65 protein-coding genes (2 of these 65 only partly in view) are annotated in these 57,671 nt (G+C 35.8%); 11 read left to right on the top strand and 54 right to left on the bottom strand.

The genetic code is table 11. The features are described from left to right. The 31 genes from rpsD to ABD692_RS05905 form a co-directional block, all read right to left on the bottom strand. Positions 1-156, bottom strand: the beginning of a protein-coding gene (gene rpsD / locus ABD692_RS06055) for a 30S ribosomal protein S4 (RefSeq protein ID WP_109929312.1). 453 nt of this gene lie to the left of the window's left edge; the window shows 156 of its 609 coding nt (coding positions 1-156); its start codon is at positions 154-156; the stop codon falls past the left edge of the window. A gap of 62 nt (positions 157-218) precedes the next feature. Beyond that, a complete protein-coding gene (rpsK, locus tag ABD692_RS06050) occupies positions 219-608 on the bottom strand; it encodes a 30S ribosomal protein S11 (protein WP_025145207.1) in 390 nt (129 codons plus the stop codon). A 22-nt stretch (positions 609-630) separates the two neighbouring features. After that, complete coding sequence (gene rpsM, locus ABD692_RS06045; RefSeq protein WP_056869760.1) at positions 631-1,008, bottom strand: 30S ribosomal protein S13; 378 nt, start codon at positions 1,006-1,008, stop codon at positions 631-633. Positions 1,009-1,078: 70 nt separating this feature from the next. Beyond that, positions 1,079-1,195: a 50S ribosomal protein L36 gene (rpmJ, locus tag ABD692_RS06040; RefSeq protein WP_010599887.1), complete on the bottom strand. Its 117-nt coding sequence runs from the start codon at positions 1,193-1,195 to the stop codon at positions 1,079-1,081. A 1-nt stretch (position 1,196) separates the two neighbouring features. Further along, complete coding sequence (gene infA / locus ABD692_RS06035) at positions 1,197-1,415, bottom strand: translation initiation factor IF-1 (RefSeq protein WP_010599888.1); 219 nt, start codon at positions 1,413-1,415, stop codon at positions 1,197-1,199. A 71-nt stretch (positions 1,416-1,486) separates the two neighbouring features. Next, entirely contained in the window at positions 1,487-2,272 is a 786-nt protein-coding gene (map, locus tag ABD692_RS06030) for a type I methionyl aminopeptidase (RefSeq protein WP_344765831.1), read from the bottom strand. A 9-nt stretch (positions 2,273-2,281) separates the two neighbouring features. Continuing rightward, positions 2,282-3,622 (bottom strand): preprotein translocase subunit SecY, encoded by a 1,341-nt coding sequence (gene secY / locus ABD692_RS06025; RefSeq protein ID WP_316764547.1) that lies wholly within the window; start codon positions 3,620-3,622, stop codon positions 2,282-2,284. A 7-nt stretch (positions 3,623-3,629) separates the two neighbouring features. Continuing rightward, entirely contained in the window at positions 3,630-4,076 is a 447-nt protein-coding gene (rplO, locus tag ABD692_RS06020) for a 50S ribosomal protein L15 (protein ID WP_316764550.1), read from the bottom strand. A 102-nt stretch (positions 4,077-4,178) separates the two neighbouring features. Beyond that, on the bottom strand, positions 4,179-4,358 hold the full coding sequence (rpmD, locus tag ABD692_RS06015) for a 50S ribosomal protein L30 (RefSeq protein WP_010599892.1): 180 nt from the start codon (positions 4,356-4,358) through the stop codon (positions 4,179-4,181). 4 nt (positions 4,359-4,362) lie between these two features. Further along, entirely contained in the window at positions 4,363-4,881 is a 519-nt protein-coding gene (gene rpsE / locus ABD692_RS06010) for a 30S ribosomal protein S5 (RefSeq protein ID WP_010599893.1), read from the bottom strand. An 18-nt stretch (positions 4,882-4,899) separates the two neighbouring features. Further along, positions 4,900-5,253: a 50S ribosomal protein L18 gene (rplR, locus tag ABD692_RS06005; RefSeq protein WP_316764554.1), complete on the bottom strand. Its 354-nt coding sequence runs from the start codon at positions 5,251-5,253 to the stop codon at positions 4,900-4,902. A 5-nt stretch (positions 5,254-5,258) separates the two neighbouring features. Continuing rightward, positions 5,259-5,816 (bottom strand): 50S ribosomal protein L6, encoded by a 558-nt coding sequence (gene rplF, locus ABD692_RS06000; protein ID WP_316764557.1) that lies wholly within the window; start codon positions 5,814-5,816, stop codon positions 5,259-5,261. Between the two features lie 19 nt (positions 5,817-5,835). Then, complete coding sequence (gene rpsH / locus ABD692_RS05995; RefSeq protein WP_056869756.1) at positions 5,836-6,234, bottom strand: 30S ribosomal protein S8; 399 nt, start codon at positions 6,232-6,234, stop codon at positions 5,836-5,838. Positions 6,235-6,387: 153 nt separating this feature from the next. Next, positions 6,388-6,657 (bottom strand): 30S ribosomal protein S14, encoded by a 270-nt coding sequence (rpsN, locus tag ABD692_RS05990; protein WP_025145214.1) that lies wholly within the window; start codon positions 6,655-6,657, stop codon positions 6,388-6,390. After that, positions 6,657-7,223, bottom strand: a complete 567-nt coding sequence (gene rplE / locus ABD692_RS05985; RefSeq protein ID WP_316764562.1) for a 50S ribosomal protein L5 — start codon at positions 7,221-7,223, stop codon at positions 6,657-6,659. The genes rpsN and rplE overlap by 1 nt, the downstream gene beginning before the upstream one ends. Then, positions 7,223-7,567: a 50S ribosomal protein L24 gene (gene rplX / locus ABD692_RS05980; RefSeq protein WP_316764566.1), complete on the bottom strand. Its 345-nt coding sequence runs from the start codon at positions 7,565-7,567 to the stop codon at positions 7,223-7,225. The genes rplE and rplX overlap by 1 nt, the downstream gene beginning before the upstream one ends. Before the next feature lies 1 nt (position 7,568). Continuing rightward, positions 7,569-7,937: a 50S ribosomal protein L14 gene (gene rplN / locus ABD692_RS05975; RefSeq protein ID WP_010599900.1), complete on the bottom strand. Its 369-nt coding sequence runs from the start codon at positions 7,935-7,937 to the stop codon at positions 7,569-7,571. A 1-nt stretch (position 7,938) separates the two neighbouring features. Then, complete coding sequence (gene rpsQ / locus ABD692_RS05970) at positions 7,939-8,193, bottom strand: 30S ribosomal protein S17 (RefSeq protein WP_010599901.1); 255 nt, start codon at positions 8,191-8,193, stop codon at positions 7,939-7,941. A gap of 13 nt (positions 8,194-8,206) precedes the next feature. Then, positions 8,207-8,419 (bottom strand): 50S ribosomal protein L29, encoded by a 213-nt coding sequence (gene rpmC / locus ABD692_RS05965; RefSeq protein WP_056097521.1) that lies wholly within the window; start codon positions 8,417-8,419, stop codon positions 8,207-8,209. A 74-nt stretch (positions 8,420-8,493) separates the two neighbouring features. After that, entirely contained in the window at positions 8,494-8,916 is a 423-nt protein-coding gene (gene rplP / locus ABD692_RS05960; RefSeq protein WP_010599903.1) for a 50S ribosomal protein L16, read from the bottom strand. 40 nt (positions 8,917-8,956) lie between these two features. Continuing rightward, the gene (gene rpsC / locus ABD692_RS05955; protein WP_316764571.1) at positions 8,957-9,802 is read right to left on the bottom strand and encodes a 30S ribosomal protein S3; all 846 of its coding nucleotides are present in this window, start codon (positions 9,800-9,802) and stop codon (positions 8,957-8,959) included. 7 nt (positions 9,803-9,809) lie between these two features. Next, positions 9,810-10,172, bottom strand: coding sequence for a 50S ribosomal protein L22 (gene rplV, locus ABD692_RS05950; protein WP_090501102.1), 363 nt, complete (start codon positions 10,170-10,172; stop codon positions 9,810-9,812). Between the two features lie 7 nt (positions 10,173-10,179). Further along, positions 10,180-10,446: a 30S ribosomal protein S19 gene (gene rpsS, locus ABD692_RS05945; protein WP_010599906.1), complete on the bottom strand. Its 267-nt coding sequence runs from the start codon at positions 10,444-10,446 to the stop codon at positions 10,180-10,182. Continuing rightward, the gene (gene rplB / locus ABD692_RS05940) at positions 10,446-11,270 is read right to left on the bottom strand and encodes a 50S ribosomal protein L2 (RefSeq protein ID WP_316764578.1); all 825 of its coding nucleotides are present in this window, start codon (positions 11,268-11,270) and stop codon (positions 10,446-10,448) included. The genes rpsS and rplB overlap by 1 nt, the downstream gene beginning before the upstream one ends. Before the next feature lie 20 nt (positions 11,271-11,290). Then, the gene (rplW, locus tag ABD692_RS05935) at positions 11,291-11,581 is read right to left on the bottom strand and encodes a 50S ribosomal protein L23 (protein WP_056097517.1); all 291 of its coding nucleotides are present in this window, start codon (positions 11,579-11,581) and stop codon (positions 11,291-11,293) included. Between the two features lies 1 nt (position 11,582). Next, a complete protein-coding gene (gene rplD, locus ABD692_RS05930) occupies positions 11,583-12,212 on the bottom strand; it encodes a 50S ribosomal protein L4 (protein WP_231459157.1) in 630 nt (209 codons plus the stop codon). Positions 12,213-12,216: 4 nt separating this feature from the next. After that, entirely contained in the window at positions 12,217-12,834 is a 618-nt protein-coding gene (rplC, locus tag ABD692_RS05925) for a 50S ribosomal protein L3 (RefSeq protein ID WP_344765812.1), read from the bottom strand. A gap of 170 nt (positions 12,835-13,004) precedes the next feature. Next, on the bottom strand, positions 13,005-13,400 hold the full coding sequence (locus ABD692_RS05920) for a DUF1634 domain-containing protein (RefSeq protein ID WP_344765810.1): 396 nt from the start codon (positions 13,398-13,400) through the stop codon (positions 13,005-13,007). Further along, entirely contained in the window at positions 13,400-14,233 is an 834-nt protein-coding gene (locus ABD692_RS05915) for a sulfite exporter TauE/SafE family protein (protein WP_344765808.1), read from the bottom strand. Before ABD692_RS05915 ends, ABD692_RS05920 begins: the two co-directional genes overlap by 1 nt. Before the next feature lie 177 nt (positions 14,234-14,410). Next, entirely contained in the window at positions 14,411-15,004 is a 594-nt protein-coding gene (locus ABD692_RS05910) for a hypothetical protein (RefSeq protein WP_344765806.1), read from the bottom strand. A 7-nt stretch (positions 15,005-15,011) separates the two neighbouring features. After that, complete coding sequence (locus tag ABD692_RS05905) at positions 15,012-16,268, bottom strand: NAD(P)-binding domain-containing protein (protein ID WP_344765804.1); 1,257 nt, start codon at positions 16,266-16,268, stop codon at positions 15,012-15,014. A gap of 84 nt (positions 16,269-16,352) precedes the next feature. Between ABD692_RS05905 and ABD692_RS05900 the strand changes: the two genes are divergently transcribed. Next, complete coding sequence (locus tag ABD692_RS05900) at positions 16,353-16,964, top strand: hypothetical protein (RefSeq protein ID WP_344765802.1); 612 nt, start codon at positions 16,353-16,355, stop codon at positions 16,962-16,964. A 75-nt stretch (positions 16,965-17,039) separates the two neighbouring features. Here ABD692_RS05900 and ABD692_RS05895 read toward each other — a convergent pair whose 3' ends face one another. The 4 genes from ABD692_RS05895 to ABD692_RS05880 form a co-directional block, all read right to left on the bottom strand. Beyond that, on the bottom strand, positions 17,040-17,936 hold the full coding sequence (locus tag ABD692_RS05895; protein WP_344765800.1) for a PorP/SprF family type IX secretion system membrane protein: 897 nt from the start codon (positions 17,934-17,936) through the stop codon (positions 17,040-17,042). A gap of 5 nt (positions 17,937-17,941) precedes the next feature. Further along, positions 17,942-18,448 carry a T9SS type B sorting domain-containing protein gene (locus tag ABD692_RS05890; protein ID WP_344765798.1) on the bottom strand — a complete coding sequence of 169 codons (507 nt, stop codon included), beginning with the start codon at positions 18,446-18,448 and terminating at the stop codon, positions 17,942-17,944. 8 nt (positions 18,449-18,456) lie between these two features. Then, the gene (locus tag ABD692_RS05885; RefSeq protein WP_344765796.1) at positions 18,457-20,772 is read right to left on the bottom strand and encodes a hypothetical protein; all 2,316 of its coding nucleotides are present in this window, start codon (positions 20,770-20,772) and stop codon (positions 18,457-18,459) included. A gap of 252 nt (positions 20,773-21,024) precedes the next feature. Beyond that, on the bottom strand, positions 21,025-22,368 hold the full coding sequence (locus tag ABD692_RS05880) for a deoxyguanosinetriphosphate triphosphohydrolase (protein ID WP_316764612.1): 1,344 nt from the start codon (positions 22,366-22,368) through the stop codon (positions 21,025-21,027). Positions 22,369-22,526: 158 nt separating this feature from the next. On the opposite strand from ABD692_RS05880, the gene ABD692_RS05875 reads away from it, so the two are divergent. Beyond that, a complete protein-coding gene (locus tag ABD692_RS05875) occupies positions 22,527-22,904 on the top strand; it encodes a hypothetical protein (RefSeq protein WP_344765794.1) in 378 nt (125 codons plus the stop codon). An 11-nt stretch (positions 22,905-22,915) separates the two neighbouring features. Beyond that, on the top strand, positions 22,916-23,110 hold the full coding sequence (locus ABD692_RS05870) for a YtxH domain-containing protein (protein WP_316764616.1): 195 nt from the start codon (positions 22,916-22,918) through the stop codon (positions 23,108-23,110). A 161-nt stretch (positions 23,111-23,271) separates the two neighbouring features. Here ABD692_RS05870 and ABD692_RS05865 read toward each other — a convergent pair whose 3' ends face one another. The 15 genes from ABD692_RS05865 to ABD692_RS05795 form a co-directional block, all read right to left on the bottom strand. Then, complete coding sequence (locus ABD692_RS05865; protein ID WP_344765791.1) at positions 23,272-23,541, bottom strand: hypothetical protein; 270 nt, start codon at positions 23,539-23,541, stop codon at positions 23,272-23,274. 50 nt (positions 23,542-23,591) lie between these two features. Next, the gene (gene rpsJ / locus ABD692_RS05860; protein ID WP_008244591.1) at positions 23,592-23,897 is read right to left on the bottom strand and encodes a 30S ribosomal protein S10; all 306 of its coding nucleotides are present in this window, start codon (positions 23,895-23,897) and stop codon (positions 23,592-23,594) included. A 141-nt stretch (positions 23,898-24,038) separates the two neighbouring features. Beyond that, positions 24,039-26,153 carry an elongation factor G gene (fusA, locus tag ABD692_RS05855; protein WP_316764622.1) on the bottom strand — a complete coding sequence of 705 codons (2,115 nt, stop codon included), beginning with the start codon at positions 26,151-26,153 and terminating at the stop codon, positions 24,039-24,041. Between the two features lie 134 nt (positions 26,154-26,287). Then, positions 26,288-26,755, bottom strand: a complete 468-nt coding sequence (rpsG, locus tag ABD692_RS05850) for a 30S ribosomal protein S7 (protein ID WP_056097505.1) — start codon at positions 26,753-26,755, stop codon at positions 26,288-26,290. Positions 26,756-26,772: 17 nt separating this feature from the next. Next, on the bottom strand, positions 26,773-27,186 hold the full coding sequence (rpsL, locus tag ABD692_RS05845) for a 30S ribosomal protein S12 (protein WP_010599925.1): 414 nt from the start codon (positions 27,184-27,186) through the stop codon (positions 26,773-26,775). A gap of 501 nt (positions 27,187-27,687) precedes the next feature. After that, the gene (locus tag ABD692_RS05840) at positions 27,688-29,400 is read right to left on the bottom strand and encodes a RagB/SusD family nutrient uptake outer membrane protein (protein ID WP_344765786.1); all 1,713 of its coding nucleotides are present in this window, start codon (positions 29,398-29,400) and stop codon (positions 27,688-27,690) included. Between the two features lie 11 nt (positions 29,401-29,411). Next, positions 29,412-32,402: a SusC/RagA family TonB-linked outer membrane protein gene (locus tag ABD692_RS05835; RefSeq protein ID WP_344765784.1), complete on the bottom strand. Its 2,991-nt coding sequence runs from the start codon at positions 32,400-32,402 to the stop codon at positions 29,412-29,414. 758 nt (positions 32,403-33,160) lie between these two features. Then, a complete protein-coding gene (locus ABD692_RS05830) occupies positions 33,161-35,968 on the bottom strand; it encodes a TonB-dependent receptor (RefSeq protein ID WP_344765782.1) in 2,808 nt (935 codons plus the stop codon). A gap of 220 nt (positions 35,969-36,188) precedes the next feature. Next, positions 36,189-36,572, bottom strand: a complete 384-nt coding sequence (locus tag ABD692_RS05825) for a hypothetical protein (protein WP_344765780.1) — start codon at positions 36,570-36,572, stop codon at positions 36,189-36,191. Positions 36,573-36,639: 67 nt separating this feature from the next. Further along, positions 36,640-36,858, bottom strand: a complete 219-nt coding sequence (locus tag ABD692_RS05820) for a VF530 family protein (protein ID WP_316764639.1) — start codon at positions 36,856-36,858, stop codon at positions 36,640-36,642. Positions 36,859-36,884: 26 nt separating this feature from the next. After that, positions 36,885-37,493, bottom strand: a complete 609-nt coding sequence (locus ABD692_RS05815) for a class I SAM-dependent DNA methyltransferase (protein ID WP_344765778.1) — start codon at positions 37,491-37,493, stop codon at positions 36,885-36,887. An 8-nt stretch (positions 37,494-37,501) separates the two neighbouring features. Continuing rightward, positions 37,502-37,912, bottom strand: a complete 411-nt coding sequence (locus tag ABD692_RS05810; protein ID WP_344765776.1) for a RidA family protein — start codon at positions 37,910-37,912, stop codon at positions 37,502-37,504. Between the two features lie 117 nt (positions 37,913-38,029). Continuing rightward, positions 38,030-38,560, bottom strand: a complete 531-nt coding sequence (locus ABD692_RS05805) for an RNA polymerase sigma factor (RefSeq protein WP_316764649.1) — start codon at positions 38,558-38,560, stop codon at positions 38,030-38,032. A gap of 133 nt (positions 38,561-38,693) precedes the next feature. Then, complete coding sequence (gene murB, locus ABD692_RS05800) at positions 38,694-39,710, bottom strand: UDP-N-acetylmuramate dehydrogenase (RefSeq protein WP_344765773.1); 1,017 nt, start codon at positions 39,708-39,710, stop codon at positions 38,694-38,696. A 78-nt stretch (positions 39,711-39,788) separates the two neighbouring features. Further along, positions 39,789-40,247, bottom strand: coding sequence for a hypothetical protein (locus tag ABD692_RS05795; protein ID WP_344765771.1), 459 nt, complete (start codon positions 40,245-40,247; stop codon positions 39,789-39,791). Between the two features lie 252 nt (positions 40,248-40,499). Here ABD692_RS05795 and ABD692_RS05790 point away from each other — a divergent pair, with 252 nt between their 5' ends. The 5 genes from ABD692_RS05790 (at position 40,500) to ABD692_RS05770 (ending at position 47,966) form a co-directional block, all read left to right on the top strand. Further along, the gene (locus ABD692_RS05790; RefSeq protein ID WP_344765769.1) at positions 40,500-41,108 is read left to right on the top strand and encodes a TetR/AcrR family transcriptional regulator; all 609 of its coding nucleotides are present in this window, start codon (positions 40,500-40,502) and stop codon (positions 41,106-41,108) included. A 129-nt stretch (positions 41,109-41,237) separates the two neighbouring features. Further along, on the top strand, positions 41,238-42,578 hold the full coding sequence (locus tag ABD692_RS05785; protein ID WP_316764663.1) for a TolC family protein: 1,341 nt from the start codon (positions 41,238-41,240) through the stop codon (positions 42,576-42,578). 2 nt (positions 42,579-42,580) lie between these two features. Then, entirely contained in the window at positions 42,581-43,648 is a 1,068-nt protein-coding gene (locus tag ABD692_RS05780; RefSeq protein WP_344765766.1) for an efflux RND transporter periplasmic adaptor subunit, read from the top strand. A gap of 66 nt (positions 43,649-43,714) precedes the next feature. Further along, positions 43,715-46,909 (top strand): efflux RND transporter permease subunit, encoded by a 3,195-nt coding sequence (locus tag ABD692_RS05775; protein WP_316764669.1) that lies wholly within the window; start codon positions 43,715-43,717, stop codon positions 46,907-46,909. A 253-nt stretch (positions 46,910-47,162) separates the two neighbouring features. Next, positions 47,163-47,966: a hypothetical protein gene (locus ABD692_RS05770; protein ID WP_344765764.1), complete on the top strand. Its 804-nt coding sequence runs from the start codon at positions 47,163-47,165 to the stop codon at positions 47,964-47,966. 3 nt (positions 47,967-47,969) lie between these two features. On the opposite strand, the gene ABD692_RS05765 is transcribed toward ABD692_RS05770, so the two are convergent. From ABD692_RS05765 to ABD692_RS05750, 4 genes are all read right to left on the bottom strand, one after another. Further along, positions 47,970-49,172, bottom strand: a complete 1,203-nt coding sequence (locus ABD692_RS05765; protein ID WP_344765762.1) for an MFS transporter — start codon at positions 49,170-49,172, stop codon at positions 47,970-47,972. Positions 49,173-49,568: 396 nt separating this feature from the next. Continuing rightward, positions 49,569-50,975: a dihydrolipoyl dehydrogenase gene (gene lpdA / locus ABD692_RS05760; RefSeq protein ID WP_316764678.1), complete on the bottom strand. Its 1,407-nt coding sequence runs from the start codon at positions 50,973-50,975 to the stop codon at positions 49,569-49,571. Positions 50,976-51,123: 148 nt separating this feature from the next. Further along, entirely contained in the window at positions 51,124-52,287 is a 1,164-nt protein-coding gene (locus ABD692_RS05755) for an esterase-like activity of phytase family protein (RefSeq protein WP_344765759.1), read from the bottom strand. 98 nt (positions 52,288-52,385) lie between these two features. Then, positions 52,386-53,243, bottom strand: a complete 858-nt coding sequence (locus ABD692_RS05750; protein WP_316764685.1) for a DUF6515 family protein — start codon at positions 53,241-53,243, stop codon at positions 52,386-52,388. Between the two features lie 196 nt (positions 53,244-53,439). On the opposite strand from ABD692_RS05750, the gene ABD692_RS05745 reads away from it, so the two are divergent. The 3 genes from ABD692_RS05745 to ABD692_RS05735 form a co-directional block, all read left to right on the top strand. Beyond that, positions 53,440-55,308 carry a CocE/NonD family hydrolase gene (locus ABD692_RS05745; protein ID WP_344765757.1) on the top strand — a complete coding sequence of 623 codons (1,869 nt, stop codon included), beginning with the start codon at positions 53,440-53,442 and terminating at the stop codon, positions 55,306-55,308. 6 nt (positions 55,309-55,314) lie between these two features. Next, a complete protein-coding gene (locus ABD692_RS05740) occupies positions 55,315-57,183 on the top strand; it encodes a CocE/NonD family hydrolase (protein ID WP_344765755.1) in 1,869 nt (622 codons plus the stop codon). A 119-nt stretch (positions 57,184-57,302) separates the two neighbouring features. Beyond that, positions 57,303-57,671 carry the 5' portion of a M1 family metallopeptidase gene (locus ABD692_RS05735; protein WP_344765753.1) on the top strand. 1,284 nt of this gene lie beyond the right edge of the window, so only the first 369 of its 1,653 coding nucleotides appear in the window; the start codon lies at positions 57,303-57,305; its stop codon lies beyond the right edge, outside the window.

Genomic DNA, 57,671 nt, shown 5'->3' with positions numbered 1-57,671 from the left:
TAACTGGATAGCATATTCAGATTGTTTTCCTCTTCTTTTTGATGAGCCATGTTGCCCAGGAGGATAATTTTTTCTGTCTAACACCTTATCAGGACCGAAAATTGGTTCTCTGAATTTACGGGCGATTTTTGATTTTGGGCCTGTATATCTTGCCATTTTTTTTTCTGTTTTAAAGTATCATTCGATCTGAAACCGAAGATTCTTAGCTTTAAAATTAATTAAACTCTTCTCTTTTTAGGAGGACGACATCCGTTGTGAGGAAGTGGAGTAATATCTTTAATAGATGTTACTTCGATACCTGCTACTTGTAAAGTTCTGATTGCAGATTCACGACCTGAACCTGGACCTTTTACAAACACTTCAACTTTACGTAAACCTAAATCAAATGCAACTTTACCGCAATCTGAAGCTGCTTGACCAGCTGCATACGGAGTGTTCTTTTTAGAACCTTTAAAGCCCATTTTACCAGCAGACGACCATGAAATGGTTTGTCCGTTGTTGTTTGTTAAGGTAACGATAATGTTGTTGAAAGTAGCATTGATATGCGCCTGACCAACAGACTCAATTACAACGATACGTTTTTTGGTTACTTTTTTACTCTTAGCCATGTTTATTACGTTCTACTAATGATTATTTAGTAGCCTTTTTCTTGTTAGCAACTGTTTTTCTCTTACCCTTACGAGTACGTGAGTTATTTTTTGTACGCTGTCCACGAGAAGGTAAACCTTTTCTGTGACGTAATCCACGGTAACAACCAATATCCATTAAACGTTTAATGTTTAATTGAACCTCTGAGCGTAAAGCACCTTCTACTTTAATCTCATCGTTAATCATTGTACGGATTGCTGATAACTCATCATCAGACCAGTCTTGTACTTTTTTGTTAAGGTCGATACCAGCAGTCGTTAAAATACGTTGTGCAGTTGTTTTACCTATTCCGTAGATATAAGTTAAACCAATCTCTCCTCTTTTGTTTCTTGGTAAATCAATACCTGAAATCCTTGCCATATTTGTTTATGTTTTTTAGTAAGTCTGAACGGCGGGCCACCGTTGTACAGCACATTACAATATTTTCAAATTACCCTTGACGTTGCTTGTATTTTGGATTTTTCTTGTTAATAACGTAAAGTTTACCTTTACGGCGAATAATCTTGCAATCAGCGCTACGTTTTTTAATTGATGATCTAACTTTCATTTTATTTGTATCTATAAGTTATGCGACCTTTTGTTAAATCATAAGGCGACATTTCCAATTTAACTTTATCTCCAGGTAGAATCTTGATGTAGTGCATCCTCATCTTTCCTGAAATGTGCGCAATAATTTCATGCCCGTTCTCGAGTTCTACTCTGAACATTGCATTAGATAATGCTTCTCTTATTACTCCGTCTTGTTCAATTGAGGCTTGTTTAGCCATATTTTGTTGATTGTTACTTAATTAGCTGCTTCTAAACAGGGATGCAAAATTAAATAAAAAATTTTAATTATTTATTTTTTTTGTTGTAAAACTTTTTCTATTAAAGAAAAGGTCGATAAAACATCTGCCTGCCCCTTTTTAATTGCTACTGTGTGTTCAAAATGAGCTGAAGGTTTATTATCCTTACTTGTCACAGTCCATCCATCCTTATGAAACATAATGCCAGCTACACCTGCATTAATCATAGGTTCTATTGCGATAACCATTCCTTCTTCAAGTTTTGGCCCACTCCCACGTTTTCCATAATTGGGAACTTCTGGTTTCTCGTGAAGTTTAACACCCACACCATGTCCTACAAGTTCTCTAACTACTCCAAAACCGTTGTCTTCTGCATGCTGCTGAACGGCAAAACCAATATCACCAGTACGCATCCCAACAACTGCTTTTTCTATCCCAAGTTCAAGGCAACGTTTGGTAACTTCAATTAATTTCTGCTTTTCAGCATCTACCTCTCCTATCGAAAAGGTATATGCTGAATCGCCGAAATAATTATTTTTAATTACACCACAGTCAACCGAGATCAAATCACCTTCCTTAATTACATAATCGCTTGGAAAACCATGAACAACTTGTTCATTTGGCGAAATGCATAAAGAATTTGGAAAACCGTTATAGTTTAGAAATGCAGGAATTGCTCCATTGTCATTTATAAACTCATAAGCTAGTTTATCCAGCTGATTTGTTGTAACACCTGGACCGATAATTTTAGCCACTTCAGCTAAAGTTTTCGAAACAAGTAAAGAACTTTCTCTTATTAACTCAATCTCATCAAGAGACTTGTAATAAATTTTAGACATTATTTATAACTACAACGCAGCGTTGCTACTAGCAGCAGGAACTCCTGTTCTGCCCGTAACACGTCCCGTTTTCATTAAACCGTCATAATGACGCATTAAAAGATAACTTTCAATTTGTTGTAATGTATCTAAAACAACACCCACTAAAATCAATAGCGATGTACCACCAAAGAAGTGAGCAAATTCTTGTTTAATACCGAACTTCACAGCTACCGAAGGCAATACAGCTATAATCGCTAAAAATACTGCTCCTGGGAAAGTGATTTTAGAAATTACATCATCAATAAAAGTTGACGTTGCAAAACCAGGTTTAACACCTGGAATAAAACCACCATTTTTCTTCATATCATCACTCATTTGAGTTGGATTAACCGTAATGGCTGTGTAGAAGAACGTAAAGGCAATAATTAAAAACGCGAAAGTTAAACTGTAAGCTAACGATGTTGTGTTGCTGAATTGGATTAACCATGAACCCTGTAAAGAAGGAACAAATTGAATTAAAGCACCTGGAATAAACATTAATGCTTGCGCAAAAATAATTGGCATTACACCTGCTGCATTAACCTTTAAAGGAATGTATTGACGTACACCACCAAACTGACGATTGCCAACTATCTTTTTTGCATACTGTACAGGCACCTTACGAACGCCTTGTACAATTAAGATAGTAAACATTACAATCGCAAATAAGGCAACAACCTCTAATACTAAAGCAACCGGACCACCACCAGTACTTGCTGCACCTACTTTATCCGAAAACTCCTGGCTAATTGCCTGAGGTAAACGAGCAATGATACCCACCATAATAATTAATGATGTACCATTTCCAATACCTTTATCCGTAATTTTCTCACCTAACCACATCACAAATAATGTACCTGCAGTTAAAACAAATGTAGAAAGAACTAAAAATAAAGTGTTTGGTAATAAAATAGCTTCAGCAGGAACTTGTGTTTTAACATAACCTACTGATTGAACAATTGTGATTGCTACGGTTAAATAGCGGGTAATCTGGTTCATTTTTTTTCTACCACTTTCGCCTTCTTTCTGCATTTTTTGGAAAGAAGGAACAGCAATACCTAATAGTTGCACCACGATGGATGCAGAGATATAAGGCATTACCCCTAAAGCTAAAATAGACACACGAGAGAAAGAACCTCCGGCAAACATATCCAGTAAGCCTAAGATACCTGATTTCTCGTTTGCGCCTAAAACATTAGGATCCACACCTGGTAAAACCACGTGAGATACAAAACGGTATACCAAAAGAATCATGACCGTAAATAATATACGCTCTTTTAATTCTTGAATTTTCCAGATATTACTTAAAGTAGTAAATAGCTTCTTCATTTAATAATTACAATTTTACAATTGAACCACCTGCTGCTTCAATAGCTTTTTGTGCGGTTGCAGAAAACGCATGTGCTGTAATCTCTAATTTTGCTTTTACTTCACCACGACCTAAAATTTTAACTAAGTCATTTTTTGAAGCTAAACCATGCGCTTGTAAAGCAGCGAAATCGATAGTTGTTAAGCTGAATTTTTCAGCTAAAGTTTGTAATACATCTAAGTTTACACCAACATATTCTGTACGGTTAATTGGTTTGAAACCAACTTTAGGCACACGACGTTGTAAAGGCATTTGACCACCTTCAAAACCGATTTTAGTTTTGTGACCAGAACGAGAACCAGCACCTTTGTGACCACGAGTTGAAGTACCACCACGGCCTGAACCTGTACCACGACCAATTCTCTTACTGTTTTTTGTAGAACCTTTTGCAGGTTTTAAAGTATTTAAATTCATTTTTTTGAATTTGTGTTGCCCTTCGCTTTCACTAAACAGGTACAACGATTAAACATATATAAAGCTAGTACAGGCCTTTACCTATACTAGCTTCAAACTTTATTAAATTGCTTCGATAGCTACTAAGTGATTCACTTTGCGAACCATACCGATAATTTGCGGTGTAGCTTCTACTTCAACACTTTGGTTCATTTTTGATAAACCTAAAGCCTGAACGGTTCTTTTTTGGCGCTCGCTTCTGTCGATAACGCTTTTTACTTGTGTTATTTTGATCTTAGCCATGATATTATCCGTTAAAAACTTTATTTAAATCGATACCACGAGTTTGAGCTACTGTATAAGCATCACGCATTTTTGTTAATGCATCAACAGTTGCTTTTACCACGTTGTGAGGATTTGATGAACCTTTAGATTTTGCTAATACGTTATGAACACCAGCACTCTCTAATACAGCACGCATTGCACCACCTGCGATTACACCTGTACCTACTGCTGCTGGTTTGATTAATACAAAGCCACCAGAGAATTTACCGATTTGCTCGTGAGGAACAGTACCGTTTAAAATTGGAACTTTAACTAAGTTCTTTTTAGCATCATCCACACCCTTAGCAATTGCTTCAGTTACTTCTTTCGCTTTACCTAAACCGAAACCAACAACACCGTTTTCATCTCCAACAACAACAATTGCTGAGAAGCTGAAAGTACGACCACCTTTGGTTACTTTGGCAACACGTTGTATACTAACCAAACGATCCTTTAATTCGATATCGGTGGTTTTTACTCTTTTTATATTGATAGTTGACATCTTACTTTTCTTTTCAGATTAAAATACTAGACCAGCTTCGCGGGCACCCTCTGCCAACGATTTAATACGACCGTGGTATAAATAGCCATTTCTATCGAAAACAACTTCTTTAACACCAGCAGCAATTGCTTTTTCTGCTACTAATTTACCTACAGCTACAGATTGGTCACTTTTGTTACCTGTTCCAGAAAAATCTTTTGATAAAGATGATGCTGAAGCTATTGTTGTACCTGTGATGTCGTTAATTACCTGAGCATAAATCCCTTTATTGCTTCTAAATACAGATAACCTTGGACGTTCCTCAGAACCAGTAAGTCTCTTTCTGATCCCTTTTTTAATACGATCTCTTCTTGATAATTTTTTACCTGCCATGATTACTATTTTTTAGATGCTGATTTACCTGCTTTTCTTCTTAACACTTCACCTACAAACTTAATACCTTTACCTTTATAAGGCTCTGGAGCACGTAACGAACGAATTTTCGCAGCTACCTGACCGATAAGTTGTTTATCAATACTTTCTAAAATGATTTTAGGAGTTTGACCTTTTTCTGATGTAGTGGTTACTTTAATCTCTTCTGGTAATTGAAATACGTAATGGTGAGAATAACCTAAAACTAGATCTAATGTATTACCTGCATTTGTAGCACGGTAACCAACACCTACTAATTCTTGAGTTAATTTGTAGCCTTCTGTAACACCAATAACCATATTGTTAAGCAATGAACGGTATAAACCATGTAATGCTTTGTGTTTCTTTTGTTCTGAAGGACGGCTTACATTTAAAATTCCGTCTTCTTGACTTACAGTGATATCTGTATCTACTGCTTGTGTTAATTCACCTTTAGGGCCTTTTACACTTACTACGTTATCTTTAGATACGGTAACTGTAACACCTGAAGGGATTGTAATTGGGGCTTTTCCTATTCTTGACATTGTGCTGTTCTCCTAATAATTAATAAACGTGACACAATACCTCACCACCAATGTTTAATTTGGCTGCTTCTTTATCAGTCATTACACCTTTAGAAGTAGATAAGATTGCGATACCTAAACCGTTTAATACTCTTGGCATATTTTCAACACCAGCATAGTTTCTCAAACCTGGTTTACTAATTCGCATCAAAGTACGAATAGCAGGAACTTTAGTAATTGGATTGTATTTCAAAGCAATTTTGATTGTGCCTTGAACTGTAGTATCTTCAAACTTGTAGTTCGCGATGTAACCTTTGTCAAAAAGAACTTTAGTGATTTCTTTTTTAAGGTTTGATGCAGGAATTTCTACAACACGGTGGTTGGCCTTAATGGCATTCCTTACTCTTGTTAAATAATCTGCTATTGGATCTGTATTCATTTTTTATTGTTTTTGATAGTGGTTTCCTTCTGCTACCCAGCTGTGGGACCTGCTACCGGTTAAAATTCTTTATTTAAGCAAAAAGGCTAAAGCACAAAGACTAAAGCGATACTAATATCACTTTAGACTTTGAACTATCAGCTTTAAGCTATATTACCAAGATGCTTTTTTAACACCTGGTATTTTACCGTCTAGCGCCATTTGGCGGAACGTAACCCTTGAAATACCAAAGGTACGCATATAACCACGTGGACGACCAGTTAATTTACAACGGTTGTGTAAACGTACTGGAGATGAGTTTTTAGGTAATTTATCTAAACCCTCGAAATCTCCTGCAGCTTTTAAAACTGCACGTTTTTCAGCGTATCTAGCTACCAATTTTTGGCGCTTAACTTCGCGTGCTTTTACACCTTCTTTTGCCATTATTCTGCTGTTTTTTGATTTTTAAATGGTAATCCGAATTGTTTCAATAACTCAAGAGCCTCAACGTCAGATTTTGCCGAAGTTACGAAAGTTATATCCATCCCTAAAATTTTATTGATTTTATCGATATTAATCTCTGGGAAAATGATTTGCTCAGTAACACCTAACGTATAGTTACCTTTACCGTCAAACCCTTTATCGTTAATACCTTTAAAATCACGAATACGTGGTAAAGCTACAGAGATCAAACGATCTAAGAACTCATACATATTGTTATCACGTAAAGTAACGCGTACACCTACTGGCATACCTTTACGTAATTTAAAGTTAGAGATATCTTTCTTAGAGTTAGCCGGAACCGCTTGTTGACCAGTAATAGTAGTCAATTCAACGATTGTGGTATCCATAATCTTTTTATCTGTTACAGAAAAACGACCAACACCCTGATTGATACAGATTTTTTCCAATTTAGGAACCTGCATTACAGTTTTGTACTGAAATTTTTCTTTTAACGCACTTACAACTTCTTCTTTGTACTTGCTTTTTAATCTTGGTGTAGTAGCCATTATTTAATCTCCTCTCCTGATATTTTAGCAACTCTAACCAATTTACCATCTGCGTTAAGTTTACGACCTACGCGGGTAGCTTTACCAGATTTTGGATCAACCAACATCAAGTTAGAAATGTGAAGAGCAGCTTCTTTTTTAATAATACCACCGTTAGGGTTTGCAGCATTTGGTTTAGTATGTTTAGATACTAAGTTAACGCCTTCTACAATGGCTCTGTTTTTATCTGTAAGTACTGAAAGTACTTTTCCTTGTTGACCTTTTGAATCGCCAGCAATGATTTTAACTAAATCTCCAGTGCGGATTTTCAGTTTTGATGGTGCAATAATTAATTTCTTTCCCATTTTACAATACCTCCGGTGCTAATGATACAATTTTCATGAATTGTTTTTCACGTAGTTCTCTCGCAACCGGGCCAAAGATACGTGTACCTCTTGGCTCATCCTGTGCGTTCAATAATACAGCTGCATTATCGTCAAAACGGATATAAGAACCATCTTTACGACGGATTTCTTTTTTAGTTCTTACAACAACTGCTTTAGAAACTGTACCTTTTTTAATGTTACCTGACGGTAAAGCGCTTTTTACAGTAACAACCACTTTATCACCAATTGAAGCATAACGTTTGCCGGTTCCACCTAGCACGCGAATTACTAATACTTCTTTAGCGCCGCTGTTATCAGCAACGTTTAATCTCGATTCCTGTTGTACCATCTTATTTAGCTCTTTCTAAAATTTGTACCAATCTCCAGTTCTTGTTCTTACTCAAAGGACGAGTTTCCATAATTAATACAGTATCACCGATACCACATTCGTTTTTCTCGTCGTGAGCCATAAATTTGGTAGTTTTCTTTACGAACTTACCATAAATCGGGTGTTTTACTTTACGTTCCACGCTCACTACAACAGATTTATCCATCTTGTTGCTTACCACCAACCCGGTTCTTGTTTTTCTTAATTGTCTTTCCATTTCGACTCTCAAATTAATTAGTTTCAGTAGCTGACTCAGCGTTTTTCACTTTAGTCAGTTCAGTGTTTAAACGGGCTATGTCTTTCCTTACTTTTGCAATGCGTGAAGGATTTTCGATAGCTGAAATAGTGTGAGCGAACTTTAATTTTGATAAGTTCTCTTTTTCTTCCGCAATCTTAGCTACTAATTCTTCTTTTGAAAGCCCTGTGATTTCTGAATTTTTCATTTTTATTTTTCTTTACGGTTGAGTGTAGCGGTTATAATAAACAAGTATTTACAACATTCATCTCAACAACTTTACTATGCTTCTACGTAATCTCTACGTACTACAAATTTTGTTTGGATTGGTAATTTCTGAGCAGCTAAACGTAATGCTTCTTTAGCAACTTCTAAAGGCACACCTTCAGCTTCGAAAATTACACGTCCTGGTCTTACTACTGCAACCCAGTATTCAGGAGCACCCTTACCTTTACCCATACGTACTTCGGCAGGTTTTTTAGTTACCGGTTTATCCGGGAAAATCCTGATCCATACTTGGCCTTCACGTTTCATGAAACGAGTTACGGCAATACGGGCAGCCTCTATCTGGCGACTTGTAATCCAAGTTGCTTCTAAAGATTTGATACCGAAAGATCCGAATGCTAATTCAGCTCCACGAGAAGCTAAACCCTTCATTCTGCCTTTTTGCATCTTCCTGAACTTCGTTCTTTTTGGCTGTAACATTTTATTTTGTTCTAATCGTTAAACGATGTTAATAAATCAATTATTTACGAGGACCTCTGTTAGCGCCTGCGCCACCACCTCTGTTTGCACCACCTTGGCCTGGACCACGACCACCACCTTGGTTTCCACCACGTCTGTCGTTACCACCGCCACGGTTATCTCTTCCTCCACCTCTGTTATCTCTTCCACCGAAAGCTGGTTTCTCTGATTGGCCTTTAGGACCGTTATTTGCTGCACCAATGTTTGGAGACAAATCACGTTTTCCATAAACTTCACCTTTACAGATCCAAACTTTAACACCTATTTTACCGTAAGTAGTTAAAGCTTCAGCTAAAGCGTAATCGATATCAGCACGGAATGTATGCAAAGGCACTCTTCCTTCTTTGTATTGTTCAGTACGTGCCATTTCAGCACCACCTAAACGACCAGAAGTCATGATTTTAATACCTTCAGCACCCATACGCATTGTTGATGCGATAGAAGATTTCATTGCTCTACGGAATGAGATCCTTGCTTCTAATTGTTTTGCAACACCTTCTGCAACTAATTGTGCATCAAGCTCTGGGCGTTTAATCTCGAAAATGTTAATTTGAATTTCCTTTTTAGTCAATTTCTTTAACTCTTCTTTAATTTTATCAACCTCAGCACCTGCTTTACCGATTACAATACCTGGGCGAGCTGTGTGTATAGTTACAGTGATACGTTTTAACGTACGCTCGATAACTACTTTTGCAACACCACCTTTAGCAATACGAGCAGAAAGGTATTTTCTTATTTTCTCATCTTCAACTAATTTATCGGAGTAGTTGTTGCCACCGAACCAGTTAGAATCCCATCCTTTGATAATTCCTAACCTGGCACCTATTGGATTTGCTTTTTGTCCCATTTCCTAATTAGTTTTGAGTTGTTTCTGTGTTTTTACTATCTACAATCAGCGTTACGTGGTTAGAACGTTTACGAATTCTATATCCACGGCCTTGAGGAGCTGGACGTAAGCGTTTTAACTGACGACCACCATCAACCATAACTGTTTTTACAAAAAGTTGGTTTTCTTCAGGGCGAGCACCTTCATTTTTAGATTCCCAGTTTTTAATCGCAGATAATAATAATTTCTCAACTCTTATTGCTGCTTCTTTGTTGGTAAACTTTAAAATGCTTAATGCTTTCTCTACACGTTCACCTCTGATAAGATCTACAACCAAACGCATCTTACGCGGTGAGGTTGGACAATTGTTTAATTTTGCTATTGCTTCCATTGTCTAATTATTTTTTCTTTTCAGCGTGTCCTCTGAATGTTCTGGTTGGAGCAAATTCTCCCAACTTGTGACCAACCATGTTTTCTGTTACGTACACAGGGATAAACTTGTTACCATTGTGTACTGCAAATGTATGATTAACGAAATCTGGTGAAATCATTGATCTACGAGACCAAGTTTTGATTACAGACTTTTTGCCTGAATCATTCATAGAGTTTACTTTTTTCTCTACGTTATGGTCAATATAAGGTCCTTTTTTTATCGAACGAGCCATTATTTCTTCCTTCTCTCTATGATGTAACGATTAGAATATTTCTTAAGTTCTCTGGTTTTGTAGCCTTTAGCTAAAACGCCATTTCTTGAACGTGGGTGACCACCTGATGATCGACCTTCACCACCACCCATTGGGTGATCGACAGGGTTCATCGCTACCGGTCTAGTTCTCGGACGACGGCCCAACCAACGTTTACGACCTGCTTTACCTAATACTTCGTTTGCGTGATCTGAGTTAGATACAGCACCGATAGTAGCAAGACAAGTAGTCAAGATTAAACGGGTTTCGCCTGAAGGCATTTTTAAAGTAGCATATTTACCATCGCGGGCAGCTAATTGTGCGTAAGCACCTGCACTACGAGCTAACTGTGCTCCTTTTCCAGGATGGATTTCTACGTTGTGAACGATAGAACCTAATGGAATGTTCGATAATTTTAAAGTGTTACCTACTTCTGGTGCTGCAGTATCGCCCGATAATAATACCGAACCAACTTGCAATCCTTCAGGAGCAATAATGTAACGCTTCTCGCCATCTGCATAGTTTAATAATGCGATGCGGGCAGTACGGTTAGGATCGTATTCAACAGTAGCTACTGTTGCAGGAATATCAAATTTATCGCGTTTGAAGTCGATTAAACGATATGATTTTTTATGACCACCACCCATGTAGCGCATAGTCATTTTACCTGTGTTGTTACGTCCACCAGACTTTTTTGATGATACAACCAATGATTTTTCGGGCTTGGTTGCTGTAATCTCCGTAAAGCTGGCACCTACTCTAAAGCGGGTTCCCGGAGTAACTGGTTTAAATTTTCTTAAGCCCATAGTTATAATTAATAATTAAATTAAAGATTTGCGTAATAATCTATTGTCTCACCGTCTTTTAACGTTACAATTGCTTTTTTGTATTTCGGGCTACGGCCAGAAACAAAACCTGCTTTTGTGTAACGAGATTTAGCTTTACCATCTACAACCATAGTGTTGATTGAAGTGATTGTAACACCATAAAGTTTTTCAATTGCAGACTTAATCTGTAATTTATTTGCTTTGTGGTTAACACTAAATGTAAAAACGTTTAATTTTTCAGTTAAAGCTGAAGCTTTTTCGGTTAATATTGGTTTTTTTAAAATTTCCATATTATTTGGCAAATGCCTCCTCCAAAGTTTTAACAGAATCTGCAGTTAACACAAGTACACCAGCGTTTAATACATCATAAGTATTTAAATCTGCCGCAGTAATTACTTTAGTTTTCTCTACGTTTCTGCTTGATAAATAGATATTATTATTTTGTGAAGGTAAAACCAACAAAGTTTTTTGAGTACCTACATTTAATGCAGCTAATAAACTTGTATAGTTTTTAGTTTTAATTGTATCGAAGTTGAAATCTTCTAAAACTACCACGTTGTTATCTTTTGCTTTATAAGCTAAAGCAGATTTACGTGCTAATGATTTTAATTTCTTGTTCAATTTAAAACTGTAATCACGCGGTTGAGGACCGAAAACACGACCACCACCGTTAAATAACGGAGATTTAATGCTACCTGCTCTTGCACCACCTGTACCTTTTTGTTTGTATAGTTTGCGGGTTGAACCAGCAATCTCGTTACGTTGTTTAGATTTGTGAGTACCTTGACGTTGGTTAGCCAAATACTGTTTAACATCTAAATAAATCGCGTGGTCGTTAGGCTCGATACCGAATACCGATTCAGGAAGTTGCACCTTGGCACCTGTTTCTTTACCTGAAATGTTTAATACTTTAACTTCCATCTGATTACTTGTCTAAGATTACGTAAGAACCTTTAGCTCCTGGAATGGAACCACTAACTACTAATAGGTTTTGCTCAGCATAAACTTTCAAAACTTGCAAGTTTTGAACTTTTACTCTGTCTCCACCTGTTCTTCCAGCCATGCGCATTCCTTTGAATACACGTGAAGGGAATGACGATGCTCCCAATGAACCTGGGGCACGTAAACGGTTATGCTGACCGTGAGTCTGCATACCAACACCGGCAAATCCGTGGCGTTTTACAACACCTTGAAAACCTTTACCTTTTGAGGTACCTACAACATCAACAAAATCGCCTTCTGCGAATGCATCAACAGTTACTACATCACCTAAGTTAAGTGAAGTTGTAAACGAATCGAATTCAACAAGTTTGCGTTTCGGAGTTGTGTTTGCTTTCGCGAAATGGCCTTTTAACGGTTGAGTTGTGTTTTTCTCTTTTTTCTCATCATATCCTAACTGAATAGATGAATACCCGTCTTTTTCTTCGGTCTTCACTTGTGTAACTACACAAGGCCCAGCCTCGATTACAGTACATGGAATGTTTTTTCCATCTGCATCGAAGATACTGGTCATTCCTACTTTTTTTCCAATAATTCCTGACATTTTATCTTTTAATTTAACACCCATCGAAGCAGTAGGGCTTCGTTCAAGGTGGTTGTACATCCCCCGAAAGGGACGGCAAAGATAGACAAGAATTATTAATTTTCAAATAGTTAGCGAAATATTTTTTCAAATAAATTGCTGATATGATGGGATTTACCTAAAAAGATAGCTTAATGTGCTAAACCACCATTTAAACTGATGGTTATGATGGTTAATATGATTAAACCAATCAATACATAAAGGTAATCGCGTTCGATTAAAAAGCTAAAAATGGCAAAAACAATGCGGGCAATGGGTGTAAAGATGAGCATAAGAACTCCAAACTGTACAATTGCATCGCCTTGAAAAGTTAAAATACCTTTAAAAATAGAAGCTATAGAAGAGAATTTTGATAACTCTGGCTTAAAAACCTTATAATCTGTAATTACGCCTTTGTTATGAATAAGAAAAATAAAACCACCAACTAATACTATACTCATTGAAATGATAACGCCAGCTCGTAAAAGCGTACCCAAAATCACCTGAATATCTCTGTCGTTTAAATTTTCCTTTTTTGCTGTACTCATTATAATCCGCTTATTCCTTTATAAATCATCTGCAAGGCTAAAAATGTAACCACAACAGCGAATACAATTTTTAATTTACCTGTATTGGTTTTTAACAATACTTTCGAACCAATACTTGCACCAGTTAAAACTCCAATACAAACTGGCATTGCAATACCTGGGTCGATTTGGCCACGATGCAAATAAACTACCGCACTTGCAGCAGCAGTAACGCCCATCATAAAATTACTGGTTGTTGTAGAAACTTTGAATGGCAAACGCATGATGTTATCCATAGCGATTACTTTTAAAGCACCGCTTCCAATGCCCAGTAAACCTGATAAAGTTCCAGCAAAAAGCATCATTAAAAAACCACCTGGAACATGTTTAACTGCATACTTATGTTCCATTCCCTTATCAGGATAAGAACCATTAAGTTTAAAAAATTTAGCCCATCTGTCAGAATCGTCTAAAGTTGAATGATCAACCTTTTTCTTTAAAGTCATTATGGCCGAAAATATAAGAATACAACCAAATATGATCGCAATGTAATTTGCATTAAGATAAACGGCTATGATGGCTCCACAAATTGCACCTACGGTTGTTGCAATCTCTAAAAACATTCCGATTCGAATATTGGTAATCCCCTCTTTTACATAAGCCGCGGCCGAACCTGATGATGTAGCAATTACAGAGACAATAGACGCTCCAATTGCATAATGAATATCTACACCTAAAGCCAAAGTTAATAAAGGAATGATGATTACACCACCTCCCAAACCTGTTAAAGAGCCCAATAAACCCGCTAAAAAAGCGCCCACTAAGACAATTATGGTAAATAATAATACCGACATGCGGGCAAATATAAGTGAATGTTTTAGGCTAAAAGAAGGTTTTAAGTAATAAAATAAAGTCTATATGTTATATGGATGATGTAAGATGTGCGATGGAAAATTGGAATTTATTTTGATCAAATGGGTTTTTAATCAATGAATACCAAGTGCAAAGTACTTAATCAAAACTCACTCATTCTATAATTTATAATGTAGTTTACTTTCTTTTTCGAGATCAATTGTTTTAAACGATGTTAACAACTCAAAGGCGATTTGCCTAACTGTTGCAGCTATTGGATTTATTTTAATTCCCTTACCATCTTTTATGGTCCAACCAGAAGTATCTAACTGATCCAATTCACCATCATCTGCGGAAATTGATTTTATAATTTTAGCTCTAGAATACGAAACACCAAGCGAATCAATAATAACCTTTTTATTTTGCCACCAGTTTTCGGAAGAAACTAATTTCAAATCTTCCAGATTCAGTTTTGGGTAATAATTCCATCCAAATTCAGCTTTGCGTTTTAAATTTAAAAGGCCAAGGTAATTAATTAAACTTTTTGGATTGTAGAATTCAGCACCACAATAAATAGATACATGGCTAAGCTTAAGTTGATTTAATAAGGATTTAGATGTTTCTGTATTTTGGAATATACGACTAATAACTTCGGCCATATTGGTAATCACATCCGCATTACCAGAATCAAATACAGAACAAAGCTTCTCCAATTCTGATAATTTCTCTTTCAGTAAAATGATGAGTTCTGGTTTCTGTAATTTAACCTTCATACCAAAGTTATTTCCCTAACCTTTTAATCATCTCAGCACTTAAATCCCTTCCATCGTTTAATCGGTTAGCGAAGAAAGATTTTGCAGCTTCGAAATGTTCTTTATAACCTTTCAAATCTCCGTATCCAATTATCGATGCCCATTCGTGTACAGCTGTATGAAATTCCAAATCATCGCCGCGGATAGATTTATCGTACAAAGCCGTATAAATAGATTCTTCTAGCATCGCTTCATTTTTAAATAGATATTCGGCAATGCCCAAACGAAGTTTAAATGGTGGCGTTTGGCAAATTAGGTTATCGTAAGGATTTACACCCATTTTGTACCAGGCATAAACCATACTCAATAAGCTTAAGTGCGAGTTAGGTTTTTGTTTATGCTCGGCATCAGATAAGCTAAATTCCTTCATAATGTTATCATCCAATAGCAGTAGTTTACGACTTTCGTGAAATACAAAATCGCGGGCAGCGTAAATTTTTGCTCTAAATTCAGCTTCATTTTCACAAATCATTAACTTAAAAAGTTCAGATTCTGCTTGCGCATAATATTTAACCTGTTTTTGAGCATAAGGATTTAAAATTGCCAGGCCTGCATAAATGTGCGATTTGTAGCTAAAAATCCGGAGTGTAGTTAGGATTTTGACATTATCAATTCCACCTGCATAGGCAGGGTTATCCCAAGGAAAAAATCCAGCATTTTTCCAGGCCGACCCCATGCTCTCAAAACCCATGTGTGTAACCGCTTGTGTATCGGCTACAATTCGATCGTGTTCTTTGTAATCATCTAACTCAATAATATTCGATTTAAGTGATTTATATACCTCTAGCGCTTGCTGATAAACTTCATCACTTGCACGATGCCTAACCACAACCAAAGTTTGTCCTTCGGGATTAAATGCGGGGCCGTGTAAAGAATGACAGGTAACAATTTGAGTTTCTTTAGGAAGATGTTTCTCAAAAGCAGCAATTTCGGGGTGTTTTACAGAGGTTTGTCCAGCAACAATTGCACCGTACTTTGTTGAGAGCGCAAAAGCAGCAACTACCTCATCAATCTTTTCTGCCTCAACGCAATAGATTATAAAATCTGATTTTCTTGATACCTCATGCCCATCGTTAAGCACTTCTATTCCTGCTGGTTCAAGTTCTTTTTTTAAATCATTAAAACGCAAAGGCATATCCGATCCACAAACCCTATAACCTGCCTTTACAAATGAATGAGCGTACAATTTACCCATATCGCCCAAACCAATAATTCCTATTTGCATGAAACAAATGTAATCTATCCGAAATTAATTTATAATAAATTGTATAAAAATGTAGTTTTACATTTTAACATTTACATTTAAACTATGCAGAAATTTAAACACATCATCTATTGTTTAGGGGCGTTATTACTTTTAAACGTCGCATTTGCTCATGCACAGCAAGACACTTCAAAAAACACTGATCCATCATTGAATGGTCAGTACCAGTTCATGTTAAAAAAATCGAAAAGCTTGTATGGAGCTAGATTAATTAACCCATCAAGATTATCAGCCGTTTGGAAAAGTGTAAACGATACTTTGAGAAAAGAGCGTAAGGAATTGATAGTTGCCAAACAGCAAATTAAAACTCAAGCGGATAATATTGCTGGTTTGAAGGGCGAAGTAACTGGAAAAGAAAATTCATTAGCAAGTGCAACCGCATCGGTAAACGAGATTAGTTTTCTTGGAATATCTTTTAATAAAGGTACATACAACACGATTGTATGGGCAATTATTATTGTTTTGGCTGCAGGATTGGCAATTGTGATTTTACAAACAGGCAAATTTAGAAAAGAGGCTACTTATCGTACGCAGCTTTATCAGGAAGTAGCTGATGAGTTTCAGGCGCATAAAGTAAAAGCAAAAGATAAAGAAATGAAACTGGCGAGAGAATTACAAGACGAAAGAAATAAATGGGATGAAACTGGAAGACGTTAATCACTAAATAGAAAATAATAAACCCCATGGATAAAAAATATCCATGGGGTTTATTATTTTGAGACAGTTGTAATATTATAATTTTTTAAATCTGTATCGCAAGCCCAATTCGAACTCACCATTACTATAATTTTGCATTGCTGAAGTATTAGTGGTGTATTGCAATAAAATAGATAATTTATTTTTATAGTTTACACCAGCACCAAAAGTTACGTTATTCGTGCTGTGATAAATACCAGTTAAAGATAATTTATCTTGCAAAAATAAAAGATTTGCACCTGCATCTAAAATGCCTTTATAGTTTTCTACACCACGATAAACAACTTTTGGTTCAACCAAATTTAATGCACCGCCCTTAATTTTAATTTTATAACTCGCAGCAGCAAAATAAAGCGAGCGATCGACTACGTTTCTTACAACATCTCTTTTTAAAAAGCGTTTTAAATTTGGTAAAGATGCTTGTACAGTTATTTTTTTGCTTCTAAAAGCCACGCCAAAATCTCCATCTAAGTAAAGTCTTCTATCGTTAAAGCTACCAACAACCTCATCACCCAAATCACCTATTGCTTTACCCAAATCAATCCATTCGTTCATTAATCCTGCTGATAAGCCAAAATCGACAAAGCTCGAATCTTTATTTAATTTTAGGTGATAGGCATAACTTAATGTTGCACGCGTTCGATTTATTACCCCAGCACTTTCATTATAAAAAAGGAAGCCCAAACCCACTTTTCTGTTTTTAAGCGATAAATCGGCGGTTACATATTGAATTTTAGGTGCGCCGTTAATACTCATCCACTGCGTTTTAAATGCACCATTTAAATTAACCATTGTATCAATACCAGCTAATGCTGGGTTTGCCAGAAACTGATTTTGGTAGTAAATGCTACCCATTGGATTAAGCTGACTGTAAGCAGCGGGTGCTACAAACCACAACAACAGCCCGATTATGTATATTTTTATCTTTTTCAAAGCTGTTATTTTTTATATAATATAGAAATGAAACCCTTGGCTAAACCAGCATTACCTAAATCTATAATGTAATAGTAAGTGTCTTCTGCCAAAGGATTGCCATTATAATAACCATCCCAATTGTTTTGGTAGTTAAAAGCACTAAAAATTAAGCGACCTGCCCTATCGAAAATGCTTATTTTATTACTTTGGTACTTTTCCAATCCTTTAACTACAAAAAAATCATTCCTTCCATCGCCATTTGGTGTAATAATATTATTAGTAATAACCAAATCCACGGTATTTTGCGATAATAAAATTGGTTGCAGAAAACCTTGTGTTAAGCTAACAGTATTGGATTGAAAGGTTTGTACTAACACCATCTCGCCAAAGCTAAAATCGAAATACAGATTATTTATTTTACCATAACTACTTGCCGTGTTGATGGTACTCGGCAACGTAGTATTTTGAGCTTTGACTTGAAGACTCAAGCAAACCATTAGCATACAAAAAAGTGTATAAACTTTATTCATAGCTTTAACTATTGAGAGATTTTTACCCAATCCGTTCCATCACTCTGTATAGTAATTACCTGATTAAGTGTTGGAGCTGTAATTGTAGTTCCATCAGGATTTACCACTGTTGTTGCAAACGTTAACCCAGCTCCGTTAATTAAAACATAAACTCTGCCCTTAACGGTATTAGCAGCTGGTAAAGTAACAGATAAAGAAGCGGTGATAATTCTAATGGTATGATGACTTTCGTTTAGTGTTAAACCTCCGCCTGCTGCGTAACTTAAAATACCTGTTGCAAATGAGCCATTAATATTTAACGTACTTGTCGATGCTGGAGCCGAAGTTGCAACACCTAAACCATTATTTAACGTTAAGTAACCACCAGCTGTTGCAATTTGTCCTGAAACTAATGGTAATGTTGTATTCGTATTTGCAATAATTAATGTGTTAGCATTAGCAGCTAGGCTACTACCTGCGCTATTTCCTATAAAAATATTACCAGCACCTGATGTATTTGCCGCACCTGCATTACTACCTATAAAAGTATTTCCTGCACCTGATGTGTTTGCTGTACCTGCATTGTAACCTAAGGTTGTGTTATTATTGCCCGTATTTGAAGCTAGAGCATAACTTCCAACACCTGTATTTCCTGTTCCTGTAATATTTGCAGCCAAGGTATGCGCACCAAAAGCTGTATTATCATTACCTACAGTATTAGTGGCCATTGATAACGAGCCGAAAGCACTATTATTAAAGCCACTAAAATTTCGATTTAAAACCATATGTCCGAAGGCACTGTTCTCAAATCCAGAAATATTTAATGATAATGCTTCCTTACCGAAAACGCTGTTATTAAATCCAGATACATTCGAAATAAATGTTTTATAACCAAATGACAAGTTTAAATCATTAGAATTCCCTAAACGTCCTGACCTTTGTCCATTAATTAAGAAATTGATTGCAACATCATCAGTATTACCCAAAAAATTATTGGTATTATCTTGACTATTTGTATTACCTCTCAAAGCCCAACCTGTAGAGTTTGTAAATGCTGCTCTGCTAATCAATTCGGGCACACCCGTTGTGGTATTGGTAATGTAAACTTTATTAGCATCGGCTACACCTGTTGTGGTTAGTTTAGCTACAGAAACCGAAGCATCGGCAATTTGTAAGGTCTCAATCGCAGCATCTGCAACGTTTATAGTTTTAACTTCCTTATTACCAATTTTAGTTGAGGTAACAGCAGCATCGGCAATTTTTATTGTGGTTACAGCACCGTCAGCCAATTTAACTGTAGTAACAGCTCCAGTGTTAATATTTACCACAACATCTTTAAGCAAAGCTGATGCTCCATTTGCATCAATATTTAAATCTGTTGATGATAAGGCTTTTCCACCAGTAATATTAGATACATCTAACGTTACAGGCTTCCATGTTGTTCCATCAAACATTAAAACTTGATTATTTAAAGGCGCTGCTGCAGTTAAAGTTTTTCCTTGCAAATTAGCAATTGTTGGATTAGGGTAGTTACCAGTTAAATCGCCACCAGCAACACCTGTAGATGGCCCTACTGGCCCTTGAGTACCTGTATCTCCCTTATCGCCTTTATCTCCTTTTAAACCAACTGCTCCAGCAGGCCCAACAATTCCTTGTGGACCAATTATACCTGTTAAACCCGTTGGCCCGATCGGACCCTGTGGCCCTGTTGCTCCCACAACACCCTGGGAACCAGTTGCGCCTGTTGCACCTGTTAATCCCGTTGCACCGATTGGTCCAGCTGGTCCTGTAGCACCTTGCGGACCAGTTGCACCAGTCGTTCCGGTATCGCCCTTAGCGCCAGTTAATCCTGTTGCACCTGTCGGCCCTGCAGGCCCAGTAGCACCTTGAGGGCCGATTGCACCAGTTGCACCTGTATCGCCCTTGGCACCAGTTGGTCCGTTTGCAGAGTAAAGTGCATACGGAACACTAAGTAATTGAGCTGTTCCTGCTACAGTAAAGTTATTTCCATTATCAGGATCGATTTCAACTTTTATAAATTTTAAACCAACACCCCAGGTTACTGCGCCAATTGTACCAGTTGTTGAAGTTGCACCAGAACTGCCTATAACTACACTATATAAACCAAATGGGTTCGTAATTACATTTCTAACTTCGGTGTATTGTGAAGTTCCTGTTGCAGAAGCATCAAGAATACTAATTCTTAAAGCTATATTTTTATTGGCTAGCGGGGTTCCGTTTGTATTACGGGCTGCGCCTTGGTAATTAAACTGTTGTGGCGTTTGAGCTTGCACAGTAAGGGCCATACTAAACAATAGCATGGCAAATAGTAACATTCTTTTCATTTATTGGGATATGATCTTTAGCTTAAATCGTGTGGATGAATTCACAGCTTAACTCCCAAATCTAATAATTAGTATAAGCTACACTTAGCTGTTTACACGAAAATCCGTCTTTAAGGGGTAAATAAGCTCAAAACGAAATATTTGAAATAAGTTTTTTACACAAAACGGTGTTTTAATGGCGGAATTTTAATCTAAAATAAACGATATACACCTATTAATACAACTTACAGGTGTTTTTTTACTTAAAAAGAACTACGTTTCAGATGGAAAAGAAATTCCTTTAATATTCCTGTATAAATCTACCGCGTACAAATCTGTCATTCCTGAAACGAAGTCTAATACGCTTTGAGTTCGCGAATAAATATCCGTTTTATCAGTATGGTATTGTTTTGGAATTAATTTAACAAGCTTTTGATAGTAATGTGTATTATTATGTATTAAAGCAGGAACGAATTCTTCGAGCAAACCAGCCATAATTTTATAACCAGCAACCTCTTTTTGTATTACAGATGAGAAATTATAAATCCGTTCTACTGAAACTTTCTCTACCGCTTTCCAGGCAGTTATGTAGGGCTCTGGAATCAAATCTGTTAGACTCCTGTTTAATTCTCCCTTAAGTAAAGTGTCTTGTTCTCTATAAAAAATTTCGGCACAGATTTGAGTTAACGTATTAATAGCTTTTGCCCTTAGTAAGCCTATTTTAGCATCGTCATCTTCATAATCATTTAGCAATCTATCCTCTATTGTTTTTGAATTAGCAAATGGTAATAAATAACCTTTTACTTCTTCATAAGAAAGAATTTTTAAACGATGCGCATCCTCCAAATCGATTATACTATAACATATATCATCGGCAGCCTCTACTAAATAAACTAATGGATGACGTTTATAAATCAAATATTCGTTTTCTTCTTGTGCCAAGCCTAATTCTTCAGCTATGCGTTTAAAGCTATCCTCTTCTGATTGAAAAAAACCATATTTTTTACGATGTAATAACCCCTTTTGTTTCCCTGCGATAGATGCACATGGGTATTTGGCTATCGATGCCAAGGTGGAATACGTTAAGGCATAAGCATCGTTTCCTTTTCCTTTTAGTGGATGAGTTAAAATTCTAATTGCATTTGCATTTCCCTCAAAATTTATCAAATCGTGCCATTGGGCATCATTCATTTCCTTTTGATAAACTTTACCGTCACCATCAGTAAAATATCGAGATATTGCAGCTTCACCTGAATGACCAAAAGCTGGGTTACCTAAATCATGAGCTAATGCTGCCGCTGCAACAATGTTTCCAACCTCATTAATTAACGGCACATCTTTAATTAATTGCGGATTTTTATCTTCCAGTTTATTTAAAAAGATATTAGCCATAGAACGTGCAACACTGGCAACTTCTAAGCTATGGGTTAATCGGTTGTGAACAAAAACACTACCGGGCAAAGGGAAAACCTGTGTTTTATTTTGAAGTCTTCTAAAAGGTGACGAGAAAATTAACCTGTCGTAGTCGCGTTGAAAATCTGATCTTGCCCTATCCGAACTTGCACCATACTGCTCCTGACCAAAACGTTTATTTGAAAGTAATTTTTTCCACTCCATTAAATACAAACCTTTTAAATTGATGGCCAAGTTAAGCAAAAGCCAAAAATGCTAACGAAATTATTTACTAAAAAACGCCAACCCTTAATTATTAAAATTAGTTTTATTCAAACCATCTGGAACTTAATGTGTTTTATAATTACTTTATACAAATGCTAATGAAAACGAACATATATAATAAGGCAGAACATTTGGAAGGCTATGTTGGTTCTGACGAAAAGGCGAAGGAAAAATCAGATGTTCAAAAGCAATATGAAAAAGGGAACGATGATGGAGAAGTAACCAGTTTTGGAAAGGAAACTACTGCCAAAGCCAATAAAATAAAGAAAACGATTGGAAAAATTACTGTGAAAGATGGATTCGACAATACTGGTACGCAAGGCAAAGATTCTTTAAGCGACGATAGTTATCACAGTAAAGACAAAAATCCTACAGTTAAAAGCGCTGAAAGTGGTACTGGAAGTTCTTCTGAAGATTTTAAAGAAAATAAAATAGTCCGCAGAAGTGAGGACGATGTGTTAAATACAGGAATTTAAAAAAATACAATATGAGTTTATTAAAATATGTAATACTTGGCGCAGCCGCTGTGTACGGCTACAAGTACGCTACTAAAAAAAGAGATATTGACGGAAAATCATTAGTAGATGATTTAAAAGATCAAGCACCAGAATATATGGAAAAGGCTAAAAAATTTGGAGAACAAATAAAGCAAGATTTTAATCAAACTAGTGATTTGTATTAAGATAGGTTATTGAAAAATTAATTATTCGATTAACGCTACATTAATTTGAGGTAAAATACTAACTTTTACTTCAAATTAGTGTAGATATATAAAATTCACCCTGCTAATTCGCAGCCAGATATTTGAAGATAACTGCCGTACTATATAATTTAAAAGGAATTTTATCCTATTAATTTGTCCGCGTCATCTTTCTCCGAGCCATTTTCATCTCGTTGCTTAGGCGGATGTTCCATTCTACTTTTTTCTAACTCAGAAAAATCTCCACCTTTTTGATTACCCACTTCTCCATGAGATGAAGGTTTTTCATTTAATTCTTCTTTAGGATCAGCAAAATCCTGACCCTCGACTGGTAAATTTTCATCTTTCTCTTTCGGATCTGTCATATTAATAAAACCTAATAATCTGGCTTTTGTTTCAAAGTATTTAAACAAAAAAAGGCCTTGATTTGCATCAAGACCTTTTCAATTCGATTTAAAATCAATTAAACTTTGATTTCAACCTCAACACCGCTAGGTAATTCAAGTTTCATTAAAGCATCAACTGTTTTAGAGTTAGAGCTATAAATATCCAATAAACGTTTGTAAGCGCATAATTGGAATTGCTCTCTAGCTTTTTTGTTTACGTGTGGAGAACGTAATACAGTAAAGATTTTTTTCTCTGTAGGAAGTGGAATTGGTCCACTTACAACTGCACCCGTAGGTTTAACAGTTTTTACGATTTTCTCAGCAGATTTATCTACTAAGTTGTAATCGTAAGATTTTAATTTAATTCTGATTCTTTGGCTCATCTTATTTTTAATTATGATTCCCTGTTAGAGCTATTAACAACAGGAATCGGATTTATCTTTTTTAGTAGCAAGTATTTAGTATCGAGTATCAAGATCGATAATCCATCTTGATACTTGATACTTTTGTCTCAATACTAAGAATTAGTCTTCAGATTTTACTCTTCCTTTAGATTTAGCAATTACTTCATCCTGTACGTTTTTAGGCGCAGCTTCGTAGTGGTCAAATTCCATTGTAGAAGTTGCACGTCCTGAAGTGATTGTACGTAACTGAGTTACATAACCGAACATTTCAGAAAGAGGCACAGTTGCTTTAATTACTTGGGCACCGTTACGAGTATCCATACCTAATAATTGACCACGACGACGGTTCATATCACCGATTACATCACCCATGTTTTCTTCAGGGGTTAAGATTTCGATTTTCATGATTGGCTCCATCAAAGTTGGCTTACATTTAGGTAAAGCTTCACGATATGCCATACGAGCAGCAAGCTCGAATGATAAAGCATCTGAATCGACTGCGTGGAATGAACCATCAATCAAACGTACTTTCATATCTGGAAGTGGATAACCAGCTAATACACCATTCGCCATTGCCGCAGCAAATCCTTTTTCTACTGAAGGAATAAATTCACGTGGAATTGAACCACCTGTAATTTCGTTTACGAATTGTAAACCACCTTTTTCGAAATCAGCATCGATTGGAGAAATAACAACTTGGATATCCGCGAATTTACCACGACCACCTGATTGCTTTTTGTATGTTTCACGGTGTTGAGTTGTACCGAAAATAGCTTCTTTGTAAGCTACTTGTGGTGCACCTTGGTTAACCTCTACTTTAAATTCACGTTTTAAACGATCGATTAAGATATCTAAGTGAAGCTCACCCATACCAGAAATTACAGTTTGACCAGTTTCTTGATCAGTTTGTACTCTGAATGTTGGATCTTCCTCAGCTAATTTAGCTAAGCCCATACCTAATTTATCAACGTCAGCTTGAGTTTTAGGCTCAATAGCTAAACCGATAACTGGCTCAGGGAAATCCATAGATTCTAAAACGATTGGGTGTTTCTCATCACATAGTGTATCACCAGTTTTGATATCTTTAAATCCAACTACAGCAGCAATATCACCAGCAGCAACGTTAGGCACTGGGTTTTGCTTGTTAGCATGCATTTGGAAGATACGAGAAATACGCTCTTTGTTTTCAGAACGAGCATTATAAATATAAGAACCAGCTTCTAAGTTACCCGAGTAAACACGGATAAAACATAAACGGCCTACAAATGGGTCAGTTGCAATTTTAAATGCTAAAGCTGCAAATGGCTCATTAATGCTTGGTTTTAATAAAACTTCTTCGTTAGTATCTGGGTTAGTACCAATTACACCTTCGCTATCCATAGGTGAAGGCAATAATTCCATCACGTAATCAAGCATAGTTTGTACACCTTTGTTTTTGAAAGATGAACCACAAACCATAGGTACAATTTTAGCATCTAAAACAGCTGCACGTAAAGCATCTAAAATTTCACGCTCAGTAATTGAGTTAGGATCTTCGAAGAATTTCTCCATCAAAGTCTCATCATAATCAGCTACTGATTCTAGTAATTTTTCTCTCCACTCTGCAACCTCATCTAACATATCATCAGGAATTGGCACTTCAGTAAAGGTCATACCTTTATCATGCTCATTCCAAACAATACCACGGTTGTTAATTAAATCAACCACACCTTTAAATGCATCTTCAGAACCGATAGGTAATTGCAATGGAACTGCATTACTACCTAACATATCTTTAACCTGCTTAACAACTTTTAAGAAGTCAGCTCCAGAACGGTCCATTTTGTTAACGAAACCAATACGAGGAACTGCATAGTTATTAGCTAAACGCCAGTTAGTTTCTGATTGAGGCTCAACACCATCAACTGCAGAAAACAAGAATACTAAACCATCTAATACACGTAACGAACGGTTTACCTCTACGGTAAAATCCACGTGTCCTGGTGTATCGATAACGTTAACATGATATTTTTGACCTCTGTAATTCCAATCAACCGTAGTTGCAGCAGAAGTAATCGTGATACCACGCTCTTGCTCTTGTGCCATCCAATCCATTGTTGCAGCACCTTCGTGCACTTCACCAATTTTATGACTTACACCAGCATAATAAAGAATACGCTCAGTTGTTGTAGTTTTACCTGCATCAATGTGAGCCGCGATTCCAATATTTCTTGTAAATTTTAAATCTCTTGCCATTATATTTTTTTGTTGATTTATCTGATTTTAAATGATTACACCGATTATGTTAAACAACAAATCGGTGTAATTTATCTAATCAGTATAATCTTCTAATTAAATCTGTGTAATCTTACTAATTTGTAAATAAACTACTAGAAACGGAAGTGAGAGAACGCTTTGTTAGCCTCAGCCATTTTATGCGTATCTTCTTTCTTCTTAACAGCAGCACCTTCACCTTTAGCAGCAGCAACGATTTCGCCAGCTAATTTCTCTTTCATCGTTTTTTCACCACGACGACGAGCGTATAAAATTAACCATTTCATACCTAGAGCTGTTTTACGCTCTGGTCTAACCTCAGTTGGAACCTGAAAGTTAGCACCACCAACACGGCGAGATTTAACCTCTACAGCTGGCATAATGTTAGTTAAAGCACGTTTGAATATCTCTAAACCGTTCTCACCTGCTTTTTTCTCAGCAATTTCAACAGCATCGTAAAAAATAGAATAAGCGATAGATTTTTTTCCATCGTACATCATATTGTTTACAAAACGAGTTACTTGAACATCGTTAAATTTTGGATCAGGAAGAATAATTCTCTTCTTTGGTTTTGACTTTCTCATTTCTTATTTCCTCCCGATTATTTTTTCTTTCCTTTTGCAGGTGCAGCAGCTGCTTGACCTGGTTTAGGACGTTTAGTACCATATTTCGAACGACGTTGGTTACGACCAGCAACGCCTGATGTATCTAATGCACCACGAATAATGTGGTAACGTACACCTGGTAAATCTTTAACACGACCACCACGAATCAAAACGATTGAGTGTTCTTGTAAGTTGTGACCTTCTCCAGGAATGTATGCATTAACCTCTTTACCGTTCGTTAAACGAACACGGGCTACTTTACGCATTGCTGAGTTTGGTTTTTTAGGGGTAGTGGTGTACACACGTGTACATACACCTCTTCGCTGTGGACAGCTGTCCAACGCTGGAGACTTACTCTTGAACTCCAGTGCTACTCTACCTTTTCTAACTAATTGTTGAATGGTTGGCATTGTGCTTTTTTAATTTTTTATTTAATTATTTACCGCTCCCCCGGCATCCTTACAGATAGCCCATAAAACGGACTGCAAAAGTAGAACAATTCTTTTTAAGAATCAAGGGGTTATCATAAAAAATTTTACGCAGTAAGTAATAAGTTTTAAGTTGAGCATGAAGCAGTTGTAAATCCAGACATTCAAGATTGCGCATTCGTCCTATCAAATCTGCTTCAGCATTTTATATACCTGTGCGAAGATTTTTTTTTGAAAAACAATTGCTGCAATCCTTTTGTTGGGTTCGGCCCCGCTAATGCTTCAAGCGCCGAAGAAAAATCGGCGGCTTTACGCGTATATCGGGTTTAGATCACAACCAACTCTGCAACAAACATTAACTGCAGGGCTAAAATTTAGCAAAAGTTTAAGTAATTAGTATGCATAATACAAATGCAAAGAGGCTGAATCATAAATAATGATCAGCCTCTTCGAAATATTATCAGTAATTATATTTTTCAGTTATTACTGAGTTGGGTTTTGAGTTAATTTTCCTGGGTATGAATTAATCGCACTCTGAGGAATATAATATATAACTCTAAAATCAGTAGCTACAATACTTACATTCTGATTTTGAGGCCCTGGATACTGACGGCTAAGTTCTTTTCCATTGCGGAATACATCAAAGCTACGCTCAGCCTGATAAGCTAGTTCCAATTGTCTTTCTTTATCAATTAAATCTCCTGCGTTTGCAGCATTTAAAGAAGCATATCCACCATTAACAATAGAACGTGTTCTTATCGTATTTAAATCGCCAAGTGCTTCGGTAAATCTCTGTAATTTAGCGTACGCCTCGGCTCTGTTCAAATAAACCTCGCCTAACCTGCTAATTACAGGAGAATGTAATTGCGAATCTTCACCTTCACGCGAATCTTTAACAATGTAGAATTGTGGATAAACACGATTCAGTGTTATAAAATAATCAATAAAACCAGTGTAAGTTTTTCCGTTTTTATAATTTATGGTATAACTTTCTTGCGCCGCATTTAATGGCGTTAGTGTATATACATCGGTACCTTCAGTACAAGTAATTGTATTTCCATTTCTAGTTACAGTTGCCTGCACATAGTTTACTACATTACCTGCATCATCTTTAATAAATCTAAACACCTCAGTATATGCACCTGCAGCATTTTTCGAATAAGTTGGCTCTATAAATGCAGCTCTGGCATCAACAATTTTATATTTATCTGGTCGCCAATCATTTCTACCTGTTTCATTTAACAAACCAATATATTTTGCGCTTGCATACATTTCTCCCCAACCCTGGCCACCAATGTTAGAGTACATACCACCAATACCATAATAATGATCGGAACCAGAGAACTCTGATGCGACACGCTTAATTGCAAAGATAGTTTCTCTGTTGTTTTCAGGTGTTAAAGTATTGTATTTCATAAACTGATCCCTTGGTAACAGGCTATAAGTAGTTGAACTAGCGATTACCTTGTTCGCATAATCTACAGCCAGCTGAGCATTAGCTTGATTGGGATTTTCATATGTTCCGCTCATGTAAAGATAAATCCTCGAAAGCATAGCCTGTGCAGCACCTTTAGAAGCAAAAACAGGTCCTTTATTAACAGTAATTAACTCTTCTGCTTTTTTTAAGTCAGAAATTGCTTGTTCGTAAGTTGCCTTAACTGTAGATCTATCTGGTAAATTTAAATTAATAACATCTTTAGGTGTACCGTTCACAATAGGCACGCCTAAATTGGTTTCTGGGCTTTGGTAGTATGGGCGGCCAAAAGCACGAACCAAATAAAAATACATCATTCCTCTAACATAATAGCACTCTCCTAACTTACTGTCAAGTGTGGCATTTTTACCTTGTGGAATTAAGTTAATGACATTTGATGCTTGAGCAACGGCCTTGTAACCACTATCCCAAAAAGTTGTTAGTCTTGAATTATTTGGGGTCCTTGCAAAGGAGATAAATTCATAAAATGGATCTGTAGAGGATCCTCTGATCATCATATTATCGCCCGCATATTCGCCTAAACGATGCATTGGATCTGACCAGGCTTTAAGCTGTGCATATACACCATTAAGTAACCCATCTATGGATTCTTCTGGATTTTGATTTATCTTTTCAGATTGCAGTGATCCATATGGCCCTCTGTCAACCTTACAAGATGATATAGCAATTGTTGCAAAGATGATAACTAATATCTTTTTCATTTTTATTTTATTTAGAATGAAGCATTAAGACCGAACATAAATTTTCTTGACATAGGATAAACCGATGGTCCTGTAGAAAATAAAACAGCGCCATCGTTAGCAGGTAATTCTGGATCTACACCCGAATATTTGGTTATAACAAACAAGTTCTCTCCTGATAAAAACACCCTTAAATTTCTTACCTTATATTTTTTCAAATCGAAACTGTAACCCAGTGCCAATGAACGCATTCTGAAAAAGTCGCTACTTTCTAAATAACGTGAAGACATAGAGTTGCCTTTATCTTGATTATTATATCGAGCTATAGGATGGGTTGCAATGTCTCCAGGTTTCTGCCACCTACTCCAACCATCAACTAAATTCATTTGGTTTCTATCCGTATAAGCTCCATCCGAATCATATTCCTGACGTGAATAGTTGTAAATTTTCCCGCCTATTGAATAACCAAAAACAGCATTTAAATCAAACTTTTTAAAGGTTAAGGCAGTTGTAATACCACCAAAGAAATCAGGTGATGCTTTTGATAATTTTTCTTGAGTAGCTTGAGCATAAGTAGATGTTTTTGTTCTGTCTATTTCATTTCCATTCGCATCTCTGGTTACTTTATACCATTGAGGTAAACCATTATCTGGATTAACTCCTGCCCATTCTGGCATATAGTATGTATCCACTGGCAAGCCAACCTGTAGTATTCGGGTAGCCGAACCAGCTATACCTAAACCATCATCTACAATAATTGGCTTGGCTGTGTAGCTGCCATCCAAGTTTCTGGTTTTGTATATATCGGTAAGCTTATTAACGTTGTGTCCTAAATTCATATCCAGACTCCATGTTAAGTCTTTGTTACGAATAATATCACCTCCAAGTGCGATCTCTATACCTTGGTTTCTCATTTTACCAACATTCTGGTACAATCTAGTTACCCCTGTTAAACCCGAAATAGGCACATTGTAAAGAATATTATTGGTGTTTTTAATATAGAAATCTAAGTTTAATCTAAGTCGGTTATCAAAAGCAGCAGCATCTAAACCTAAGCCGCTAGTATAAGTTTCTTCCCAGGTAAGGTTTTCGTTTCCTAGCTGACTAATTAAAAGCCCTGGAACCCCATTATAACTCGCCGCTGGATTTACAGCGTATAAATCGAATTGTGGATATAATGAACTAGGACGGTTACCTACAGTACCAACAGCAGCACGAAGTTTTAAGTTATTAATGTACTTAGCGTTAAACCAATTTTCGCGGTGAATATTCCAGCCTGCTCCAACCGAGAAGAAGTTTCCATATTTCTTGCCAAAATTCGATGCGCCATCCCTACGAAATGATACTTGTGCCAGGTATTTATCATCATAAGAGTAACTACTTTTAAAAAGCAAAGATTGTACTGCCCATTCGCTAATGCCTCCTTTAGTTCGTTCGGGCTTAGACACAACATCCAACACCTCAAATCCTGGAATTAATCCAGTTCCGTAAACATCTAATGATTTACTTCTGTAATCATTAAATTCATATCCTGCAACTGAATTTAGACTATGCTTTCCCCAAGAATTATTATAAGTTAAAAGTTGATTGGTATAACGACGTGTGTACTCATCTCTGTATTCAGTAATCCGCCCGTTTACACTTAACCCTCCATTTGAACGGGGATCGGTATAACTACTGGCCGAATAGGTATTAAACCTATAATTATTAACAGAAGAGAAAGTTAATTTATTCGTTATTTTGATATCAAAATCAAAATTTCCCATCAATTCATAGTTCGTATTAGAACCTTTATTCCATTGTAAATCATACAGGTAGTTGGTAGACACGCTATTTACCCAGGTGCTCGAACGATGAGGAACTAAATTTCCAGTGGCATCATATGGGCTATCCCATGGTAAATTCGAATATATTGATGTTACAGAATATTGTTTATCCACAACACCACGGCGGGCTCCAACCAATGATGGTTTAATGGTAAGCCAGTTATAAGGCTTGTAAACGGTATTAAACCTAAAATTATAGCGTTCGTAATCATATCCTCTTATAGCTCCTGATTCGTCATAGAAACCAATAGATAGCATTGATTGTAACTTTTCAGTTCCACCTTGAAAGGAAATGTTATGATTTTGATTAAAGCCTTCTTTTGTTGCTAAATCCCACCAATCGAAATTGCTGTTGCGTAACTCTGGTTTCCACCTAGGGAAACTAATGGTATTTGCGTTGGAGAATGATGCAAAATAATCATATAATTCAGCACCATTCATTACTTGAAGATTACCGTTTGTAAGTTGTGTTATGCCTACTCTGGATGAGATGTCAATTGTCATTTGTCCCGATTTGGCTCTTTTGGTAGTCACAATGATTACGCCATTTGCGCCTTGAGAACCATAAATTGCAGTTGATGCGGCATCTTTTAATACGGTAAGATTCTCAATGTCTTCTGGATTTAAATCTCCAGGACTAGAGCCGATAATTACACCATCGATTACCCATAGCGGACTAGTTGTGCCACCTAAAGTAGCCTGCCCACGAATGATTACTGCTCCTGCTGAGCCTGGTCTTCCAGAACCTGGCGCAACGAATAAACCAGGAGCTTTACCAGCAAGGAGATTTTGTACATTTGGGGAAGTGATGTTTTTTAATGCGCTCCCTTTAATGGTACTTAATGCTCCCGTTAAACTTTCTCTTTTTTGAACACCATAGCCAACAACAACAACTTCATTCAGTGATTCAGTTGATTCTGCAAGTGTAATATCTCCCAGAGATTGACTGGTAATGGCAATTTCTTTAGAAGTGAAGCCAACATAGCTAATGGTTAAGACCTCACCAATTTTTGCTTCAATACTAAAATAACCAGAAGAGTTGGCAGATGAAACACGAGTAGTGCCTTTAACTTTTACAGACACACTTGGGATCGGTGTGCCTTCTAGATCCTTAACCGTTCCGGTTATTGGTAGATTTTGTGCCCTGGCTAAAATAGCAAAAGCACTTAGAAAAAATAATAGAAATAACTTTTTCATTATAGAATTACAGTTTAAAATGGTTAGTTAGTTTGTTTTGGAATTGATACTAATAATTTGATCACATTACAGCATAATACAGTTGATTAGTTGGTTAAAATTTTAGTTGGAATTTCAGCTTATCTGCTAATTACTAGGAACTTTTAAATCCTAATTAAATTCTAAATTATGTGATTGAAAACATTAAAAACCAACAAACTCCACGCAAACGTTTGATCAAACCAACACATTTATGAGAATCCTAAAATCAATTCTGATTAAATTATTTTGAATTCAGCATTTTTAAGAGCATTACTGTTTCTAAGCTTTATCTAGGTAGGTTTTTCATCGCCTTAAACTTATTACTAGCCTCTAATTGCTTGCTTCTTGTAGCTTTTGACTAAAAAATAAATCTAAAACAGGTTTTTATCAATCGTTTGCGTTAAAATTTGTTAAGACCTGCTTGTTCTTATATTGGAAAATAAAAATTGAACTAAAGCTTAATCATGGTCAAAATCTTTAGAATGGAAATCAGGTTTATTTTGAATTGAGAATAACAACACAAAAAAACTTGTTTGGAGAGGCAGATATCATTTGGCTAAACGAAATTTATTCGATTTAAATCTTCCGCTTATAACAACTTATGAGGTTCAACCTCCTCAGATTTGTATGAAGAATATGTTAGCGTAGAATTGCTTTATTAGTTTGAAAGAAGAGATATAAAAATTAAGGCTTATGAAATTTCATAAGCCTTAATCAAGTTTTTAACCCAAAATGTTTTAATTCACCGTACTTCTCGGATTACTCCTTTCCTTGCTTGCCCCTACTTTACTGATTTTATAATTTAAAGAAACATAGAAATATCTGGTAATGGTATTAAAACGTATATCTTCTATCCTACTTCCATTAATCGTTCTATCAATATTTGTATTTTGATTTAGAATATCGAAACCCTTTAATGCCAACGTTATTCTTCTCTCCATAAAATATTGCTCTAAACCAGCATTCAGTAAAAACACATTGTTGTTAAATCCATCTGCTCTTCCTGCAGTGCCATTATGCTGTAGCTCGGTATTTAACCTTGTGTTTTTAATAAATTCGTAGCTTAAACTTGCGCTATTAGAAAAGTTGAAATACTTATTATCGAGCGCAGCTGGCAATGAATTATTTACTTTACTATATTGAACACCTAAATAAATTCCAGCATTTAATTTATTATCAATATCATAACTAATATTAGCATTTGGTCCAATATTATACCGATCGGTAGTATTCTTTTCGTTGCTGATGAAAGACGAAGTATGAGAAAGAAATAAATTAACACCATATCCCATCCGCATACCTTTCAACTTTGTTGGCATACCGAAAAACGTACCTGTATTGATATAATAATTTCCATCAACATTTACAGGCTGAACGTACTGAACACCTTTTACATAGTTAATACTATTGCCAATGTCATCCAAAGCATAGTTAATTAGAAAATAACCATTCCAGTATTTATTATTATCGGCACTAAAGGTGTTAAAGTTAATTGACATACGATGACTTTTTCTTGCTTCCAAATTTGGATTACCCAGTCTTTGATATAATGGATTGCTGTTATTTTGAACAGGCTGTAAATCATTTACCGATGGAAGACTTACATTCGCATTGTAGTTTAATTGTAGGGTTTGCTTAGTCTTACTTCTAAAATTAATATTTAATCGTGGTAGAATATTGTAATATCTACGCTCAATATTATTGGTATTTACACCCGCTGCACTAAAAGTAGAAGCATCTAAACCTGTTTCCTGAAAGCCCAAACCAAGATTATATGTCCATTCTGTTCTGTTATAAATTAACCCTAAACGAGCCGTTTGCGACCATGTTTTATTCTCTAGTGTATTCGAAAAATCAGGAACAATGGTGTTATAAGAATTATTTAACGGATTATAATTGAATGTAATTTGTTGCGCATCTACGTAGCCTCCATTATTCATATATGCAATATTTCCGCTCCATTTCTTATTAAAAAGCGGACGAATATAATTCACCGCAACACTATAGTTTTTAGATGCATTTTCCTGTTCCGTTTGCTGATTTAAATCGGTAACATCTACTATACTTCCATTATATGTATTAATTAAAGACTTATTTAACCAATTTGAGTTAAAGGTATTTTGCGACCCATTTAAGCCAATAATAATTGATCCTTTTTTTAATCGGCGGGTAGCAGATAGTTCTCCGAAAAAAGCTGGTGTAGAGTTTTTCTGATTAAGAAACTGATTTCCATCATTAATTTTTCCTGCCAAATCAAACGTAGAGTTAAAAACGCGGTTGTTAATATTTGTTGTATAATTTAGAATCGCATTCGAACGAAAAGCTAAATCTGTTAACGAATCTGGATGGAATTCTAATTTAAAATTGAAACGGTGTGCCTGATTATCAGAATTTCGGTTCGAAGTTTCATCAGTTCTTAAAACATCATTTTGATTGACATCTTGAAGATTAGATAATTTATTACCCAAGCCTTTACTAAAATAAGTAAAGTAACTACTGCTTAACGAAAGTTTATCCTTTAAACCCCAACTGTTACTATAATTTAAACCACCACTATTTGTGGTAACCTCGCCCATTGCGCTGTTATCAAAAACACCAGAGCCGCCGATAGTTGTACGGCCATTATTTACATTTATTGAAAAACCTCCGCCGCCTGGAGGCGCAAAGATGTTACCAAGATTACCGCCTGTGAAACTGCTTAAATCTTCATATTGAAAACTCGCATTACTTACATTATTACTCATCCCCAAAATGGCAAATTGCATTTTCTTTTTAAAATGATTTGCACTTAAATAACCATTATACCGATCGGTAGTTCCGCCCGATAAGTTCGCATTACCAAACCAACCATTCTTCTTGTCTTCTTTAATGGTTAAGTTTAAAACCTTTTCTCGCTGCCCATCGTCAATGCCCGTTGCTTTTGCTTCGAGCGTTTTGCTATCTATTAATTGCACTTTGGCAATTACATCGGCAGGTAAGTTTTTAGTAGCAGTTTTTGGATCTGTACCAAAAAAATCTTTCCCATCAACGGTTAAACGTGTAACCTTTTGCCCTTGTACCAAAATGCTTCCATCCTTATCTATAGTTACACCTGGTAGCTTTTTCAATAAATCTTCAACCGCTGCATTGGGTTGCGTTTTATAAGCATCGGCATTAAATTCTACTGTATCTTTTTTTATTGTAGCAGTGGCAAGTTTGCCATTTACAGATACATCTTTAAGATTAATTGCATCTTCTTTAATTTTCAATACGCCCAAGTTTAAGGGCTTATTATTTACAGTAATATTTTTAACCAAAGGATTATAACCAACAACCGAAACTCTAATTTTGTATTCGCCATTAGCGATAGCACTAATAACAAATTCACCAGCAGGATTAGTCACTACTCCTACTTTTTTTGTTGAATCAGCTTTGCTTGTCAAAATAACACCTGCATACTCTACTGGTTGATTGGTTTTTTCTTCTAAAATTTTTCCACTGATACTTTGTTGTGCGAAAGCCTTCGTAGATAAAACGCATAGGATTACGTAAAAAATAGTTTTCATATTCAGATTTATAGTTTTTGTTTGGATTTGCGTAAAACGATTCTTAAACCCTTTACAAAATACAAGACGCAGGAATATGTAAAGTGTGACAGTAAATCTGCATTTTTTTTTTAAAAAGAAAAACCCCGACTATGCCGAGGTTTCATCTATTTAATTTTAAGCTTGTATTATACTTTAGCAGTAACCGTTTTTGCTTTGTGTAAATGAGGGATTTGATGGATCACGGCAAATCGAATTCGAAATTATATTTTAGTTTCTTGCCACTTAAAATATGTTGATCTAAAATTTTTCCATCAACCAAAACTTTGTATTCGCCTCTTGCTTGGTTGCCTTTTGTTACAATTGAAAATTTAACATGCTTACCTGCCTTAATTACAATTGTTTTATTCCAACTTTTGATAGTTTCTTTAGCATTTTCTACATCTCCATATTCATTGGTAAAACTAATTTTACTAACAAAACTATCATTAAAATTAGCCAGATAGGTAACTTGATAACTTTCTTTCGAAGGTGTATCGATTTTACCTTTGCTTACAGAATGGATAGATAACGAACAACTGCTAAAAAATAGAAGCAGCAATAAAAAGATTGTGTAGTTTTTCATTTTAGATTTACGAGTTGATATAAACCTATGACGAGAAATAAAGCTAAAGGGTTGCAACCCAATATAATTATTTATGAAAAGTATCCAAGTATAAATCCTCTACCTTTTTGCGGGCCCAATCCATTCTTCGCAAAAACTTCAAACTCGATTTAATGCTCTGGTTATTATTGAAACAATCTATCCTAATTAATGAGCCTAATTTCTCCCAGCCATAATGTAGTTGAAGGTCAGTTACAATTTTTTCGAGTGTAATTCCATGTAAGGGATTATTTTTTTGTTCGCTCATGCTACAAAGTTAAATCATTTATTTTGTTAGGGATTATATTTTGCCATCCAAACTGTAGCGCCCCCGCAATTTTCATCATTTACAATATGATTTAAAACTTCAAAATTATGTTTCTTTAAAAGCTGCTGATATTCATCCGTATTCAGCGAAGCATGAAAAAGATTTTCGCCACCATTAATTCCCCAAGCCTCACCCCTTTCTGAACCCGATGTAAATAATAAAATTCCTTTTGGATTAATATGAGATTCGAAAATTTCGAACATTTTAGGTTGGTCAGCTGCAGGTAAATGAAAAAAACTATGCCAGGCAATTATTGCATCAAATTTTTTATTCAATGCAAGTTTCCGCATATCTTCTAAAACAAACTCAGTTGTTGGAAAATTATTTCGGGCAATTGTTAACATTTCCTTACTGGCATCAACCCCAATAATATTTAAATTTTTGTTCAATAAATATTCAAGAATTGGTTTACCTGTGCCACAACCAATATCAAGCACATTAGCATTGCTTTTTATTTCAGAAATTAACGCCTCAAGATAATTTTGTTCTATTAAGTCTACACATCTGTTTTCAGCAAACCAATTAGCTATCTTATTATATACTTTAAAAACGTTTTTGCTTTCGTTCTTTTCCATTCCCAAAATTAAAAACTTACAGCAGTTGCATCAATTTCGATTAGCATACCATCTAAAGCTAATCTTGCTACAGGTATTAAAGTATTAACAGGAAACTTTAAATCTGGCCATACCCTATTAGATTCTTCTATAAGAACTTGATGTTTTTCATCGTCATAATTTACTACCAAAGTTGTAAGTTTAGCAATATTCTGCATTTTCAAACCTTTACTAGTTAAAGCAATTTCAATATTTTCAAACACTATTTTTACTTGTGTCCTAAAATCATTACTTAAAATTCCATCAGTTTTACTACCGCCCTGGCCAGCAACAAAAACAAGTAAATCTTTTGCTGAAACTGATGCGACATGAGAATAACCATGCGCTCTTGGATCGTAAATGCCCTCTGGGTTTGTTATTTCTAAGGCCTGTTCTTTCATTATAAATTAATTTTATTTGTTGCTAAACTATAAATTTAGCAGAGTTAGAATGTTAAATTTTTGACATAAAAAAAGCCCCGAAAATTTCGGGGCCTCAGTTTTTCAATTGATGTGTTATTAAGCCATTTCTGCAACAGCTATATCTTTAGAATATGTTTTAAGGTATTTTTTAAGAATACCTCTTGCAACGTGAATACGTGTTTTAACGGTTCCAATTGGAATATTTAACATATCTGCAATTTCATGGTATTTAAAACCTTCGAAATAACGAATAAATGGCACGTAATATTCTTCTGGTAATTGTGCCAATGCTTTATCAATATCGCCTAATACAAATTTACTTTCAGCCTGATTTTTAGAGGCACTATATGAAAGATTCGCAGAAGAAATATCTTCGCTTTGAGTAATTAGTGTATTAGTTTTTACCAAACGACGGTAATTGTTAATGAAAGTATTTTTCATTATCGTAAATAACCAACCTTTTAAGTTAGTACCCTCTTTAAATTTAGTATAATATGTTATTGCTTTAAGCATTGTATCTTGAACTAAATCATTTGCATCTTCAGCATCTTTTGTGAAATTTAAAGCATAAGATCTAAGGGATACAGAGTGGTGGTTAACTAGATGGTCAAATTCGAATTTTGTCATGATTTTTAGCTTTAGGGTAAGGATTAAAAACAAATGAACTGTTCTCCATTTTCACTTTAGCTTAAACAAACTTAGTACCAAAGTTTTTTGGCACGGCAACAAAATCAAAAATTAACTCCTATGTAAGGTTTCGTCACAGGATATTTACTTCACGTTCTAAAGTGACCCCAAAAGCAGACTTTACACTGTCTATAATTAGTTCAGAAAAATCGTACACTTCTTTACCTGAGGCACTTCCGTGATTAACCAAAACTAAAGCCTGGTTTTTCCAGGTTCCAGTTTGCCCCTCTACTTTACCTTTCCAGCCACATTGCTCTATTAACCAACCAGCAGCAAGTTTAATTCGATCATCAGCTGTAGCATAATGTACCACATCGGGGTGTTTTGCTACAACATCTGCAAATTCAAACTTCTCTATAACAGGGTTTTTAAAGAAACTACCAGCATTTCCTATCGTTGATGGATCAGGAAGTTTGCTAACACGTATGTGCGAAACCGCAGCAGAAACATCGGCTATGCCAGGATTTTTTATACCTCTTTTTTGTAATTCTATTTCAATCGCTCCATAAGATGTATTTACATCGGCTTCGGCTTTTAGACTAAAAGTTACAGTTGTAATAATGAACTGTCCTTTTAATAGGCCTTTGAAAATACTTTCGCGATAACCAAAATGACAATCGTTATAGCTAAAGGTTTTAATTTCGCCCGTTTTAATTTCAAATGCAGTACAACTTTCAAAAACATCTTTTAACTCGACACCATAGGCACCGATATTTTGAATAGGCGATGCGCCAACTGTTCCAGGAATAAGGCTTAAGTTTTCTACACCAGCGAAATTATGCGCAACACAATAATTTACAAAATCGTTCCAAACAACTCCTGCACCTGCAGTAACCTTTATATCATTACCGTCTACTTCCGATTCGATACCTTTGATACTTATTTTGATAACCAGTCCGTTGTAATCTTCTGTAAATAATACATTGCTTCCACCACCAATTATTAAAAGCTTTTGATTTTTGGTTATTTCATTTTCAAATAACGTTTTTAAATCGACCTCATTAAATATTTCTACAAAAAATGCAGCCTTGACATCGATAGCAAAAGTATTATATGGTCTGAGTGAAATATTTTCTTGTATTTGAAGCATGGCAATATGGATATGCAGCAAAAGTAAAATAAAATTTCAGGTTTGTTAATGGTTGCACCATAATTGGACACTCGATAATTAAGGAATTATTCTGGTAATTGCTTTATCAAAATTAAAACTCAGGCTTACTGATGATTCTCCTTTTATTTTAACGCCAGACATTTTCCAGCCAATGAAAGTCGGTTTCTTTTTTGCCAAATCTAATAAACTATACCTTTCTTTAGTTAAAGCAGTACTAATCAAACCAACACTATCCGATTCTTTTTGGCTTAAATGTTCTATTTCACTTTCTAAAACTGATAAAACGGAATCCAAATCGTGTCCTCTTTTTAGGCTATTGGCATAAGCTTTTGGCGAAATATTATAAAGACTATCTAACTTCGAGTTTTCGAAATCAAGCTTTTGATCAGAACTTTCGTATTTCAATTTCACCAGGTCTTCTGCTCTATCTTTATCTGTTTTTTTGGTACATGAAATCGCGATAACCGAAATTAATAGAAGAATTAAAAGGTTTTCTTTCTTGATAAGTATCTTCATTTTGCTGAAATTAAATTACTCAACAAGTACAAAAAACAATCCAAAAACTTAGCTAAATTATTAAAAATAGTTACAAACTCAATATTAGAAATTTAGAACAGTTTTCGTAAATGCATAGAAATCAACAACAATATCATTTACTGTCATTGAATTGTAAGTAAATGACAATTTTTCAATCGTTTGATTAACTAATGAGATTTTACCTCTATTTTTGACTAAAATATTAAAAAAGTCAGAAAGTAGAAAAGTAAAATGATTGTAGCCGATAAAAAGCGAGAACAGATTATTGATGGCGCTATCAAGCGATTTACCCATTTTGGTATTAACAAGACTACGATGAATGATATCGCTGAAGATCTTTCAGTATCGAAACCATCGCTTTACTATTATTTCCCCGATAAAAAGCATTTGATTTTAGGCGTTATTGAGCGAGTGTTTACAGATTTTTATGAAACACTAACAAAAAAACTAAACCTGGAGTTACCGTTGGAAACCATATTATTTAACTCCATTGATATTAGAAATACATTTTTTCAAAAATATTACATGTTAAGAATTGCTGAAGGAATTCCTGATCTTTTAAATGATGAAATTATAAAGAGTAAACTTTCTTCTTTAAAAGATTTAGAAAAAGATTTTTTCGCTGAGCTTTTCAGAAAAGCCAAACAAAGAGGAGAAATTGAGCACGAAGACATGAAACATGTTTCGGAATTATACTTAGAAAGCTTGATGGGTTTAACAACCATGTGCGTAATGGAAACTGGAAAGGACATTTTTCCTGATAAAAAAGCATTGAACAAAATGACACAAAAGCAAAAAGACCTTTCATCTATTTTTACAAAAGGCCTTAAGTGCGAATAAAGGCTAAAAGACTTAAGCTTAAAAATTAAGACAAAAGCCAATAAGAGATTAGAGAAGGCATCTACATAAAACCAGATACTAACTCTGATTATAATAAATAGGAACCCAAAAACAAAAAAACAATACATTATGCTTAGAGTAAAAATGGTAAAATTAATGCTCGTCCTGATTATCGGCATGGCTTTACCGCAATTGGTTGCTGCACAACAACAGCTAACCCTAAAAGATGCGCTAACTTTTGCGCTCCAAAACAACACGAGGTTGCGTAAAGCAAAGCTTGATATTGAAGGCGGAAGGTACAAGGTAGAAGAAGTAAGAGCACAAGCTTTACCAACAGTTTCTGGTACAGCTGGTTTAACTTATAACCCTATAATCGGCCAACAGGTGGTTGATTTTGGCGGACAATTACAAACCCTTAAATTCGGCCAGAAATGGAATTCGAGTGCTGGTGTAAATTTGTCTCAGCAATTATTCAATCAACAGGTATTTACAGGTTTACAAGCTGCAAGATCGAGCGAAGAATATTATAACCTTACTTCTCAGTTAACTGAAGAGCAGATTATAGAATTAGTGGCCAATAATTATTACCAGGTTTTGGTAAACAGACAGCAATTAAATGTAATCGACACAAACATTAAAAATGTTAAGGTTGTAGAAAAAATTGTAGGTAACCAATATAAAAATGGTTTGGCAAGAAAAATCGATGTGGATCGGATTAATGTAAATCTAACTAATCTGAATACACAACGTGAGCAGGTTATTAATGGAATTACCCAATTGGAAAATCAATTGAAATTCTCGATGGGCATGCCAGTTTCAACACCTATCAGCTTGCCTGCAACCGAGCTGACTGAGGTTACACAACTTCCCGTTTTAACCGATTCGATTGATTTGGCTAGTCGCACAGAAGTTAAACTATTAGATAATCAGGATAAACTTTTGTCGCTACAACGCAAAGCTTATGTAGCAGAGTACTATCCTACCTTAGCTTTAACAGGAAACTATACTTATTCAAGCCAAAGTAATGGTTTCGATTTCTTAAACACAAATGCTACAGCAATTGGTTTTGGTTCATCGGCAGTTGGTTTAACGTTAAAGGTGCCAATTTTCAATGGCTTTTTAACCCGTTCAAAAATTCGCCAGGCAGATGTTAATATCAGAAAAGCACAGGAAGACAGAAAAGAATCTACAAACTCTTTAAACCTGGCTTACGAGAATGCAAAAATCCAGTTACGTAATAACCTGAACACAATTAATTCGCAACGGAAAAATGCAAATTTAGCGCAGGAGATTTACAAAAGCACTCAAAATAACTACAATAACGGTTTAGCTTCTTTAACCGATTTAATCGATACAGAAAACGCATTAACAGAAGCTCAAAACAGTTATACCCAAGCGCTATTAAATTATAAAGTAGCCGAAATACAATTAATAAAATCAAACGGAAATATTAAATCGCTAGTAAAATAGAAATGAAAAGAGTAATTACCATAATTATCGTAGTTGTTGTTGCCTTAGGTGCAATAGCTTATGTTTTAAGCAACAATAAAAAGAAGAACGAAGCAAAAACTGCATTCATTGCTGAAGGTGGTGGTGCTGTAGCCGTTCGTGTTGCTACTGTAGAGAAAAAAGTTGTTGATTTGGATTTTGTTGCAAACGGAAACTTTATTCCAAAACAGGAATTAAACTTTTTATCAGAAAATGCTGGTCGTGTTTCGGCGATTTATGTTGATGAAGGTGCCCGTGTTAGTAAAGGACAGGTTTTAGCTCGTATAGATGCTGAAATCATCAATACAGATAGAGAAACTGCTCAAGCTTCTTATGATAATGCTAAAAGAGATGAGGCCAGATACCAAAGTTCATACGAAACTGGTGGCGTAACTCAACAACAATTAGATCAAGCTAAATTAGCAACCAGAAATGCAAAATTGCGTTTACAGGCTTCTCAAAGAAAATTGAGCGATGCAAATATCAAATCTCCAATTAATGGTATTATAAACAAACGTTACATTGAAGTTGGTGCTTTCGTTACAGCTCAAGGAACACAGTTATTCGAAATTGTTGATGTTTCTAAATTGAAGTTAAGAGTTAACGTTAACGAATCGCAGGTTGCAAGTTTAAAAATCGGCGATAAAATTGATATTAAATCAACTGTTTTCCCTGACGAAAAATTCTCTGGAAAAGTCACTTTTATCGCTGCTAAAGCAGATGCAACTTTAAACTTTCCAATCGAGATTGAAGTATCTAACAATACAAAAAACAGTTTAAGAGCTGGTATGTATGGAACTGCAGTATTTAATTTCCCTAAACAAGCGCCAAGTATTTTAGTGCCACGTACATCTTTTGCAGGTAGTGTAAGTAGTAATCAACTTTTTATCTATGATAAATCGAATAACACTTCTAAAATAAGAAAAGTTGTTACAGGTAGAATTTTGGGTGATAACGTAGAAGTTATTAATGGATTAACAGAAGGTGAAACTGTAATTACCAGTGGACAAATCAACTTAGCTGAAGGCACTGCTGTAAGCATTGTTAAATAAGTTAGTTTACAATTTGTCGTCCTAAGCTTGTCGAAGGATCATGATATATCAACATAAAAAATTAAAATGAAAATAACAGACATATCTATAAAAAGGCCCTCGCTGGTAATTGTGGTATTTACCGCACTTACTTTACTGGGGCTGTTAAGTTACTTTTCGCTGGGTTATGAATTACTTCCAAAATTCTCGAACAACGTAGTATCTATATCAACCATTTACCCTGGTGCATCGCCAGCAGAGGTTGAAAACACAGTAACCAAAAAAATTGAGGATGCCGTATCATCGATGGAAAACATCAAGAAACTAAACGCAGTTTCTTATGAAAGTTTATCGGTTGTAACCATTACTTTAACAGATGCAGCAAACATCGATATTTCATTAAATGATGCGCAGCGTAAAGTTAACGCAATCCTTTCTGATTTACCAGATGATGTAAAAACACCTTCACTTAGTAAATTCTCTTTAGATGATTTACCAGTAATCACCATGACAGCTTCGGCAAACATGGATGATGTCAGTTTTTACGATTTAATTGATCAAAGAATTGCTCCCGTAATTTCTAGGGTTAGCGGTATTGCTCAGGTAAACCTTGTAGGTGGTTCTGAACGCGAAATTCAGGTTGCACTAGATGCAGCTAAATTACAAGGATACAATCTTTCTGTTCCTCAAGTTCAGCAATTAATTTTAAGTTCAAACTTAGATTTCCCTACTGGAAGTGTTAAAACACAAAACCAAGACGTTTTAATTCGTTTATCTGGTAAATACAGAAGCCTTGAAGAGTTAAGAAACTTAGTTTTAATGACGTCTAAAGACGGTGCGCAAGTTCGTTTAGGCGACGTTGCCGATGTTCAGGATTCGAAAAAAGAAACCGAGAAACTGGCCCGTATTAACCGACAATCATCTATTGCCATTCAAATTATTAAACAAAGTGATGCGAATGCAGTAAAAGTGAGTGAGGGTGTACATGCCATTATTGCAAAACTTAAAACGGAATATGGTGCACAAAAGCTAGACATTAAAATTGTAAACGATAGTTCGATTTTCACATTAGAATCGGCGGATGCGGTAATACACGATTTAATTCTTGCGGTTGTATTGGTAGCTTTTGTAATGCTTTTCTTCCTGCACAGTTTGCGTAATGCATTAATTGTAATGGTATCAATTCCAGCCTCATTAATTGCAACCTTTATTGGTATTAGTTTATTCGGTTATACGCTAAACTTAATGTCGTTATTGGGTCTATCACTCGTGGTAGGTATCCTGGTGGATGATGCGATTGTGGTATTGGAAAATATCCAGCGACACATGGAGATGGGTAAAAACAAAGTAAGAGCAGCCTCTGATGCGACAAGAGAAATTGGTTTTACTGTTGTATCGATTACCATGGTAATTGTGGTGGTGTTCTTCCCTATCGCAGTAAGTTCTGGCTTAGTTTCGAACATTTTGCGTCAGTTCTGTGTGGTGGTAATTATTGCAACATTACTTTCATTAGTGGCATCATTTACCATTGTTCCTTTACTTTTCTCAAGATATGGAAAGTTAGAGCACATTGAAGGTAAAAACATGTTCGGTCGTTTCATTTTATGGTTCGAAAAACAGCTTAAAAAATTCACCATTTGGATTACTAACATCTTAAACTGGTCTTTACGCCACAAAGCATTAACCCTAATTATGGTTTTTGTATTGTTCTTAGGTTCATGCGGTTTATTAGGTGCTGGATTTATTGGTTCAGAGTTTTTCCCGAAATCTGATAAAGGAGAATTTTTAGTACAAATCGAATTACCAAAAGATGCACCCTTAGAACAAACAAACTTCTACACGCAAAAAGCTGAGGCTTTCTTAGATAAACAACCAGAAATTATTCAGTTAATTACAACTGTTGGTCAGGCCAGTGGTGATTTTGGTGGAACGCAAGCAACAGCTTACAAATCGGAGATTAACGTAAAGTTAGTAGAGCGTAAGGAACGTGAAGGTATGTCATCTGATGTATTTGCCACAAAAATGAGTCGTGCCTTAGCTAAAGAATTGGTTGGAGCAAAAGTTAAAACCGTGCCAATTAGTATTTTGGGTATCGCAGAAAATGCTCCTATTAGTTTAGTGGTAATGGGCTCTGACTTGGATAGTGCATTGAAATATGCCGAAGGTGCTAAAAAATTATTAGCTACAATTCCAGGAGCTACCGAGATTAAACTTTCTGTAGAAAAAGGAACTCCAGAGATTAATGTTCAGGTAGACCGTGATAAAATGGCATCGGTAGGCTTAACTTTAGCTACAGTAGGTTCTACAATGCAAACTGCTTTTGCAGGTAATACAGATGGTAAATATAGAAAAGGTGAATATGAATACGACATTAATATCCAGTATCAAGATTTCAACAGAAAAGATATTGATGATGTACGTAATCTAATTTTTGTTAACGATAAAGGAGCGCAAATTAAATTATCTCAATTTGCAAACATTACCGAAGGTTCAGGTCCAAGTCAGTTAGAGCGTTTAAATAAATCTACCTCAGTTTCTGTTCAGGCACAATCTATTGGCCGCCCAACAGGTACAATCGTGGCCGATTTTAAAGCTAAATTAATTGAATTGCAAGACAATGGTAAATTAAAAGCACCAGTTGGCGTAAGTTATACATGGGCTGGAGATGAAGAAAATCAGGCCGAAGGTTTTGGTACTTTAGGTATCGCTTTATTAGCTTCTATTATCTTAGTTTACTTTATCATGGTAGCCCTTTATGATAGTTTCATCTATCCATTAGTAGTAATGTTCTCGCTTCCATTGGCTTTAATTGGTGCTTTGTTAGCTTTAGCTTTAACAAATAACTCATTAGGTATATTTACCATTTTAGGTTTTATTATGTTGATGGGTTTAGTAGCTAAGAACGCGATTATCTTAGTCGATTTTACCAACCACATGAAGGCTGAAGGAAAATCGACAATCGATGCTTTAATTTTAGCTAACCATGCTCGTTTACGTCCGATTTTAATGACAACCATTGCCATGATTTTTGGTATGCTTCCAATTGCATTGGCAAGTGGTGCAGGTGCGGAATGGAAAAATGGTTTGGCCTGGGTTATCGTCGGTGGTTTAACCAGTTCGCTATTCTTAACCTTGATTGTAGTTCCCGTAGTTTATTTGGTTTTCGATAGAATGTTAGATAAATTTGGTTTCAACAAAAAAGTAAAAACTATTGATGAAATGCTAGAAGAACCATACGACCACAAGGACGTTTTGGAATACGATGCAGATTTAGATCATTAAAATTTATATACATCCAGATTAACAATCGCTTAAGAGCGGCCTTCCCAAAGGCCGCTCTTTTTTTTTAAAAGGAAATATTTGTATTTCATAGATTAATTCTATCGGGCTTTTCCTATATCTTCTTTGTTACTGGCGATAAAAAACTGTAATTTTAATACTAAATAGGGATATCCCTTCCTTCGCATTTATCAACAAAACGAATGCAAAAAGCTAAACGCCAAACAAAATATAATCAATATTGTATATTAGGAATATGTTTAAGATTATCCCTCAAATAATTCTAGCACTTTTCGTATTCGTCGCAAACGCTCAACATCCGCCAGTATTCGATGCGATGACAACCGATTCCTCTTTCATTAATCTTTATGATTTAAACATTAATTTGGTTAAATACAGCTATAAACCAAATGGTGTAAAATTTTTGGTCGTTCATGATAATGAAGATACAGGCGTTAAAGCTGGTTTCGACTATATTCGCTGGAGTGGCGGTGAATTAATTGATTGCCAATATGGAGGCGTTCGCGATTATAACTTTAGTTATATGGATGATATTTATCGAATCGACCCAAACGCAATCTATACCGAGCGAGGAATCAACACCAGATTGAAGAAAGATGAATTTAGCTCTAATGAAGTAGAAAAAGCATTAAATGCGGCTGGCAAACAAATTATAGATTTTTATAATCCTAAATCCACTGGTTACATTTTAACCTTGCACAACAATGCAGATGGCGGCTTTGGAATAGCTTCATACTTGCCTGGATATGAATTAGCAAGCGCAGCCGATTCTGTTTATCTTAATCCCGAAATGGATGGCGATGACATGCTCTACGTAACAGATTTAAAGCTTTTTAACAGCTTTAAAAAGGCGAATGTAAATGTGATGCTGCAATCTAAATTTGTCGAAAATGACGGTTCTTTATCTGTTTATGCTATGCAAAATAACATTCCATATGTTAACGTAGAGGTTCAGCATGGGCACCTGGAAGAAAACTTAAGGTTAATTGAAATTGCAATTGTGGCATTAAAAGAGCATGGAATGATTAAGAAGCAATAGTATCTAATCTATCGCTCTTATTTTTCCAACCAATAAGCTTACCAGCAAACCAAAAACACCAATTACCGCGTATGAATATTGAAGACTCGAAAGTGCTGAAATATAGCCAATTAGTGGCGGCCCCATTAAAAAGCCAAGGTAACTCACGCTCGAAACCATCGCTATAGCAATTCCTGGCGCAACCTTGCCATTTTTACCTGCAACACTGTAAACCGTTGGCACTATACTAGAAACACCAATGCCAACCAACATGAAACCAATAGTAGCTGGGATAATGTATGGTAGAAAAACAGATAGAAACATACCTGAAGAAATAATTAAACCGCTAATCTGAATTGTTTTTTTTCGGCCGAGATTCTCTATGATTTTATCGCCAACAAAACGGCCTGTCGCCATCATAACCATGAAAGATGCATAACCCAAAATTACTAAAGAAGTTGGAGCCTTAACAATTTCTTTGAAGTAAACGCCACTCCAGTCGAACATTGCCCCCTCAGTTGCCATACTACAAAAGCCAATAATGCCTAATTGCAACAAAGCACCTTCAGGCATGGTAAATAGTTTTGGCTTTCTTTCGCTTTTTGCGCCCTTACCTAGAACCAAATGCTTATAATTTAATAAAACATTTAACCAAATTAGAACAATAATAATCCAGAAATGATAATAAGGAATTATGTGAAGATTAACCATTAAAAGCCCAACCAATGCTCCTGTAAAACCAGCTATACTCCAAGCACCATGAAAGGAAGTCATGATTGGCCTTCCGAAAAGCTTTTCTGCTTCAGAACCTTGTGTATTTACCGCGATGTTACACATATTTCCGACTACACCAAAAAGAAACAAAAAGGCTGCTAAATGCCACGGTGCAGTTGCTAAACCCAAATTGCTTAATGCTAAAACATACAATGGAGCAGTAATGGTTAAAATTAGTTTACTGCCATACTTAGTTACCAAACGCCCAGATATCGGCATTGTAATCAACTGGCCCAAGGGAAGTGCAAGTAATATACTTCCTAGTTTACCATCAGAAAGATTTAAAGCGTGTTTTATATCTGGAATTCGGCTTGCCCAAGATGCAAATGCAATTCCTTGACCGAAATAAAATAGCGATACAGCCAAACGAATCCGATTTGGACTACTAGACGCTAATATAGGTTTATCTCCTGTTAGATTTGATACTTCCTGATTTGCGTTGACGTCTTCCAAAATGCAGTATTAATTATAAGTTTCGTTTTTGCAAAGGTCATCAAATGAAATGGTAATAGAAAGATGTAATTATCATTTATATATAATTATTGGCAAAGAATTACAAACCATATTAATAGAAGCAAGGTTTGGATTTGGTTTTTGCATGAGGGATAGTAGTGGAAATCCTTTTTTGCTGTAATCTTAAGCGTAGTCGAAAGACAGCAGAAAAGATTGTAGCGGATAGCCCGACCCTTTCCCGATATTTCTTCAGGATTGGGGCATGCCCAAAAAATTATCTATTTGAGATTTCTCCTGGGACCGAAATAATAATTAACAAAAAAAGCCGACAATTTCTTATCGGCTTTTGTACTTTAAATTGGTTCGTGAGGGCACACAAACCAAGACAAATTTATCTTAAATATGTATTGCTCTGTTATCAGTTGCAGCTAAAGCAGCTTCTTTTAACGCCTCTGTATAAGTTGGGTGAGCATGACAAGTACGTGCAATATCTTCTGCTGAAGCACGGAATTCCATAGCAATAACTGCTTCTGCAATCATATCTGCAGCACGTGGGCCAATCATATGTACACCTAAAACTTCATCGGTTGCTGCATCAGCTAAAACTTTAACGAAACCATCGGTATCCATACTTGCCTTAGCACGACCGCTTGCTTTGAATGGGAATGAACCTGCTTTGTATTTTGTTCCTTTTTCCTTCAATTGCTCTTCGGTTAAACCAACTGAAGCAACTTCTGGCCAGGTATAAACTACGCCTGGGATTAAGTTATAATTAATGTGAGGCTTTTGTCCAGCGATTGATTCTGCAACATAAGTTCCTTCATCTTCAGCCTTGTGTGCCAACATTGCGCCAGTAATTACATCACCAATTGCATAAACACCTTTAACCGAAGTTTCTAAATGTTCGTTTACTGGGATTTTTTTACCTCTTTCTTCAACTGTGATTCCGATTTTATCTAAATCTAAACCATCAGTGTAAGCCGTACGACCAACTGCTACAATGCAATAATCTGCTTCTAAAGAAATCGTTTCACCTTTAGGATTTTCAGCGGTAACGGTTACTAATTTACCTTTTGTGGTAGCGCCAGTAACTTTGTGCCCCATATAAAACTCCATACCTAAAGATTTCTTTAAAACACGTTGAAGCTCTTTACCTAAACCAGCATCCATAGTGCCGATAATAGATGGTAAAAATTCTACAACAGAAACTTTTGTACCTAAACGAGCATAAACAGAACCTAATTCTAAACCGATAACACCGCCACCGATTACAACCATTGTTTTAGGAACTTCTTTAATGTTTAAAGCTTCAGTTGAAGTAATGATGCGTTTTTTATCGATTGGCAAAAATGGTAAAGCAGTTGGTTTAGAACCTGTAGCAATGATTACATTTTTAGCGGTTAAAGTTTCTGTAGAACCATCTTCCTTAGTAACTAAAACCGTGTTTTTATCTACAAATGAACCGACACCTTCGAAAGAATCAATTTTATTTTTTTTGAATAAATAAGTAATACCAGCAGTGTTTTGCGCAACAACATCGTCTTTACGAGCGATCATCTGCTTCATATCAACTTTTAAATCTTTTAGGTTGATACCGTGAGTAGTAAATGTGTGGGCCGCGTTGTGAAAGTGCTCTGAAGAATCTAATAATGCTTTTGATGGAATACAACCTACGTTTAAGCAAGTACCTCCAAAAGTTTTATATTTTTCGACAACTGCAGTTTTTAAACCTAACTGAGCACAACGGATTGCGCCTACATAACCGCCCGGTCCTGAACCGATAACAACGACATCGTATTGCATAATTTCTTTAGAATTTTGATTGCTCAAATGTAGGGAAAAAAGGCGGAAAGGTGAAAGCTAAAAAGCTTAAAGAATAGACAGAAATTAACAATTTTACAATGAAAAAGTATTGCTGGATAATTTTTCTAGTGCACTTTTAATGTTAAACTTATGGTTCTATCTCGAATAAAAAAAGCTGTTGTGTTTGGTTTTTGGCGAAGTTATTATCGACACAGAAAATTAAGGTTTTATGTCCGTTAGGCAAATTAGGGCCAAAAGTTACGCCTTCGAAATTATCGATATGCATATTCAAACTATCGAAATCGAATAGTAATTTCTTTTTCAATGGCTTTGGCGGATTTTTAGAAAACGAAGCATTGTTAATCTCATTTTCTGCATCATTTAAATCGACTAGATAAAGTTTTACAAAGGTATGATCATCGTTACCTTTTGCCCACCCACGCTCCACAACGAGTAAAGTATGGTTGTTAACGGCAAGAATTTCAGAAATCCCGTTTAAATTCCAATCGCTATCTACGGTAGGTAAAACTGGAAGTTCGCCCAAGTTGTAAGCATATTGAGCCGTATTCCTTTTGCTTGTAACATCAAATTTCAGTATTCTGGTTAAAGCTCCATCAAAATGATAAGAAGCCTTTCTCCCGTCTTGATAAAGTGGTTCTTCTAAACTTACGTAAAGTGTTTTGTAACTATCAGCAAAGCTTAAGCCTTCGAACAAGGCATTTTTTCTTGGCCCACTTTCTCCTTTTGTAAAATGAAACCCTTTCGGTAAAGGAATAGTATCAAAAAAATCTCCGGCAGGCGAAATAAAAGTTAATGTTGGTTGTACTATTATCGAATCACCATTTTTAAATAACCTTTCGCCCTCGCTACTCCAAATTATTTGATTTGTTTTTGGATTATATCGGGCAGATTCTCCATCAGGTTTTAATGTTTTATCAGTACCATATTTTGGATATTCTTTTCCATTCTCCTGTTTTAAAAAGGTAACACCAACAACCTGAACCGTATCAATTTTATTATTCAGAATCTTAATTTTTGCAGTATAAATTCTGGCTGGGCTAAATTGCGAAGGGTCGTCGCTAATTAAATAATATTGATCCGATTTTGCATCATAATCAATGCCTGATAAGCCTCCAACTAAAGTATTTTGAAAGGATGTGTTTAATGGAATTACATATTCATTCAAAAATTTTATAGCTGATATTGTTGTTTCTTTATGATTTGTTTTGGCAAATTTACCCGTAGTGCAAGATGCTAAAACACAAATTGTAATCAGAAATAGAAGGGAAAGTTTAGTTGGTATTTTTTTCAATTCAATATATTTTATTTCGTAAAAGTATAGATTTTGTATTAATAAAAAACCGTTTCAATGTTATATTGAAACGGCTAAAAAATTATTTGAAATTATACTTAAAACAGTTTACCTATTACTCTGTAACTTGTGGTATTTCCGTTTATCACCTCTTCGTAGTAAACATCATCTGGAGATACATAATATTTTTCATTTTTGATGGTTACTTCCCTACATCCATCAGGCAAAACATTAATAATATCGCCAATTTGGTGTGTATCAACTGGGCCATCTGTAGTATTTAGAACCCCATCTTTTCCAGCAACTATATAAACAGCTTTGCCATCTTTATTCGTGCCTTGAGTATAGTAAACACCTTTATATTCGTAGTAATCTACGCCATCGATAGTTACCAATTCGGCTTCAGTTGGCAAGTTTGGAACTTCTGCTCCAACTGGCGGAATTACAACCTGATAGTTGTTTTCGTACTGGCGATAAAATAATCCACCAGAATAATAATATTGATCTGAGCCATAATAAAATGGATAATACCCAAATGGTAAAACATTTAAACGAAATCCGATAAATGGCCTGTAATAATTATAATAGCCATAATATGCTCTGCCATAACGGTTACCATAACCTGGACGATAACCATAATTTGGCCTATAACCTACCCCAGGTCTGTTACCTGGGCGATAGCCAGGACTTGGACGATAACCTGGACGCTCTGGCCTGCCACCGAAAGATAAATTACCTCCACGACTTGGCGCTTGTGAAATTCTATTACCAGATGGTGCTTGCATAGAAGGCTGTCTTGAAGCACCACCTCTTGATGGCCCAACAGAACTTGAACGGCCGCCACCACCACCGCCACCTCTGCTTGGTCTTTGAGCAAAAGCGCTATCTACACTTAAGGTCGTTACTATCGCTGCTACAGCAAAAACAACCAATCCTCTATTTAATAACCTCTTCATTTTATTGTGTTTAAATCAATTGTAAGTATGACGATGAAAATCATAAAAAGATTATCGCTTAACATTATTTAACTAAATTTTGATAATGGAATGACGATTAGAAAAACAATCCTTAACAAACGTTTTACGAGGTCTTTTTTCTTAATCCTTTTCTAATCATCTATATTTAAATTTTATTCCTAAAATCAAACTATAAATGAACCTTACCAAAATTTTCGGCTTCTTAATTTGTTTGTTTATTTCTAACGAATTGCTGGCTCAACAATCCGACTCGGCATATGTTAGAGCGAATTACACAAAGATAGAACGACAAATACCAATGCGTGATGGCGTTAAGCTATTCACTTCCATTTACATACCCAAAAATCAATCCAAAAAATTTCCTTTTCTAATTAACCGAACACCTTACACTGTTGCTCCTTATGGGGAGGATAAATACAAGCTTAGCCTGGGCAATTTCCCTGCAATGATGCGTGAGGGTTTTATTTTTGTTTATCAGGATGTTCGCGGGAGGTGGATGAGCGAGGGTACATTTGTGGATATTCGTCCGCAAACATCGAAAAAAGGTAAAAAGGATATTGATGAAAGTACCGATACTTACGATACTATTGATTGGTTGGTTAAAAATATCAAAAATAATAATGGCAATGCTGGAATTTATGGTATCTCTTATCCTGGTTTTTACTCCACAACTTCTTTACCAAATTCGCACTCCGCGTTAAAAGCTGTTTCGCCACAAGCGCCAGTTACCGATTGGTTTTTAGGTGATGATTTCCACCACCGAGGTACACTATTTTTAATGGATGCCTTTAGCTTTATGGGCAGTTTTGGCGTTCCTCGTCCGAAACCCATTACGCCAGATAAAGGTCCAAAACCTTTTAAATTTCCAATTCAGGATAATTATCGTTTCTATTTAGAAGCAGGTTCGATTAAAAACTTAAAAGACAAGTATTTTGCTGATAGCATTAAGTTCTGGAATGATTTAGTAAAACATCCAAATTTGGATACTTTCTGGAAAGCGAGATTAATTACCCCACATTTAAAAAATGTTAAACCTGCAGTAATGGTTGTTGGCGGTTTCTTCGATGCAGAAGATGCTTATGGAACTTTTGATACTTACAAAGCCATCGAAAAACAAAATCCAGGTGCGAATAATATTTTAGTGGCGGGCCCTTGGTTTCATGGTGGTTGGGTTCGTAGCGATGGCTCTTACTTCGGCGATATTCAATTCGGCAAAACAACTAGTATCGATTACCAGCAACAATACGAGTTACCATTTTTCAAACATTACTTAAAGGGCGAAGGCGATTTTAACGCTGCCGAAGCTAACATTTTTGTAACTGGAAGCAACGAATGGAAAAAATTTGATACCTGGCCGCCAAAAGATGTGCAGACCGAAAATTTGTATTTACAACCTAACGGAAAACTTGGTTTTGATAAAGTTGGCAGAACAGATAGCTGGGATGAATATGTAAGTGACCCTAATAATCCTGTTCCTTATCAAGATGGAATTCAATCGAAACGTACCCGCGAATATATGATCGATGATCAGCGTTTTGCAGCTCGTCGCCCTGATGTTAAAACCTATCAAACCAATGCCTTAACAGAAGACATTACCTTAACTGGTCCAGTTTTGGCTAATCTGGTAGTTTCTACCACCGGAACTGATGCGGATTATGTAGTTAAACTTATCGATGTTTATCCAGAAGATGCGCCCAATCCTGTTCCTAACCCCAAGAATCTTATAATGGGTGGTTACGAAATGTTAGTTCGTGGCGAAATTATGCGTGGCAAATACCGTAACAGCTTCGAAAAACCAGAAGCCTTTGTACCTGGCGCCATTACAAAAGTAAATTACCCTTTACCTGATGTAGCCCATACTTTTAAAAAAGGGCATAAAATTATGATCCAAATTCAGAATTCATGGTTTCCATTAGCCGATCGAAATCCTCAAAAATTTATGGATATTTATCAGGCAGATCCTTCAGATTTCCAAAAAGCCACACATAAAATTTATCACGATACTTCAAATAGTTCTTACATAACAGTGTCTGTTCTAAAATAATCTACAATGAAATATATTACCCTTATAATGGTTTTCGTGTGCTCAGCCTCAGTGGCTTTTGCACAAAATAATGCAAGCTTCCCGCAAGAAAATTTCACAAAGAAAGAAATCTATATTACCATGCGAGATGGCGTAAAGCTTTTTACCGCTATTTACACTCCAAAAGATGCCTCAAAGGATAAGAAATATCCAATGATTATGCAGCGAACCTGCTACAGCATTGCGCCTTATGGCGAAGATAAATTTCCCGCTAAGCTCGGCCCATCAGAATTGATGATGAAAGAAGGGTATATAGTGGTTATGCAGGATGTTCGTGGCCGATATAAAAGTGAAGGTTCTTTTACCAACATGACTCCAGTTATCGACAATAAAAAATCAAAAACTGATGTTGATGAAGGTTCTGATACTTTTGACACTATTGATTGGTTAGTAAAGAATGTAGCTAATAACAATGGCAAAGTTGGCCAATGGGGTATTTCGTACCCTGGTTTTTATACCGCGGCAGGTATTTTAAGTAATCACCCAGCCTTAAAAGCATCCTCACCTCAAGCTCCGATTTCGGATTTTTTCTTTGATGATTTTCACCACAATGGTTCATTTCTTCAGAGTTACTTTTTTACATTCCCAGTTTTTGGTGTTCAGAAAAAAGGCCCTGAAACCAGTGCATGGTATAGTAATCAAACCATTAAGCCCAACACTAAAGATGGTTACCAGTTCGCCTTAGATTTGGGTCCGTTAAGCAATGCTGATAAGTATTATAAAGATAATTTTTACTGGCAGGAAACTGTAAATCATCCAAATTATGATGAGTTTTGGCAAAAACGTGGTTTATTAAAACACTACGGAACAGTTAAACCAGCAATAATGGTAGTTGGAGGATGGTTTGATGCAGAAGATTTATCTGGCCCGTTAAACATTTACAAAACAATCGAAAAGAAAAATCCAAATGCTTATAATATCATTGTAATGGGACCATTTGGTCATGGCCGATGGAGCCGTGAAACTGGTCATACCATGCATAGCAACGTTTATTTTGGCGATAGCATTGCAACTTTTTATCAAAAAAATATAGAAGCTAAGTTTTTCAATCACTTCTTAAAAGGTAATGGCGATAAAAACTCAGGTTTACCTGAAGCATACATGTACGATACGGGAAAAAAAGGTTGGGAAACTTTTGATAAGTGGCCGACAGAAAAAGCCAGTAAGCAAAAATTATATCTTGGAGCTGATGGCAAATTAACCATGACTGCTCCAACTTCAACTGGTTCGGTAAATTATATTAGTGATCCTTTAAAACCTGTTCCTTACACAGAAGATTTAACCACCACTTTGGGCTTTACACCACATAACTACATGAGCGAAGACCAACGCTTTGCTGGCCGTCGTCCTGATGTTTTGGTTTATCAAACAGATATTTTAGATAACGATATTACCCTGGGCGGTGAAATTATGTCGCACCTTAAAGTTGCAACAACTGGAACTGACGCGGATTTTATTGTAAAACTGATAGATGTTTACCCTGCTGACGAACCAAACAACCCTTATATGCCAAATAAAAATATTACACTAAGTAATTACTGGCAAATGGTACGTTCGGAAATTATGCCTGCTCGTTTCCGCAACAGTTTCGAAAAACCTGAAGCCTTGGTTGCCAATCAAAAAACAGATGTTAATTTTAAATTACAGGATGTATTGCACACTTTTAAAAAAGGGCACAGAATTATGATTCAGGTTCAAAGCACGGCTTTCCCGTTATTTGCACGTAATCCTCAAAAATTTGTTGATAATCCTTATAAAGCTTCAGAAGCTGATTACATAAAAGCAACTCAAACTATATTTAATGATAGTTTTATCGAAGTTGATGTGATAAAATAAAAAAACCGTCCATTCGACGCTGGTCATTGCGAGGCACTAAGCAATCTAAAAATGGTAAATTTCATAAATTAAAATCATAAGATTGCTTCTTATCTCGCATTGATGTTAAATAAAACATAATGAAAAAACTACTTACTCTTTTGGCTTTTGCATTTTGTCTATCAAGTGCAAATGCTCAAATGCTAGGCAAAAACCAAATTAATTCTCGAGCAGATAGCTTGCGGGGAACCCTAACACCACTACGAACCTGTTACGATATTAATTATTACCACTTAGATGTTAGGATAGACATCGATCAAAAATCAGTTAGTGGCAGTAATGAATTTGCTTTCACCGCAACCCAGGATTTCACCAAACTACAATTCGATTTATTTTCGAATTTAAAAGTCGAAAAAGTAGTTTACAAAGGCGCAAATTTACCATTTACAAGAGAATACAATGCTGTTTTTGTAAGCTTCCCTAAAACAATAAAAAAAGGAAATAAAGAT

The organism is Pedobacter ginsengiterrae, assembly GCF_039537385.1.
Lineage (GTDB): Bacteria > Bacteroidota > Bacteroidia > Sphingobacteriales > Sphingobacteriaceae > Pedobacter > Pedobacter ginsengiterrae.
This window is presented reverse-complemented; position numbering and strand designations above follow the sequence as displayed.

Excerpts from the sequence above, each read along its gene's own strand:
- rplB (WP_316764578.1), bottom strand. The coding sequence starts at position 11,270 with ATGGGCTTAAGAAAATTTAAACCAGTTACTCCGGGAACCCGCTTTAGA.
- ABD692_RS05900 (WP_344765802.1), top strand. The coding sequence starts at position 16,353 with ATGCAGAAATTTAAACACATCATCTATTGTTTAGGGGCGTTATTACTT.
- ABD692_RS05885 (WP_344765796.1), bottom strand. The coding sequence starts at position 20,772 with ATGAAAAGAATGTTACTATTTGCCATGCTATTGTTTAGTATGGCCCTT.
- ABD692_RS05915 (WP_344765808.1), bottom strand. The coding sequence starts at position 14,233 with ATGTCGGTATTATTATTTACCATAATTGTCTTAGTGGGCGCTTTTTTA.
- ABD692_RS05770 (WP_344765764.1), top strand. The coding sequence starts at position 47,163 with ATGTTTAAGATTATCCCTCAAATAATTCTAGCACTTTTCGTATTCGTC.
- fusA (WP_316764622.1), bottom strand. The coding sequence starts at position 26,153 with ATGGCAAGAGATTTAAAATTTACAAGAAATATTGGAATCGCGGCTCAC.
- secY (WP_316764547.1), bottom strand. The coding sequence starts at position 3,622 with ATGAAGAAGCTATTTACTACTTTAAGTAATATCTGGAAAATTCAAGAA.
- rpsH (WP_056869756.1), bottom strand. The coding sequence starts at position 6,234 with ATGAATACAGATCCAATAGCAGATTATTTAACAAGAGTAAGGAATGCC.
- ABD692_RS05745 (WP_344765757.1), top strand. The coding sequence starts at position 53,440 with ATGAACCTTACCAAAATTTTCGGCTTCTTAATTTGTTTGTTTATTTCT.
- ABD692_RS05790 (WP_344765769.1), top strand. The coding sequence starts at position 40,500 with ATGATTGTAGCCGATAAAAAGCGAGAACAGATTATTGATGGCGCTATC.
- ABD692_RS05835 (WP_344765784.1), bottom strand. The coding sequence starts at position 32,402 with ATGAAAAAGTTATTTCTATTATTTTTTCTAAGTGCTTTTGCTATTTTA.
- ABD692_RS05815 (WP_344765778.1), bottom strand. The coding sequence starts at position 37,493 with ATGGAAAAGAACGAAAGCAAAAACGTTTTTAAAGTATATAATAAGATA.
- rpsJ (WP_008244591.1), bottom strand. The coding sequence starts at position 23,897 with ATGAGCCAAAGAATCAGAATTAAATTAAAATCTTACGATTACAACTTA.
- ABD692_RS05840 (WP_344765786.1), bottom strand. The coding sequence starts at position 29,400 with ATGAAAAAGATATTAGTTATCATCTTTGCAACAATTGCTATATCATCT.
- rpsQ (WP_010599901.1), bottom strand. The coding sequence starts at position 8,193 with ATGGAAAGACAATTAAGAAAAACAAGAACCGGGTTGGTGGTAAGCAAC.
- ABD692_RS05880 (WP_316764612.1), bottom strand. The coding sequence starts at position 22,368 with ATGGAGTGGAAAAAATTACTTTCAAATAAACGTTTTGGTCAGGAGCAG.
- rpsC (WP_316764571.1), bottom strand. The coding sequence starts at position 9,802 with ATGGGACAAAAAGCAAATCCAATAGGTGCCAGGTTAGGAATTATCAAA.
- ABD692_RS05775 (WP_316764669.1), top strand. The coding sequence starts at position 43,715 with ATGAAAATAACAGACATATCTATAAAAAGGCCCTCGCTGGTAATTGTG.
- rpsE (WP_010599893.1), bottom strand. The coding sequence starts at position 4,881 with ATGTCAACTATCAATATAAAAAGAGTAAAAACCACCGATATCGAATTA.
- murB (WP_344765773.1), bottom strand. The coding sequence starts at position 39,710 with ATGCTTCAAATACAAGAAAATATTTCACTCAGACCATATAATACTTTT.
- ABD692_RS05870 (WP_316764616.1), top strand. The coding sequence starts at position 22,916 with ATGAGTTTATTAAAATATGTAATACTTGGCGCAGCCGCTGTGTACGGC.
- rplD (WP_231459157.1), bottom strand. The coding sequence starts at position 12,212 with ATGGAAGTTAAAGTATTAAACATTTCAGGTAAAGAAACAGGTGCCAAG.
- infA (WP_010599888.1), bottom strand. The coding sequence starts at position 1,415 with ATGGCTAAACAAGCCTCAATTGAACAAGACGGAGTAATAAGAGAAGCA.
- rplN (WP_010599900.1), bottom strand. The coding sequence starts at position 7,937 with ATGGTACAACAGGAATCGAGATTAAACGTTGCTGATAACAGCGGCGCT.
- rplV (WP_090501102.1), bottom strand. The coding sequence starts at position 10,172 with ATGGAAGCAATAGCAAAATTAAACAATTGTCCAACCTCACCGCGTAAG.
- ABD692_RS05810 (WP_344765776.1), bottom strand. The coding sequence starts at position 37,912 with ATGAAAGAACAGGCCTTAGAAATAACAAACCCAGAGGGCATTTACGAT.
- rpsG (WP_056097505.1), bottom strand. The coding sequence starts at position 26,755 with ATGAGAAAGTCAAAACCAAAGAAGAGAATTATTCTTCCTGATCCAAAA.
- ABD692_RS05795 (WP_344765771.1), bottom strand. The coding sequence starts at position 40,247 with ATGAAGATACTTATCAAGAAAGAAAACCTTTTAATTCTTCTATTAATT.
- rpsK (WP_025145207.1), bottom strand. The coding sequence starts at position 608 with ATGGCTAAGAGTAAAAAAGTAACCAAAAAACGTATCGTTGTAATTGAG.
- ABD692_RS05805 (WP_316764649.1), bottom strand. The coding sequence starts at position 38,560 with ATGACAAAATTCGAATTTGACCATCTAGTTAACCACCACTCTGTATCC.
- ABD692_RS05785 (WP_316764663.1), top strand. The coding sequence starts at position 41,238 with ATGCTTAGAGTAAAAATGGTAAAATTAATGCTCGTCCTGATTATCGGC.
- ABD692_RS05905 (WP_344765804.1), bottom strand. The coding sequence starts at position 16,268 with ATGCAAATAGGAATTATTGGTTTGGGCGATATGGGTAAATTGTACGCT.
- rplF (WP_316764557.1), bottom strand. The coding sequence starts at position 5,816 with ATGTCAAGAATAGGAAAAGCCCCAATTACAATCCCTTCAGGTGTTACA.
- ABD692_RS05920 (WP_344765810.1), bottom strand. The coding sequence starts at position 13,400 with ATGAGTACAGCAAAAAAGGAAAATTTAAACGACAGAGATATTCAGGTG.
- lpdA (WP_316764678.1), bottom strand. The coding sequence starts at position 50,975 with ATGCAATACGATGTCGTTGTTATCGGTTCAGGACCGGGCGGTTATGTA.
- ABD692_RS05750 (WP_316764685.1), bottom strand. The coding sequence starts at position 53,243 with ATGAAGAGGTTATTAAATAGAGGATTGGTTGTTTTTGCTGTAGCAGCG.
- rplP (WP_010599903.1), bottom strand. The coding sequence starts at position 8,916 with ATGTTACAGCCAAAAAGAACGAAGTTCAGGAAGATGCAAAAAGGCAGA.
- rplE (WP_316764562.1), bottom strand. The coding sequence starts at position 7,223 with ATGGCTACTACACCAAGATTAAAAAGCAAGTACAAAGAAGAAGTTGTA.
- map (WP_344765831.1), bottom strand. The coding sequence starts at position 2,272 with ATGTCTAAAATTTATTACAAGTCTCTTGATGAGATTGAGTTAATAAGA.
- rpmC (WP_056097521.1), bottom strand. The coding sequence starts at position 8,419 with ATGAAAAATTCAGAAATCACAGGGCTTTCAAAAGAAGAATTAGTAGCT.
- rpmJ (WP_010599887.1), bottom strand. The coding sequence starts at position 1,195 with ATGAAAGTTAGATCATCAATTAAAAAACGTAGCGCTGATTGCAAGATT.
- rplO (WP_316764550.1), bottom strand. The coding sequence starts at position 4,076 with ATGAATTTAAATACTTTAAAACCTGCAAAAGGTTCTACAAAAAACAGT.
- rpsM (WP_056869760.1), bottom strand. The coding sequence starts at position 1,008 with ATGGCAAGGATTTCAGGTATTGATTTACCAAGAAACAAAAGAGGAGAG.
- ABD692_RS05910 (WP_344765806.1), bottom strand. The coding sequence starts at position 15,004 with ATGAAGGTTAAATTACAGAAACCAGAACTCATCATTTTACTGAAAGAG.
- rpsN (WP_025145214.1), bottom strand. The coding sequence starts at position 6,657 with ATGGCAAAAGAAGGTGTAAAAGCACGCGAAGTTAAGCGCCAAAAATTG.
- rpmD (WP_010599892.1), bottom strand. The coding sequence starts at position 4,358 with ATGGCTAAGATCAAAATAACACAAGTAAAAAGCGTTATCGACAGAAGC.
- ABD692_RS05875 (WP_344765794.1), top strand. The coding sequence starts at position 22,527 with ATGAAAACGAACATATATAATAAGGCAGAACATTTGGAAGGCTATGTT.
- rplW (WP_056097517.1), bottom strand. The coding sequence starts at position 11,581 with ATGGAAATTTTAAAAAAACCAATATTAACCGAAAAAGCTTCAGCTTTA.
- rpsL (WP_010599925.1), bottom strand. The coding sequence starts at position 27,186 with ATGCCAACCATTCAACAATTAGTTAGAAAAGGTAGAGTAGCACTGGAG.
- ABD692_RS05780 (WP_344765766.1), top strand. The coding sequence starts at position 42,581 with ATGAAAAGAGTAATTACCATAATTATCGTAGTTGTTGTTGCCTTAGGT.
- rplC (WP_344765812.1), bottom strand. The coding sequence starts at position 12,834 with ATGTCAGGAATTATTGGAAAAAAAGTAGGAATGACCAGTATCTTCGAT.
- ABD692_RS05830 (WP_344765782.1), bottom strand. The coding sequence starts at position 35,968 with ATGAAAACTATTTTTTACGTAATCCTATGCGTTTTATCTACGAAGGCT.
- rpsS (WP_010599906.1), bottom strand. The coding sequence starts at position 10,446 with ATGGCTCGTTCGATAAAAAAAGGACCTTATATTGACCATAACGTAGAG.
- rplX (WP_316764566.1), bottom strand. The coding sequence starts at position 7,567 with ATGGGAAAGAAATTAATTATTGCACCATCAAAACTGAAAATCCGCACT.
- rplR (WP_316764554.1), bottom strand. The coding sequence starts at position 5,253 with ATGGCAGGTAAAAAATTATCAAGAAGAGATCGTATTAAAAAAGGGATC.
- ABD692_RS05890 (WP_344765798.1), bottom strand. The coding sequence starts at position 18,448 with ATGAATAAAGTTTATACACTTTTTTGTATGCTAATGGTTTGCTTGAGT.
- ABD692_RS05820 (WP_316764639.1), bottom strand. The coding sequence starts at position 36,858 with ATGAGCGAACAAAAAAATAATCCCTTACATGGAATTACACTCGAAAAA.
- ABD692_RS05740 (WP_344765755.1), top strand. The coding sequence starts at position 55,315 with ATGAAATATATTACCCTTATAATGGTTTTCGTGTGCTCAGCCTCAGTG.
- ABD692_RS05825 (WP_344765780.1), bottom strand. The coding sequence starts at position 36,572 with ATGAAAAACTACACAATCTTTTTATTGCTGCTTCTATTTTTTAGCAGT.